The sequence below is a fragment of the Phenylobacterium sp. RIFCSPHIGHO2_01_FULL_69_31 genome (genome assembly GCF_001824475.1).
Classification (GTDB): domain Bacteria; phylum Pseudomonadota; class Alphaproteobacteria; order Caulobacterales; family Caulobacteraceae; genus Phenylobacterium.
In genome coordinates, this window is record NZ_MHXN01000042.1 from 1 (window position 1) to 57,671 (window position 57,671).

Genomic DNA, 57,671 nt, shown 5'->3' on the forward strand with positions numbered 1-57,671 from the left:
GCTCTTTGCGCAACACGACCACCGGGGCGTCAGCGGCCGCGGCCACGTCCGAAGCCCATTGCTCACTCTCGCTGTCCGGTCCGATCACCAGCGCATTTGGGACTTCGGAACCGATCCAGGCGCCGAGCAGATCCGCGGCATGGAGGGTCACACAGGGGATGGTGTAGAGGTCGCTGAGGGTCTTGAAGCGATGTAGATGAGGATCGACGGTGATCAGCCGGTCGAACGCGCCCGAGAGCAGGCGCGCGAACGCGCGTGACGTCACCGCCTCCCCCGCCTTGAACGCCTTGTCCTGGCGCATATAGCCGAGGTACGGCGCGACCAGCGTCACCCGTTTGGCGCCCTGCTCACGCGCGGCTGCAGCGACGAACAGGAGCGTCAGGATGACGCTGTCGATGCGCACCAGGCTGCAGACGATGTCGACCTGGCGGCCGGCCGGGTCGTCCAAGATGCGAACGTAGTGCTCGCCATCGGGGAACTGGCGCGTCTCGAGCCGCCCGAGCTCGGCGCCGGCGGCCTCAGCGAGCTTGGCGGCGAAGGCTTCATGGCCCGGCAGAGCCAGCATGAGACGCATGTCAGGCCTCCAGTTGCACGATGTCGGGGTTCGCCGCGGCGAATTCGAGCGCGTAGGCCAATTCGCCTTCCGCTTCGGCGTGCACGGTCATGAGCGGTTGTCCCTGGGCGACGTCGTCGCCCAGTCGCGCGTGCAGCATGACCCCTGCCGACTTGGCGTCCGGGGCGCCCGCGAGCTTGGCCAGCCTGGCTAGGGTCCGGTTGTTGATGCTTGTCAGCCGCCCTGCGCGGGATGCCAAAACCGGGTGCGTCAGGGCGGCCTTCGGCGGCTGCCGCAGCCCGCCTTGAGCCTCGCAAATGGCCTGAAACTTCGCCCACGCCCGTCCGTCCGCGAGCGTGGTCTCGGCAAGCGCAAAGCCTGTCCCGGCGGCGGTTCGGCCGGCCAGTTCGAGCGCGGCGCCGGCCAGCATGCAGGCGCGCCGCCGCAGGTCCTGCGGAGCCTGCGCGTCGTTCTTCAGCACGGCCAGAACGTCGTGCGCTTCCAGCGCGGGACCGATCCCGCGCCCGACCGGCTGCACGCCGTCGGTCATGACACACCGCAGTTCCACGCCGAAGACGCGCCCGACCTCGGTCAGCTCCGCGGCAAGCTCAGCGGCCGCCTCGTCGGTCCTGACCTTGGCCGTCGCCCCGACCGGTATATCGATCACGATGTGGGTCGACCCGGCGGCGATCTTCTTCGACAGCACCGAGGCGATCAGTTGGCCTCGCGTGTCGATGTCCAGCACCCGCTCCACCCGGATGAGGATGTCGTCGGCGGGGCTGAGGCGGACCGAGCCGCCCCATACCAGGCAGGCGCCCTCCCGCTCCACCACGCGCCGCATGGCGGCGACGTCCAGGTCGACGGGGGCGAGCGTCTCCATGGTGTCAGCCGTTCCGGCGGGACTGGTGATCGCGCGCGACGATGTCTTCGGCATCAGCAGACCGTGCGACGCGACGATGGCCACGACGATCGGGGTGGTGCGATTGCCGGGAAGCCCGCCGACCGAGTGCTTGTCGATGACAATCGGCGATGGCCAGGTCAGCCGCTCGCCGACCTCGATCATCGCGCGCGTGAGGCCGACCGTCTCCTCGAGGTCCAGAGGGAGCGCCGAGCAGGCGGTGAGGAAAGCGGAAAGGTGAACGTCCGTGTAGCGTGCGGCGGCGACATCCCTGACGATCGACTGGAGCGCCGCCAGATCGAGCCGCTGCCCGTAGATCCGACGCCGGACCGCCGAGAGGGAGCCAAGAGGCGGCGGATGGCGGACGGTGAGCTCCGCCCCCTCGGCAATGCCCAGCCGCGCCCAGGCGGCTTCCGACAGGCCCGCTTCCCCATGGCCAAGAAGGCCGTCGGACACCTGGTACAGAAGCGCGAGCACCTCGCGCCCATTCGCCACTAGCAACACCTGCGAGCGCGGGCCGAGACCCTCGGAGCGGCAGACGTGGCAGTCCGAACGCATGAGAACGACGGCGTCGTCCTGGCTGAACAGTCCCAGCCGCCGAGCCTTCAGGGTCGGTGTGGGAGAACGGGGTTGCGCCTCCACAGTCACGACAGGCCGTAGGCTTCGTCCTGAGCGGAGATCGTGCAATCCCACCCCAGGTCCGCCTCGATGCGCGCCTTCAGTCCGACTGGGCCGTCATCCTCCCCGTGGACGATGAACGTCCGGGCCGGCGGGCGCTCGAAGCCGGCCAGCCACCGCATGATCTCGTCCACGTCCGCGTGGGCCGAGAGCATCGGGAGGTTCGCCACCTCGGCTCGAATGGGGATCCACTGCCCGTGGATCTTCACTTCACGGGCGCCCCCGAGCAGGGCCTGTCCGCGGGTTCCGGCCGCTTGATAGCCTGAGAAGAGCACGGTGTTGCGGGCGTCGGGGCCGTACGCCTTCAGATGGTGCAGCACGCGCCCGCCGGTCGCCATTCCGCTGGCCGATATGATCACCTTGGGCATGCTGTTGTGGCTTAGAGCCTTCGACTCGTCGACGTCGCGCGTATAGGTCGCGACCTCGCAAGATGCCCGGCAGACATCCTCGGCCAGCTTGTGATCGGCCCCATGGCGACACAGAAGGTCGGTCGCATCAGTCGCCATGGGACTGTCGAGATAGATGGGCGTCAAAGGCAGCGCCCCATCCTGCTTGAGTTTCGACAGCAGGTAGAGCAGCTCCTGGGCGCGCCCGACGGCGAACGCCGGAATCACGACAGTGCCGCCCCGCGCGGTCGTGCGCTCGATCACCTGCAGCAGCGCTTGCGCTGGCGCCACCGGATCGTGGCGACGGTCTCCATAGGTGGACTCCACGATCAGGTAGTCGGCGTGCGGCACGGGCTCGGGATCGGGCGTGATCGGATCGTCGTAGCGGCCGAGGTCCCCCGAGAAGACGACAGTCTTCCCGCCCCACCGAATCTCGACGGTTGCGGCGCCCAGGATGTGGCCCGCGTAGCGGAACGTGGCCGTGGCGCCATGTCCAAGGTCCACCGCTTTGCCGAAGGCGACGGGCCGGAGCTGGCCAATGGCGCGTTCGGCGTCATGCTTGCCGTACAGCGGGAGCGCGGGCTTGTGCTTGGAAAAGCCGTGCCGATTGGCGAACTCGGCGTCGCTTTCCTGGATCTTGGCGCTGTCCAGCAGCAGGAGTTCCGCCAGATCGGCCGTTGCCGCCGAGCAGTAGATTGGGCCTCGGAAGCCTTCTCGCACCAGCCGTGGCAGGTAGCCGGAGTGATCGAGGTGCGCATGGGTCAACACCACGGCGTCGATGGAGGCCGCCTCGCGGGACAGCGGCTCCCAGTTCTTGAGGCGCAGGGCCTTCAGACCCTGGAACAGCCCGCAGTCCACGAGCAGGCTTCGCCCCCCAAGCTCAAGCAGGTGCTTCGAGCCCGTCACCGTTCCTGCGCCGCCTAGCGACGTCAGCGTCAATTTGGCCATGCGCCCTCCGATCCCTGCCAAATACTACGCGCGCGGCCGGCCGCGCCCTTGCCGCAGATCAAAGCTGCGCCGCTTCCGCCCGTCACGTCACGAAGACGGGCGCAAAGCCGCCGCCCGGCGTGCGGAAGTTCGTTGTCTGACCCCGATAGACTCGCGCCGCCGCGAGGAGCGGCAAGCCGACGTAGGTGTAGAGACGTACGTCAAGCTTGAGCGCCAGGACCTCGCCGTCGATTCTAATGCGCCGCTCGGTCGGGACGGCCAGTTCCTGGGCGATATAGCCCCCGCGCTGCACCTCCTCCCAGACCCCGCGGGTCATCTTATCGCCGCGATAGACCGCCTTGCCGCCGTGGCCGCCCGCCGGCTTGAAGAAGTACCGTTTGCGCGCCGACCACAGGGCCTCCGCGGACTCCGGGGTCACCAGGATCGTTCGAGGCACCGCCGAGAGACTGCGCCGCTGGGCGGGCGACAGTCCCCAACCGGCCGGCGCGGCGGGGTCGGACAGCACCGTCAGGTTCCGCTTGTCCGCGAGGAGGGCGTGGTTGCGCGGATTAGGCGTGAGAACGACAGCGCCCGCCAGATAGGCGTCACGCAGCGCCCCGTGGCTCTCGCCATCCAGCGCGAAGTCGACCAGCCGGTTGTAAACCAGATCGATCACTTCCTCGCCGTGCCGAAGCTGGCCCTGGGCGAAAGACAACTCTGCAGGATCGACGATCCTGACCTTCAGGCCGCGCCGCTTGAACGCGCGCTGGGCGAGCAGGAACTCAGGGAAGAGGTACTGCTCGGTCGGGCGATCGTCGATGATGGCGAGGGTGCGCGGCTGACTGGCGCGACCCTGAGACCGCCACTCTTGCTCGAACATCCGCCACACGGCCGCTTCGAAATTCGCGGCCGGCGTCGCTTCGATCGCGTCTCGCGCCTCGCGGCAGCACGCACCCTGGGCGCGGGCGAGGAAGGCGTTCAGAAAGGCGCCGCCGGCGTTGGTGTTGACTTCGATCAGCTTCGGCCCGCTCGCGCCGAGATGGAAGTCGTACCCCGTGAAGACGCCGCGGGGCCCGAAGTCATGCCGCGCGATTTCGGGCGCCCAGGCCATCACCGCCGTCTGATAAGTGGGGTCGCTGGCCGCCGCCTCGATCGCATCGACGACCGCAAGCATGGCGTCCAGATCCGCGCGCGCGAGGAACACCGGCATTTCGGCGAAAAGGTGCGGCCGGCCGTCCAGCAGAGCCGCTGCGAGGTCGGCGTCCAGCGCTTCGGCCTGGATCGCCGCAACGAGGCTGGCACGATCCAGCGTGATGCAGAAGCACTCACGGTTGAGCACGGCGTCGCGGTTTTCAACACCTCGAGCGTCGTGGGTCATGCCCTTCTCCTCTAAGCCAGTCGACATCAGCCTGACGAGAACCGGCATCTTCGCTACCCGCTCGGCGGGCGCGTGGCCCGCATTGATCGCGATCTTGATTGCGGCGATGGAATGGCCGGCGACCCAGGCGGGCTCGACAAGTCCCTCGGGCGGAGGCGCAGAGATGGCTGCGGTTCATGAGCAGCGCCGGGAATCTAGGGCGGTCGCAACGTCGTGATACGTCCGGGTCAATGTACCTTTACCATGCCAACGCCCTTGATGTTGTTGAACGAGTCGGTCTGGTGACAGAGGTAACACTGTTCGACCCGAGCCCCCTTCTGGCCTGAGATGGGACGGTCCATCATTTCGAAGTGCATCATGTAGTGGCTGGGCGGCGCCTTGTGGCACTGCGCGCAGTCAGTGGACTTGGGACTCGGATGGAGGAAGGTCTTGATCTCCCAGCTCTCGGTCTGGTGACAGCTGGCGCACTGCTTGCCGAAGAAGCCGCCGTGAGGATCTTGAACCGCATGGCAGGTGGCGCACTGCAGGCTCCCCGAGCCGCCATCGCGCCGCTGTGCGACCGCCTCGAGCACAGCGTGATCCATTTTGGTGGGCCGGACGGCGCGACCCTGGTGCTCGACGTGACAGCCTTTGCAGTCCCCGATGTTCTGGTGAAACGCGGTCGCGGGTTTCATCAGCAACTCCTGCGCCGGCGCATGGCAGGTGACGCACTTCTCCGCCGTCACACCCGCGACCGGCGCATGGCAGCTTTCACACTTGTCACCCAGAAAGGCGTGGGCCTCGGAAAGGGCCCCCGGCCGCACCGCGCCCGTCCATCCAGGCAAGGCGTGGCTGCCACCTTGCCAAAGCGTCCACACGACCCCAACGACGAAGACCACGCCGAATACGCTCAGCGCCGCGTAGATCTGGCCCGGCAGCTTCATGGGAGCCACCTCAGTCCATAGTAGACGCCGGACCAGATGTGCAGCGCGAGCAGCGTGTACATGACGATGGCGGCGAGGATGTGGGTGACCACCCACCGGTTCAGCGCGCGCTTCAAAGTCTCGCGGGCGCCGATGGCGAACTCCAGGTCGGAAATGGCGCCTAGCAGGTGATTGACCTTGAGGCCGGAGGGATCGACCACAACCTCATCCTTCAGGCCGACGGCGGACAGCGCGAGGCTGTCATAGCGATCCCTCAGCACGGAGAGCTGGCGTTGTTGATCCCGCAAATCCTGGCCAAGCTCGACGAGGAAGTAGCGTCCGACAAAGCCGGTGGCGACGACCAGAAGCATTGAGACCATGAGCCCCACCCCCAGGGGACTCTCTAGCTTATGGCCTGAGTGCAGGACGCCCAGCACCGCGCCGATCGCCCCGGCATAGACGTGGAAAGTCAGAATCGCGCCAAGGGAGACCTGCCGCGCGCTGAGCAGCGCCTTCACCCGCCCCTGCCGCTTCACGAGGGCGTACGCCAGTAGGGCGACAAAGAGCACAGCTGCGGCTATGCCCAGGGCCCCGCCGGCCAAGCTCCCGGGAAACCGGGGCGCTGAATGCAACAGGAAGGCGGGCGCGGTGAGCGCAAGTGCGCTCAGCAGGCCTTCCACAATGACCTTCTCACTTCGCGTCATGTCACGCGTCCACGACGAGGTCGCCGACGGACTTCGCCTGGCAGGCGAGAATGACCCCGTCGCGCTTTTCCCCCTCCGTCAGAGAATCCTGGACCTCCATGCTCACAGATCCCTGCCGCAGTGGCACCTTGCAGCGGCCGCAGATCCCGACCCGGCACTCGTAGTCGATGGCGACGCCGATGGCCTCGGCGGCCTCCAGCACCGATTGGTCCGGCGCTAAGCGCCCGGACTTGTTGGACTTGGAAAAGGTCACCGTCGCCTGCGCCGACGGCGGGGCCGAGGGAGAGGCGACTGCGACATCGACGACGGCCGTGACCGCGGCTGCGGGGGGCTGGGTTTCCAGGACTGGACCACCCTTCGGGGGCGCGAAGTTCTCCGTCTTCACCTGATCGTCCGGCACGCCCATTCCGCGAAGGACGCCCTTGACCGCTTCCATCATCGCGGGCGGGCCACAGAGATGGACCCGGCGGCGGACGATCTCCGGAACGGCCGCGGTGATAAACTCGGGCGTCATAAACCCCACGGAACCAGCCCATTCGGTCCCTTCGGGCTGAGAGACGACAGTCGTGACGTGGACGTTCGGGTGCCGGCGCGCGAGATGCGCCAGTTCCTCGCGGAAGATGATGTCGGCGGGCGTGCGCACCCCGTAGAGAAGGTAGATGTCGTGGGGATAGGCGCGGTCCGTGAGATAGCGCAGCACGCTCATCATAGGCGTAATGCCAACCCCGCCAGCGATCAGAACGATGCCTTCCGCCTCCTGACCGGTGAAGAAGAAGCTCCCGGCGGGGGCGGCCACCTCGATGAGATCGCCGGCGTCGACGCGGTCGTGGAGGTGGCGAGACTCCAAGCCGTATTGCTCACGTTTCACGGTCAGCTCGATGTAGTCCCGTTGCGTGGGCGAAGAGGAGATGGTGTAGGATCGGCGGACCTTCTTGCCATCGATCTCGGAGGTGACCGTCGCGTACTGTCCCGGAAGGAAAGTGAACGGGAACAGGCCGAGGTTTGGCTCCATCAGCCGGAACGTCTTCACGCCGGGCGTTTCGTCGAAAATCGCCTTGATCCGCAGGACGCCGATCCAGGGACGCCGCGCGGGCGCTCCGGCTTCTGCCGCCTTGGACATGACAGCAGGGGCTGAACCCGGCAAAGCTGCGGGTTCAGCGGTCGATGGCTCAGCTGGAGCGCCGGGTGTCAGCCGCTCGGCCAGCGCCCCCACACGGCGCGCGCGGATCCATTGCAGCCAGAGCGCCCCCGTAAGAGCGGCGCCCAGAAGGATCATGAGCAGAACGTGCAGCCAGGAGAGACCGCGAAAGCCGCCAGCCATCTCTGAGCGGTCCGCCGGGGGCAGCGTCATCTCGTGTCGGAACCAGGCCAGAGCGGTCTGTTCAGGCGACTGGCCCGCCTCGAGCGCCCGAAGCGCGCCGGCCCCGCTTTGCGCCAACGAAAGACCGTCTCTGACGTCGCGCAGCGCGGTGAGCGCGGCAGCGGCGTCATTGGCGGCCTGGGCGCGATGCAGGGCCGCCTGCCCATCCGTGACCGCCTGCGAACCTGATCCCAGTCGCGTCAGCGCCTCAGGCCGGATCCGCGCGCGGGCTTCGTCGGTGAGCTTCGGAAAGTCCATCATAGACGCGTAGAACGGCTTGGGCCCCATGGGGCCGCAGCAACCCGCTGCGCCTTCGCCTGCGCCCCCGCCCATGCCAGAGGGCGCCATCATATCTCCCATCATGCCGCCCATACCGCTGGCCGCCGCAGGCGCCGCTGGGGGACCGGCGCCCATTGTGGGGTTGGGGGCCTTCATTCCGCTCATCCCTGAGGCCGCATCGGGGTTCGCGCCAGCTGGCGGCGGATGATGAGCGGCGTGGTCCTCGGCGGGGGCCTGCGCCCAGGCGAAGGTGGATGGTGTTGCGGCGGTTAGAGCCACAGCCGCGACGGTGGCGGCTCTTAGGGCTGTGACGAGAGGCGCCGACTGGGTGCCGTGCATATGCAGGTCAGATCCCTTATCCATAGCAACGCTTCTAGCCGAAAGGCTCGGCCGCTTTGAAGGCAAGACGTAAGAGACGCTGCGATGGAGCGTCCCTTACAGCGCCACAGCAACAGAAGGCTCCGCCATAGCGCCCATCAGGCGCTGCTGGGGGACCAGCGAAAGAGGAGGTGCCAGATGGCAGGGGAGATTCGCGTCGGCGTCAACGGCTACGGGGTGATCGGCAAACGTGTTGCCGATGCTGTGCGTGCTCAGGCTGATATGCGCCTGGTGGGCGTCTCCGACGTCGCAGCAGACTGGCGGACGCGGGCCCTGCACCGCAGGGATATCCCACTGTTCGCCGCCACGTCCGAAGCACATGAGCACCTCGCGGCAAATCGGATTCCCGTGGAAGGGCGTCTGCAGGATCTGCTTGGAACCGTGGATGTCGTCGTAGACTGCACGCCCAAGCGGGTCGCTGCGGAGAATGTGCCGGTCTATCGCCAACTCGGCCGGAAGTTCATCGTGCAGGGCGGCGAAAAGCACGGCGTCACCGGTCACTCCTTCGTCGCGGAGTCCAACTATCAAAGCGCAGTCGGCCTCGACGCGACCCGCGTCGTCTCCTGCAATACGACGGCGACGGTGCGGACCTTGACCGCCCTGAAGCGGGCTGGGTTGCTCCGGCGCGCTCGCGGCACGCTCATGCGGCGCGCCACCGACCCGTGGGAGAGTCACCTTGGCGGTATCATCAACACCCTCGTCCCGGAACCGGAGATCCCGAGCCACCAAGGTCCTGATGCTCAGACGGTCGACCCGGACCTCGATGTGCTGACCATGGCCGTCAAGGTCCCCGAGACGATCGCCCACCTCCACTACTGGTCGGTTCAGCTTTCCCGAAGCGCCCCGAAGGAGGAGGTGCTGGACGCCTTCCGCGCGTCACCCCGCATTTTCCTCATGCCCGACAGCTATGGCCTAGCCGCGATCAATGCGGTCAAGGAGCTGATGGCGGACCTCGGCCGCTCCCGGGGCGATCTCTACGAGGTTGCGCTTTGGTCCGACATGCTGCGCGTGGAGGGCGATGAGGTGTTCTATACCTACATGGTCGACAACCAGGCTATTGTTGTGCCTGAGACGATCGACGCCATCCGGGCGCTCGCCGGCCGCGAGCCCTCTGGGGCCGCATCGATACGCGCGACCGACGAGGCCTTGCAGATCTGGCGCGATCCCTTCAGCCCTGCTCCGGGCTAGCGTTCGCATCACTAGCGGCGGCGGCGCCGCCGCTCACAATTAGATCAGCCATGGCGCGCGAAGACCCGCGTCTTGCCTCCCGGCATGAGCAGCAGCGTCTGGTAGGCCTCGACCTCACCCCTTTGGGACTCCATGCCGGGAGACCCGAAAGGCATGCCCGGAACGGCGATGCCTAGGGCTTTCGGCCTCTCGCGCAGCAAGCGTGCGATGTCGGCCGGCGGTATGTGGCCGACCACGACATAGCCACCGACCGTCGCGAGATGGCATGACGACAGCTCGAATGGCACGCCATGCTTGCGTCCGATCGGACTGACGTCCTCCACGACCACTTCCTTCATAAGGTAGCCCGACCGGCGCATGTGGGTGATCCAGCCCTTGCAACAGCCGCAGCTGGCGGTCTTGTAGACCGTCACAGGCGGCGGGCTCGCCGCGAGGGCGGGTGCTCCGGACACAAGCGCCGCGCTGGCGGCCAGCAGGTATCGACGAGTCAGCATCTCTGTCATTTCCTTGAGACTTAGCGGCGCGGGCCGCAGCAGCAGGAGCCGCTGCTTGTCGGGGCCGCCGCGTCCTGTGGGTACAAGGCCGGTGTATAGCCGGCCTTGCTGATCGCCCCCGCCACCGCAGACGGCTCGCGGTCAGACCGCACATCGACCCGCTTGCTCGGCAGGTCAATGGCGACCTCTGCGGCTGGATCCAGCGCGTTGATGGCGGCGGTTACAGCTTGGACACAGTGTCCGCAGCTAAGGTCGTTGACGTGATAGCGAAGCACTGAAATCTCCTAGTTTGCCGGCCTCGCCTGACCAGATGGGGCTTCCCACGATGGCAAGGTCAAGGCCGCGCATCGCTGGTGCAGGCGCCGCCGATCGTCGGCGTTCCGAAGATGAGCGCCGCCGTCGGCACAGCCGGGCCTCGCTCATTGCGGCATCTCCACGTGCCCGCCGAACCCGAAGCGCATCGCTGACAAGACCTGATCGGCGAATGTGTGCTCCACGCGGCTGCGATAGCGCGCGAACAACGCCGCGGAGAGGACGTTGACCGGAACCGCCTCCTCCATCGCCGCGTCGATCGTCCACCGCCCTTCGCCTGAGTCGGAGACCCGGCCTGAGAACTGACTCAGCATCTGGTCCTTGGCCAAGGCCGCAGCGGTGAGGTCGAGCAGCCAGGAGGAGATGACGCTGCCGCGCCGCCAGACTTCGGCGATATCGGTCAGATTCAGATCGAACCGTTCCTCGGCCGGCAGCTTGGCCGAGTTCCTGCCCTTGAGGATGTCAAATCCTTCAGCGTAGGCCTGCATCAACCCGTATTCGATCCCGTTGTGGACCATCTTGACGAAGTGGCCGGCGCCGGCGGGACCGGCGTGAATGTAGCCCTGCTCGGCGCGCGGATCCTCACCCTCCTGCTCCATGCGGTCCGGCGTGCGCGGAATGGCGCCGAGCCCTGGCGCCAAGGCTGAGAAGATCGGGTCGAGCAGAGCGACGGTCGCCTTGTCGCCGCCAATCATCATGCAGTAGCCGCGCTCCAGACCCCAGACTCCGCCGGAGGTGCCGACGTCCACATAGCAAAGGTTCTTCTCACCCAGCGCGCGCGCGCGTCGAATGTCGTCCTTGTAGAAGCTGTTGCCGCCGTCGATGATGATGTCGCCCGGCTCGGCCAGTTCGGTGAGTGCTTGGATGGTGTCCTCAGTGGGCAGGCCCGCGGGCAGCATCACCCAGAAAATGCGCGGGGACACCAGCTTGGCGGCGACGTCCTTCAGCGACGACGCCGCGATCGCGCCCTCTGCGGCGATCGCCTCGATGAGCGGTGGGTTGCGATCGAAGCCGACGACGCTGTGTCCCCCGCGCATCAGCCGGCGCGCGATATTGGCGCCCATCCGCCCCAGACCGATGACCGCTAGACGCATGGCGCTGTTTTCCTCATTGGGTAGGTGTGGCAGGGGCCGTCTGCGGGCTGTTCGCTGGGGGCGCGTCCGTCGCCCTCTGGCGATCGCCGAGAAGCGTCGCGCGCTTGGCGTCGACTGCGCCGAGCAGGGCATCCGTGGCCTCCGCGAACAGCGTTATGCCCTCTTCAACGAGGCCACGGGTGACGGCGTCCAGGTCGAGGCCTAGGCGGGCCGCCTCCGAGAGCACGCGTCGCGCGCCCTCGATGTCCTCGGTGAGCGTGGGGCCGACCGCGCCGTGATCGCGGAACGCATCCAGGGTCTTGGGCGGCAGGGTGGTCACAGTGTTCGGCCCGACGAGAGCGTCAACATAGAGGGTGTCCGGATAGGCCGGGTCCCTGACGCCCGTGGACGCCCACAGCAGCCGCTGGGGCCTCGCGCCCTTCGCGGCCAGCGCCTGCCAGCGCTCGCTTGCGAGCAACGTCCGGAACCAGGCATAGGCGAGCTTGGCGTTGGCGATGGCCACCTTGCCGCGGATCGCCGCGAGGTCGGCGCTCTGCGGATCGTTTGCCGCAAGCCGTGCATCGATGGCCTGGTCGATCTGCGCGTCGATCCGGCTGACGAAGAAGCTGGCCACGCTGGCGATCCGGTCGATCGGCTCGCCCCGCGCCGCGCGCGCCTCGAGCCCGGCCATGTAGGTGTCCGCGACCGCCTGGTAGGCGCCGAGCGAAAACAGCAAGGTGATGTTGACGTTGACCCCTGCCTCGACCAGCACCCGCAGGGCGGTTACGCCGGCCTTTGTCCCCGGGACCTTGACCATCAGGTTGGGCTCGTCGACGGCCGCCCACAGCCGCCGCGCCTCCTCGACGGTCGCCGCGGCGTCGTTGGCGAGGCGCGGCGAAACCTCAAGGCTGACATAGCCGTCCTTGCCGCAGAGCCTGTCGTAGACACGCCGCAGGTCCGCTGCCGCGGCCTTGACGTCGCCGATGGCCTGGCTCTCGTAGAGGTCCTGCGCGCTCGCGTCGGCCCTGCCGGCGGCCGCCTGGAAGCCCGCATCATAGGCATCGCCGTGACCCATCGCCTTCTCGAAGATGGAAGGATTGGAGGTGACGCCGGTGAGGCCGTCTTCCTCGACCAGCTTGCGCAGGCCGCCGTCGGACAGGAACCGGCGATCGATGAAGTCGAGCCAGACCGCTTGTCCGGCCTCGCCAAGTGTCTTCAGACGACTGGTCATGAGTGCTTCCCGATGATGCCACGCGCGACGGCGCAGACATTTTCGATGGTGAAGCCGTAATGCTCCTGAAGCATGGCCAACGGGGCCGAGGCTCCGAATGTCTTCATCGTGATCGTGCAGCCGTCGCTTCCGACATAGCGATCCCAGCCGATCGAGCCAGCCTGCTCAACGGCAAGCCGTGCGCGTACCTCGTTGGGAAAAACGTGCTTGCGATAGGCATCGTCCTGCAGCTCGAACAGATACCAACTTGGCAGGGATACCACGCGCGACCGCACGCCTTCTGCGCTTAGCTTCTCGTGGGCCGCCACGACCAGCGGCAGTTCGCTACCAGTGCCTATCAGGATGACCTCGGGATCGCCGCCCTCGCAATCTGCAAGGATGTAACCGCCCCGCTGCAATCCGTCGGCCGACGCATACCTGGCACGGTCCAGCGTGGGGATCGCTTGGCGGGACAATACCAGCGCAGTCGGCACGTTGCTCTGCTCCAGCGCGACGTTCCAGGCGACCGCCACCTCGTTGGCGTCGCCGGGGCGGATCGTGTTCAGCCCCGGAATGGCGCGCAGTGTTGCGAGATGTTCAACCGGTTGGTGGGTTGGACCGTCTTCGCCGACACCGATGCTGTCGTGTGTGAACACGAAGGTGACCGGCAATTCCATGATCGCCGCCAGCCGGATCGGTGCGCGCATATAGTCGGCGAAAACCAAGAAGGTGGAGCAGCAAGGGCGCAGATAGGACAGCGCCATGCCGTTGGCGATCGAGCCCATCGCATGCTCACGCACGCCGAAATGCAGGTTGCGGCCCGTAGGATCACCGCGCTCGAACGAGCCCGCCCCCTCGAAGGTCATTTTTGTCTTCGTCGAGGGCGATAGGTCCGCAGAACCGCCCATGAGCAGCGGGACGTGGGGCGCGATGGCGTTAAGCACCTTGCCGCCACTGTCGCGCGAGGCAAGGCCTATGGCGTCTGTCGGAAAGCTCGGAAGTGCGGCCTGCCAGCCACCGGGCAGCTTGCCTTCACGGAGCAGGTCGATCTGTGCGGCTTCCCTCGGAAAGGTATTGCGGTACCGGACGAGGGTCGCCTCCCAGGCCTCCCGCGCCGGCCTGCCGCGGACCGCAATGGCCGCCTGGAACGCCTCCGCCACGCCCTCCGGCACGAGGAACTCGCTGTCCGCAGGCCATCCATAGACCGTCTTGGTCGCGCGGACGTTGTCCTCGCCAAGCGGCTCGCCGTGCGCTTTCTCGCTGCCGGCCTTTGGGCTCCCCCATCCAATCACGGACTGCACCACGATCAGTGTGGGCCTATCGTCGGTCGCCCTGAAGGCGTCAAACGCGCTTGCGAGTGCGGCGGTGTCGTTGGCGTCCCCCACATGGACGACGTTCCAGCCATAGCCCTCGAAGCGTTTGCCGACATCCTCGGTGAAGGCGAGGTCGGTCGATCCTTCGATCGAGATACGATTGCTGTCGTAGATCCAGCACAGGTTCGAGAGCGCCAGGTGTCCGGCGAGCGACGCCGCCTCGCTAGAGACGCCCTCCATCATGTCGCCGTCGCCACACAGCACATAGACGTCGTGGTCGAACAGGACGAAGCCGTCGCGGTTGAAACGCGAGGCCAGCGCACGCTCCGCAATCGCCATGCCGACGGAGTTTCCGCAGCCTTGGCCCAGGGGACCAGTGGTCGTCTCGACGCCCGTGGTGATCCGGTACTCGGGATGGCCGGGCGTCTTCGAGCCGAACTGCCGGAACTGCTTGATATCCTCCAAGCTGACGGCGGGCTTTCCAGTTCGCTTCCCGTCGGCGTTGACCTCCTTGACCCCGGCCAGGTGCAAGACCGCATAGAGGAGCATCGAGGCATGACCGACCGACAGAACGAAGCGATCGCGGTTCGGCCAATCGGGCGTGTCCGGATCGTAGCGCAGGAAGTCTCGCCACAGGGTGTAGGCCACCGGGGCCAGCGCCATCGGCGTGCCCGGATGGCCCGAATTCGCCTTCTGCACAGCATCCATCGCCAGCGTGCGGATCGTGTCGATCGCGAGCCTCTCGGGCGTTCCCGCCCTTGGCGAAGCGGCGGACCCAGGCGCCTGGTCGATCATCGGCCACCTTCTCCAGCCCTGCCCGACTGCGCGCCAGACGCGAGGAACCGGCCAGCCTTTCTGAGCATGACCGGTGAGGGGGCCGGGTGAGGCATGTTTCGACAGCTTGGCGCCGCAATGTGGGCTACCGAAGGTCGGCACAGACAATGGTGGTCGGGGTCAGCCGCAGCCACGCGCACCTCCTGCCTTCTGTCGTAGAGGGCGGTCACAGGGAACAGCCAAGGCCGAGCCCGCGACAAGCGTTGGAGCCGCGTGCTCATGACGCTAATCATCGCTTAGTCGCCAATGCCTCGGCTGGCCGGCGCCAGCGGACCCTACGCCGCCTGAGGGAACTAGTGTTCGTGAGCTTTCGGTGCGTCGCTCTTCGGCGCCGGCGGATGGGATCCGGACTTCGGCTGGGCCATTCCGCCGTGGCCCATCATCTCGCCGCACATCTTGTGCATCTTGTCCATGTCCGCCTTGGCCATAGGCTTGCCGTCCGCCCCCTTCATGGCGCCCATCTGACCTTTGCCGGCAGGCATCTGGCCGCCCTTCATCCTGCCGCACATTTCATGCTGCGCCGCTGTGGCGGTGGGAGGCGGGGTCTTCGCGGGCGGCCCGTCCGCCAGGGCGTAGCTGGCTGCGAACAGGGCCGAAGCGGCGGTGATCGTAATGATGAGAGACTTCATGGTTTGGCTCCAGATCAGGCTTGCTGGTAAGGACGCTCGCGACGCCCTATCATTACGCGCACCGGCGGCGGGAGGCGCTCTTGCAGTGTTTTCTGCTCCCTAGAACAGCCCGCGGGGTTGATCGTCGTAGCTGACGAGCAGGTTCTTGGTCTGCTGGTAGTGGGCCAGCATCATCTTGTGGTTCTCCCGCCCGAAGCCTGAGGCCTTGTAACCGCCAAAGGCGGCATGCGCCGGGTAGACATGGTAGCAGTTTGTCCACACCCGACCGGCTTCGATCGCCCGTCCCATCCGGTATGCGGTCCCGCCGTCGCGGGACCAGACGCCGGCGCCCAGGCCGTAAGGGGTGTCGTTGGCGAGCCGCACCGCCTCTTCCGGCGAGCTGAAGCGGGCCACCGCCAGAACCGGGCCGAAGATTTCCTCCTGGAAGATCCGCATGTGGTTCTCGCCCACGAACACGGTCGGCTGCACAAAGTAACCCGCGTCGAGCTCGCCGCCCGGCAGCGCACGCTCACCTCCGGTGAGGCACTGCGCGCCCTCCTGCTTGCCGATCTCGATGTAGTCCAGAATCTTGGTGAGCTGAGCTTCCGAGGCCTGGGCGCCCATCTGGGTGGTCGGCACCAGGGGGTCGCCGACCTTGATGCTGGCGACGCGGCTGATCGCGCGTTCCATGAAGGCGTCGAAGATAGATTCGTGCACCAGGGCGCGCGACGGGCAGGTGCAGACCTCACCCTTGTTGAAGGCGAAGAGGGCTAGGCCCTCCACGGCCTTGTCGAGGAAGCTGTCGTCGGCGGCCATGACGTCGGGCATGAAGATGTTCGGAGACTTGCCGCCAAGCTCCAGGGTTTGCGGGATCAGGTGTTCGGCAGCCGCCTGCATGATCTGCCGTCCCGTCGTGGTCTCGCCGGTGAAGGCGACCTTGGCGATCCGCGGGTTGGCGGCGATCGCCCGGCCGACGGTGCCGCCCGGCCCGGTCACCACATTCAGCACGCCGGGCGGCAGGATGTCGGCGGTCAGCTCGGCGAACAGCATCAGCGTGAGCGGCGTCTGGGAAGCGGGCTTGATCACAGTGCAGTTGCCCGCTGCCAGCGCCGGGGCGAGCTTCCAGGCGGCCATGAGTAGCGGGAAGTTCCAGGGGATGATCTGGCCGACCACGCCAAGGGGTTCCTTGAAGTGGTAGGCGATCGTTTGTTCGTCGATTGTCGAGATCGAGCCTTCTTCGCTGCGGATACAGCCTGCGAAGTAGCGGAAGTGATCGACCGCAAGGGGCACGTCGGCGCCGCGCGTCTCGCGGATCGGCTTGCCGTTATCGATCGTCTCGGCGAGCGCGAAGAGTTCGAGGTTCTCCTCCAGCCGGTCAGCGATCTTGTTGAGCATCCGCGACCGCTCGCTGGGCGACAGCCGCGCCCAGCCCGCCTTGGCCGCGTGCGCCGCGTCCAGCGCCGCCTCAACGTCCTCAACCGTCGACTGCGCGAACTCCGCGATCCGCGCGCCGTTGATCGGGCTGTGGTCGGCGAAATACTGCCCCCTCAGAGGCGGCGACCAGTGCCCCCCGATGAAGTTGCCGTAGCGGCCGGGGACCTTGCCCAGGGTCCGCACGGACTGAATGGCGCTCTGGAACAAGGGGCTCTCCATGTATTCGCACGCGAGCTGACGTGCTCGCAACCGCCCTGCCCTGGCGGAATGTCGCCAGTTCAGAGATGAGCCCGTAGCGGACCCACTGGATACTCTTTCTGCACGGGAGGCGCGTCGCCTTGACAGGGATCAAAGGCAACTTTCGGCCAGATCACTACGAGGGATGCACGGCCAGGAGAGGAAAGCAGACCCATGGCGACGATGATGAAAGCCGCAGTCGTGCGGGAGTTCGGCAGGCCTCTAGCGATCGAGGAGGTCCCCATTCCGACGCCGGGACCCGATCAGGTTCTCGTGCGCCTGGCTGCCACCGGCGTCTGTCACACCGACCTGCACGCCGCCAAGGGCGACTGGCCGGTGAAGCCGAACCCACCGTTCATCCCCGGCCACGAGGGCGTGGGTGTGGTGGTCGGGGTCGGCGCGAACGTGCAGAGGGTGCGGGAGGGCGACCGCGTCGGCGTGCCCTGGCTGCATACCGCGTGCGGCTACTGCCCCCACTGCCGCACCGGCTGGGAGACCCTCTGCGGCTCTCAGAAGAACACCGGCTATTCCGTGAACGGCAGCTTCGCCGAATACGCGGTGGCGGATCCCAATTATGTGGGCCGCTTGCCCGATGGCCTGGATTGGGGCGCCGCAGCGCCGCTGCTTTGCGCCGGCGTGACCGTTTACAAGGGCCTGAAGGAAACCGAGGTGAGGCCCGGGCAGTGGGTCGCGATCTCGGGGATCGGCGGGCTGGGACACTTGGCGGTTCAGTACGCGAAGGCCATGGGCATGCACGTCGCGGCGATCGACATCCATCCCGAAAAGCTGGCGTTGGCCAAGCAGCTGGGCGCAGACCTCACGCTGCACGGCCGGGACACCGACCCCGTGGCCGAGATCCAGAAGCAGATCGGCGGGGTTCACGGGGTGCTTGTCACGGCCGTTTCGCCGGCGGCCTTCGAGCAGGCCTTCGGGGCGCTGCGGCCGCATGGGACCATGGCCATGATCGGCCTGCCGCCCGGCAAGTTCGCCATGCCGATCTTCGACACGGTGCTCAAGCGGATCACCGTCCGGGGCTCGATTGTCGGAACGCGGCAGGATCTGGAAGAGGCGCTCGAGTTCGGGGGCGAAGGCAAGGTCGCCGCGCACTTCTCCTGGGACCGGCTCGAGAACATCAACGAAGTCTTCGAACGCATGGAACGCGGTGCGATCGATGGGCGCGTAGTCTTGAGCCTGGAGTAGCCGCTAGACTCATCTAAAGCGCGGCGGGGCGGGTGAGGCGTCCGGGCCGGCTCCGCCGTTGCGGCACGACCAGAAGGGCCGATTCGCCCCTCCAGTCGCGACAATGTAATCCTGACGCGACGAGTTGCGTCAAAAAGGACATCAACCGCGTGCGTCGTGCGGACCGAGTGCGGTCGCGCCGGGTTTAGGGAGCCCTCCAGGCCTCGGCCGGCTGCAGGTCTGGGCTCGTGGAGAGGACAAGGAGATTCGATGTGAACAGGACAATCGGACGGGCCCTCGGCCTTTCGGCCCTTCTTGCGCTCCTGCCTGTGCTGGGCTCTTCCGCCACAGCAGAGGTCTGGCACCGGTACATAATGCGCGGTCAGGTCGTGGAGATGAAGGGTCAGGCGGTGATCCTTTGCGTCGGGCGCGCCGAAGGGGCCAAACCGGGACAGGTCCTTACGGTCGTCCGATTCATCGGAACGCCGGGGGTGTCGAAAGGTGCTCCGCCTGTCCCGCGCCGCGATGATGTCGGTGCGGTCCGCATCGACCGAGTTATAGACGAGCACTTTGCCGAGGCGACCGTAGTCAACGGCCAAGCCAGGAAGTTCGATCTGGTCGAACTGAAAGCTCCCTAGCGAACGCTACGCGGGACGGCGGAACTCGCTCTCCGGTCGCACGGGCCACCGCGGTGCCCAACGGCAAAGTGGCTCCCGGCGCGACTGTTGCGATCGGGGGCGTGGACGTCTCCGACACCTACCGCCGAGCGGTCGAAACCCCGCCCCTCAAGGTTATCATCGACACCAGAGAGACCCGTCCGACGGACAGCCCGGCATCAAGCCCTCAAACATAGCAGAACGGAGATGCAATTGCGCGACCGCAGAGAACTCTTGGCCGGCCTTACCCTCGCCGGGGCCGCAGCCGCCATGCCCGCCGCCGCGCAAGCCCCTCCTCCCAATCGTGATGGGATGTCGATGGATGATTGTGTCGCGCTCTGCATCGCCTCGCATCGGAGCTGTCTGACGAGCGCTCGCCATGTGATGGGACAGCCGCAACTGCGCGCGCCGGCGCAGCTCGTGGCGCTGCTGCAGGACTGCGCGGAGCTCTGCCAGACCACGGCCAATTCGATGCTCCGGGGTGCGCCGACGCACACCCTTCTCTGTCGCGCCTGCGCCGACCTCTGTGAAGCGTGCGCTCAGGCTTGCGACGCCTTCAAGAACGACGCGGTGCTCACCCGATGCGCGGCGACGTGCCGGGAGTGCGGCGCGGCATGCCGGCACATGGCCATGGAGATGTAGGTGGGCGCTGCCTCCGTCGGCGGGTTCCTGTTGCGCTGATAGCGGTTGCGCAGCCGCAGAGCGGCGCTTCGTTGAAAGCCACACCGGACCGGAACGGTAACCCCCGCAACTGGGGCGGTTGCCCGTTGTTTCCGAGCCGCCACACGGACCTACCTATCCCAGTCGGCCGGCACACTCCGCCATTCACGGCTGTGGCTTCAGCTCCAGCATGCCCTCTCACTCCGGGCTCGGGCGCATGGAGCCGGCGCGGCGTCTAATAATTGCTGAGGATGCCGAGTTGACGTGGATCACTACCCGAGCGTGCTCATGCTCATTCGCCACCCGGCTACATCGCCTTCAAGTCGGTGCTTCAGGCGCGCCAGGTCGGCGCATCTGAACGCCCGCACTGGACCCCGAGGAATGCGTCGGACGGTGAACGGGTCGCGCCGCCTTGGGTCGGCGCGACCCGTTATCCTCTGCGAACCGCAGCGCTTACATATGATCTTTCATCGGCGGGTCGGCCTTGGCCGGGGGCATCGGCATGCTGTCATCCTTCATCGGCGGCGAGCTGGCGCCAGACGACATGCCTGAGCCCTGGGCGTCTTTCTGCATACCCATGCCTTGGGCGTGCGCGTCTCGCTCCATTTGCATGCCTTCCTTGTGGCCCTGGGCGCGCGTTTCAGCCTCGGTCTCGCCATGCGCCGCCGCCGTAGCGGGCGTTGTGGTGTCGGTGGCCACAGCTGCCGCGTCCACAGCGGCTGCGGGGGCCTCGTCCGTCTTCTGGTTGCAGCCGGTGATCGCGAGAGCGGCGACCGACGCGGTCAAAAGAGCAGCGGAGCGGCAAAGTTTAGATATAGTAGTCATTTGTTTCTCCTTCGGGGTTTGAACAGTGGGGGACGAGCTGATGAGCATGGCGTTTGTCGAGCCATTGGCTGGCTGGCTGCAGCACGCTACGGTGACGATGGCGCTGTTCACGGATGCTATTGCCGTAGCTGTCATCGCCGTAGCGGTTCTCGGTGCGCTTTGGCGAACCTTGGAACGCACTTGGAAGCGGAACGCGGAGGCAGATTGCCCTGGCGAGGGGCCCCGTCTCCGGCTCGCCCGCTCTTTGGCCTTGGGCCTTGAGTTCCTGTTGGCGGCGGATGTGATGCGAACCGCGGTCGCGCCGACATGGACCGAGATCGGCCAACTCGCGGCAGTCGCAACGTTGCGAACGGCGTTGAACTTTTTCATCCAGCGCGAAATCGACGCCGCTGAACGCAGGAAGGGCTAAGACCCGCTTCCTGGCGCCCGACGAACGGCCGCGAGGGGACCGGGCGGCTGAGTGGCTCAAAACCACGCCCGGACCCCCACGACGACGGACAGGTTGCTCGCGGGCTCGCCCTCGGCGCGCGCCATTCTCTTTGTGCGGCCGTAGGTCTGTCGCCAGGAGACGCCGGCATACGGAGCCAGCTCACGGCGCAGCTCGTAGCGAAGGCGGGCGCCGATCTCTGTGTCGTTGAGGCCCTCGCCGACGCCGAAGCTCCGATCTGCCTGGAGCGCGGCGTTTGCCTCAATGCGGGGCTGAAGGATCAGGCGCTGGCTCAGCAATACGTCATAGGAGGCGGTCACTCGGGCCGAGACCTTGCCATCCTGGCTGACGAACAACGCCGGCTCCAGTTCGTAACGGTAGGGCGCCAATCCTTGCACGCCGATGACGCCGTAGACGCGGGACCGGTCTGGACCTGGCCCCGAGCGTCGCGCGTATCGCACGCCGGCTTGGAAATCGAAGAACGGGGCGATGAGCTGACCGTAGAGCAACTGGGCCTCTTGCTCGCTGTCAGCCCGTTTGGACGTGCTCTGCGCGCCCTCGCTCTTGACCCACAGGCGCTTCACGTCGCCTCCATACCAGCCGAAGACGTCCCAGCGGATAACGCCCGGGTCGTCGCTCTCTCGGTACTCTACGAGGTCGGCGAGGAAGTATCCGTAGTTGGCGCTGTCGGCCGTGGGCTGTGGCCATCCTTCGCGCTCAGCGAGATTGGGCAGCGTCTCGGGACCTCGATCCGAAGCGGCGGGCGCCGCACGATTGGCGGCAGGCGACATAGCCATTCCGGAGGGCATGCCGGCGCCGGGCAAAGAGGGCGCCTCCTGCGCGTGAACAACGGCAGGGGCTGCCAGGAAGGCGATGGCAAGAGCGGCCGAGCGCATCGGGATCTCCTACTGAGGGGGCGAAGAGACTTCGATGACGCGGAACATCCCCATCTCCATATGCAGCAGGAGGTGGCAATGCATGGCCCATTGGCCGGGCGCGTCGGCGGTGATGGCGACGGTTAGCCGCTCGGCTGGCTTGACGCTGACGGTGTGCTTGCGAGGTTGATGGGCGCCCGCACCGTTCTCGAGCTCCATCCACATGCCGTGCAGGTGGATGGGGTGCTCCATCATGGTGTCGTTGACCAGCACCAGGCGCAGGCGCTCGCCGTAGGCAAAGGGGATGGGCGCGCGGGCCTCCGAGTACTTCTTTCCATCAAAGGACCACATGTAGCGTTCCATGTTGCCTGTGATGTGCAGCTCGATCTCGCGTGTGGGCGTGCGCTGGTCCTCCTGCGGCGTCACGCTTCGCAGGTCGGCGTAGACCAGCACCCGCGCCGCGGGATCGTCGAAGCCGGAGCCCGGTTCGTGGAGGCGGCTGCGCGCCACCATCGCTACGGATGAGTTCCCGACGCCATGCGTGTCGGGCCCATGGATGAACGTGGGCGCCACGCCTGGCTTGGCGGCGAGCGGCGTTCCCATGTGCGCCATGGCGCTGGAGGCCCCGTTCGCCGCCACCGCGCCATGGGCGTGGGCGCTCGTGACCTGAGACTCGACCGCCGCACGATTACGTTCCACGGCGGCTATGTCGCCCGCCGCGTGCCCAGCTATGCCCATGACGGGAGCCTTGGGGGACGCCGTCGCATTGGACATGCCGGGCATGCCCGCCATGTCGCCGGACATCTCCATTCCCGACATGTCCATGCCCATGTCGGCCATGGTGCGCAGCGGCCTCTTGCGACGGGGTGGGATGGGCGCTGTCATTCCGGCGCGCGGCGCGAGCGTGCCGCGCGCAAAGCCACTGCGGTCCATCGCCTCTGCGAACAGGGTGTAGGCCTGGTCATCAGGCGTGACGATGACATCGAAAGTCTCGCCCGGCCCTATCCGGAACTCGTCCACGTCGACGGGCTGGACATTCTGCCCGTCCGCCTGGACCACAGTCATCTTCAGGCCCGGGATGCGGATGTCGAAATAAGTCATGGCGCCGGCAGCGATGAACCGAAGCCGCACGCGCTCGCCGCGGGTGAATAGGCCAGTCCAGTTCGCGTTCGCTGTCAGGCCATTGACGAGATAGGTGTAGGTGTAGCCGGTGACATCGGCGAAGTCTGTCGGGTCCATGCGCATCTTGGTCCAACTCAATCTCTCCCTAAGGGTCGCTGGCCAACCATCGCGCGCGGCATCCCGAAACAGGTCCGCGACCGTCCGCTTTTGGTAGTTGTAGTACCCCGCCTGCTTCTTGAGGTTCTTGATGATTTGCTCCGGCGGCTCGAAGCTCCAGTCCGACAGCATCACGACATAGTCGCGCTCGTAGGCGAACGGCTCAGGGGCGGCAGGGTCGATGATGAACGGGGCGTAGACGCCCAGCAATTCCTGTCCCCCGGAATGGCTGTGGCACCAGTACGTGCCGCTTTGCAGCAGCGGGAAGCGATAGGTGAAGGTTTCGCCCGGCGCGATGCCACCGAAACTCACACCGGGGACGCCATCCATCGCGGGCGGCAGGATGATCCCATGCCAATGGATGGACGCAATTTCCTCGAGTCGGTTTGTGACCCGCAGGACGGCTTCCTCACCCTCCCGAAAACGCAGCAGCGGGCCTGGGATCGTCTGGTTGATGGCCATGGCGCGGCCGGGGCGATCTCCGACCATCAGCTGGAAGTGACCGATCTCAAGGTCTAGAGCGCGCTGGCCCCTCGTTCCCGCGACAGGAGCGAGCGCCGCCTGGACGACGCTGGTCCGAGCGTAGGCCGGCGCCGCACGTGCAAGTGCGGCGGAGAGCCCCAGACCCCCGCCGGCCGCCAGCACAGCGCGGCGACTGATGAGTTCACGCGAACCGAACATAGCCCCTCCTCGCCGCTCCCGGCGCTGATCAGACGCGGCGGCGCGCGTTACATTACAAGCCTACGGGCTATCGGCGTCGCCGCTCCTCGAGGGCGCGACCGCGCGATCAGAACGACGGACAACGGACTGTTCGCCAACCTGTCCGCTACAACGGCCCGATGGAGATCGAGACGGCCACTGCCGTCACAGGGCCACCGCGCCGTCTACGGACTCAAATTGTGACCGGTGAAAGCCCTCTCTTACTTGAGTTCCAGCATCTATTCCTCGGTATCGCTCACGCGCATCTCCGCGCGCTCGCCATGCTGGCGGAGCACATCGACCATCCTTTGGGCCTGATCGACAGCGACCGCCTTGCACCAGCATGGCGTCATCATCTGGTGATCGCGCCGAACCGCCCAGCCGTAGGCTTCCTTGACCACTTCAAAGGTAATCGGTCCGCGATCCCGGCCGCTCGTCGTGTCAGGTTCCGCCATGGCTGGCCTCCCTCAATGGCTGCGTTCGCGACCAGTGATGACGCGGACGCATTCTTATGACGCGAGAGCCTGGCGCGCCTTACAGCGCGCGGCACGATTGCCCGTTATCTCGGCTCTGGCGGGATGTAACAATGAGGGCGATCAAGCGTCTTCGAGAGCGCGTCCTGGCTGCAGGAGTCGCTCACTGTCCGGAGCGTTAGCGTCCTTCAGCTAGTCGCTATTCGCGTCGCCAGGCCTGAGCCATGTCAAGGCGAGGCAAAACAGGAGCAATCAGGAACCTGCCATGAGCTCCCGTCCCGATCATTCTCCCGCCGCCGAATCCGACCCCGATGAGAACCTGTCAGCGGTGACGGCTGCTGACGCGGCCGTCCGGCGCGAGCTCGTCGAGTGTCATCGCGATTTTCTGACCTTCCTGCGTCGCCGGCTGGGGAACCCACATGACGCGGAGGACGTGCTGCAGGAGTTCATCGCCCGCGCGTTGGATCGCTCCAAGCACCTCCGGGACGTGCAGTCCGTTCGTGGCTGGCTCAGCCGGGTTCTGGCGACGACGCTGGTCGATCACTACCGGCGCGCGGCCCGTCGAAAAGACTCTCCGCGCGACCCGGCTGACCTTGAGGCGCTCGCCGTCGCGCCGGACCCTGAAATCGAAGCGGCCGTCTGCTTCTGTCTCTATCGTCTGCTCCCGACCCTAAAGCCCGAATACAGCGAACTGATCTGGCGGGTCGATCTACTCGACGAGCCCCGCGACCGGGTCGCCGCGTCGCTTGGGCTGACGCTCAACAACGTCAACGTGCGTCTCCACCGCGGGCGTAGGGCGCTGCGGGCGAGGCTCGAGGAGATCTGCCTGACCTGTCCACAACACGGATTCCTCGATTGCCGGTGCGATGAGGGTGAGCGGATCCGTCTGATCCGCGCGCGGCAGGCGGCCGCGGGCTAAGCCGCAGGCACGGGCCACGACATAAGGGACGATGTTCTGTCAATGCGGCGCGCTCACCAAGCAGATGGCTTCCTAGCGGCTACGATCTTCTCCGCTCCAGTAGGAATCTAAGGGGGTCGTTTCTTGGATTCAGCGCCCACCGCTCGAGCTAGCCAGGGCCTGCTGGGCGTCGCCCTGGATAACCGCTAGGTGATGCGGATCGACGAAACTCTCCGCATAAATCTTGTTGAGGGGCTCGGTCCCTGACGGGCGGGCGGCGAACCACCCGCTCTTGGCCTTAACCTTCACGCCGCCGAACGGCTCGCCGCGGGGGCTGGCGATCTCTACCGACAACACGGGCTCGCCGCCGAGCTCAGCAAGTTGCAGATCCTGCGGTCTGAGGCCCCGCAGCCAGGCTTTTTGCTGCGGTGTGGCTGGGGCATCTAGACGTTCATAGTAGGAGGGCCCGATTGCGTCGGCCACCGACGTGTAGACCATGCTGGGGTCCTGGCCGGTTCGCGCAAGGATTTCAGCGGCCAGAAGCCCGAGGCTGAAACCGTCCTTCTCCGTGGTCCAAAGCGACCCGTCGAGCCTTCGGAACACCGCGCCCGCACTCTCCTCGCCCGCGAAGCCCAGGGCGCCGTCGGAAAGTCCATCGACGAACCAGCGAAATCCCACCGGCGTCTCAACCAGCGGCCGCCGGAGTCTGGCGGCAAGCCTGTCGATGAGGGCGCTTGTGACCATGGTCTTGCCGATCGCTAGCCCCCCAGGCCAAGTGGGACGGTGTTCAAACAGGTAGGCGACCGCTGCGGCCAAGTAACGGTTCGGCTCCATCAGACCACCCGAAGGCGTCACCACACCGTGCCGGTCGGCGTCCGGGTCGTTGCCGAACGCAATGTCGAAGCGCGCCCGCAGGTCGACCAGCCGGGCCATCGCATAGGGCGAGGAGCAATCCATACGAGTCTCGCCGTCATGGTCAGCGGTCATGAAGGCGAACCGCGGATCCACGACTTCGCTGACGACGGAGCCCTGCAGCCCGTAAGTCTCCAGGACCAGAGGCCAGTACTCGGCGCTGGCCCCGCCCAAGGGATCGATCCCAATACGCACCCCAGCGGCGCGGATCGCTCCAAGGTCCACCACCTGAGGCAACTCGGCGATGAAGGCAGTCCGATAGTCGTAACGCGCCGCACGCGAAGACCGAGCCGCGCGGGCATAAGGAACGCGCGGAACGTCCCGCAACGCCGTAGGAAGGGCAGCGTTGGCGAGCCGCTCGATCGCCTCGGTGATCCGGGGTTCGGCTGGCCCGCCGTGCGGCGGATTGTACTTCAAGCCGCCATCCTGGGGCGGATTGTGAGACGGCGTGAGAATGATCCCGTCCGCCAGCCCTGAGGTGCGCCCCCTATTGTAGTGCAGGATGGCGTGCGACACCGCAGGCGTCGGCGTGTAGCCGTCCCGGGTGTCGAGCATCACCGTAACGCCGGCGGCGACGAAGACCTCAACGGCCGTCCTGAGCGCGGGCTTCGAGAGCGCGTGGGTGTCGCCGGCCAGGAACAGCGGTCCACGGACGCTCGCGGCTTTGCGGTGACGACAGACGGCGGCGCAGATCGCCACGACATGCGCCTCATTGAAGGTCCCAGCGAGCGCCGAGCCGCGATGGCCGGAGGTCCCGAAGGCGACGCCTTGGGACGGATCTGTCGGGTCGGGGCGGACCGCCGTGTAGGCGTCGATGAGCTTGGAGACATCGATCAGATCCGCCTTCGCGACGGGGCGTCCTGCCCGGGAATCCACGCTACGGGTCAAGCCGCACCAGCCTTCGGGTCAACGGCGCCCAGCCGGACGCGCAGACGCCGGACGCCGTCCGCTGAGCTGAGGGGTATGCGCAACGGTCGCTCGCGCAGCCGAACGCCGTCCAGCACGGCTTCGGCGACGCCCCGGCAGACGCCGTCGGGGTTCTCCACCTCTATCTCGTAACGGGCGGCGCCAAACCGGTAGACGAGCTTGAAGCCTGGCCAGTGTCGCGGGATGCACGGATCGAGCAGCAGGGCGTCGCCATGGCGCCGCAGGCCGAGAAGCGACTCTAGTCCCGCGCGGTACATCCAGCCGGCGGCGCCTGTGTACCAGGTCCAACCGCCCCGCCCGAGGTGTGCCGGGTGCGAATAGATGTCGGCAGCGACCACGTAGGGCTCAACCTTGTACCGCTGGGCCTCAGATGGCGTGCGGCTATGATTGATCGGGTTGAGCATGGCGAGCAGGCTTGCGGTCCTGTCACCGTCCCCCACCGCTGCGAAGGCCGTCGCCGTCCAGACCGCGGCGTGAGTGTATTGGCCGCCGTTCTCTCGCACGCCGACCGGGTAGCCCTTGATATAACCGGGGTCCTTCGGACCCTTGTCGAAGGGCGGCGTGAACAACAGAGCTAGGCCGGCGTCGGCGTCGATCAACTCACGTTCAACCGCGGCCAACGCCTGCCGCGCGCGCTTCGGCTCCGCCGCCCCGGAGAGCACGGCCCACGATTGCGCAATGGCGTCGATGCGGCACTCGTCGCTGTTGGGAGAGCCCAGCGGCGAGCCGTCATCGTACCAGCCGCGAAGGTACCAGTCGCCGCCCCACGCGCTCCGCTCGAGCGCAGCCTTTATGCCCTCGGCGTGGGCAGCCCAGCGCTCTTCGTGCACCGCCTGCCCGCGAGCCGCCGCGAGCGGCGCGAAATCCGTCAAGGTGCGATGGAGAAACCAGCCCAACCACACGCTCTCGCCTCGGCCGTGCTGGCCGACGCGGTTCATGCCGTCGTTCCAGTCGCCGCCGCCGATCAACGGCGCGCCATGGCCCCCCACCTGCAGGCTGGCGTCTAACGCCCGCGCGCAGTGTTCGAAGAGGCTGACGCTCTCGCCGGTTCCGGGATGGAAGAACGCCTCGGCCGCCGTCGGCTCAAGGGCGTGGCCTTCCAGGAACGGGATCGGCTCGTCGAGCACCGTGCGGTCGCCGGTCGCGACGACATAATGCGCGACCGCGTAGGCGAGCCACACCCGGTCGTCGGAAAAGCGGGTGCGGACCCCCTGGCCAGAGTGGGGCAGCCACCAATGCTGCACGTCGCCTTCGGGGAACTGGCGCGCCGCCGCCCTGAGCAAGTGCTCGCGGGCGGTTTCGGGTGACGCATGCACCAGCGCCATCACGTCCTGCAGCTGATCGCGGAAGCCATAGGCGCCGCTCGCCTGATAGAACCCGGCCCTCGCCCATAAGCGGGACGCGACGGTCTGGTAGAGCAGCCAGCCATTGAGCATCAGGTCCAGGGCGGGGTCGGGGGTTTGCACCTGTACGGCCCCTAGGAGACGCTCCCAATAGGCGTCTACTTCCGCCAGAACTTCATCCAAATCAGCCTGACGGTAACGCGCGATCAGCTCGCGGGCGGAGCCGGCGTCATCGCCCTCCCCGATGAAGAAGACCAGCTCGCCCGTCTCCCCGGGCGCGAGCGCCAGGGGCGCATCCATGGCCCCACAGGGGTCGAGCGCGGCCCCTGTTCGGCCGGAGAGCGCCTCGCCCGCCAGACCCGCTGGCCGACGCAGGCTGCCGTTGCGGCCGATGAATTCCCGGCGATCGCCCGTCCAGCTCGTCTGGCGGCCACAGGCGTCCAGAAACGCCACCCGCTCCCCAAAGCTGGGATTCCAACGGTTCTGGGCCATCAGGCCCCCGCTCGCTTCATCGACGTGCGTGACCGTGAAGGGCGCTATCGCGCCCCGGCTTTTGCCGAGGACCCACTCCACATAGGCGCAGGCCGACAGCCGGCGCGGCCGGCTGGACAGATTGCGGACTTTCAGCCGCAGGATTTTCACCGGGTCTAGCAGCGGCGTATAGGCGAGGAGCTCCGTCTCGAAGTCGCCGACCGTGGCTTCAAACCGGCTGTAGCCGCGGCCGTGGCGGCAGACATAGGTCGCCTCTGGATCCCGCACCGGGTACGCGGTCGGGCTCCAGAGCTCGCCGGTTTCCATGTCGCGCAGGTACAACGCCTCGCCACCGCGATCGGCGACCGGGTCGTTCGACCACGGGGTGAGCTGGTGCTCGCGGCTATTGAGGGCCCAGGTGTATCCCGAACCTTCCGCGGAGATCTGGAACCCGAAGCTCGGGTTGGCGACGACGTTGATCCAGGGCGCTGGCGTGGTCTGGCCAGGGCTGAGGACAACGACATACTCCCGGCCCTCGCGCGCGAAGCCGCCGATCCCGTTGTAGGCCTCCAGGTCTGGGACAGGCGATGACCGCAATGGCGTAGCGGAAACCTGCGGCGCCGCCAACGGCGGCCGCGGCCATTCCTGCCGGTCCCGGAGCCGGTCAAGCTGGTCTTCCAGCCGCCCGTGCTGCGCTGACAACACAACCCGCGAGACCGACAACAGGCGGGCCTGGAGCGCTGGCGAAACGAGGTCTCCGCGCAGCACGTACACAGCGCCCGGTACAGGGTCCTCGTCTGGCGCGCGGCGGGATTGCGTCACGCGCACCAAGGCCTCTAACGCGCCTTGCAGGTCTTGAATGTAGGAGGCCGCGTGGTCATTCAGGATCACGACATCCACCGGGAGCCGCTGCAGCTTCCAGTATTCCGCAGCGTGGAGCAGGTCGCGGGCGGTGGCGAGATGTTCGAGGTCGTCTATCCGCAATAGGATTAGGGGCAGGTCGCCTGATATGCCCAGGGCCCAGAGGTCCGGCTGCCCCCCCGCGCCTGCCGCTACCACCTCCGACGAGGGTCTGAGCGCAGGCGCCGCGTAGATCAGGTGGCCGGCCAGGCGCTGGAAGTTGTCGGCGTCCCGGTGGGTGACGCCGAGATGGCGCAGCTGCACCTGCGCCCGGGTCCACGCCAAGGCTGCGGCCCGTTCGCAGGCTGCGGTGTGAAGATGCTGATCCAACACCTCCAAGATGGCTTCGCGCGAGCCCGCGGCGAAGGTCCAGAAGGAGACCTGGGCTGTAGAGCCGGGGGCGATCCGCACGCGTCGCCGAAGCGCGAAGATCGGATCGAGCACCGCGCCAGCCTGGCCGCTCAGCGGGCGGCCTTCGAAGACGGCGATCGGTGCGCGGACATCGCGGTTCCGGCCCAGGAAGCGCGCGCGATCGGTCTCGAATTCCGGTTTGCCGAGGGCCTCGCCTTCGACGATCGCCAGATGGGCGGCCCAGAGCTCAGGCTCCTCCGGCGCCCGGCGTCGACGGGTCGCAAGCAAAGCGCCCCCAAGCGCCGGATGGTGTTCCGTCTCCACGAACAGCTTGGAGAACGCCGGGTGGGCGGCGTCGGCGGCGTCGGGCGCAAGGACCAGCTCACCATATGAGGTGATTTCGACTTCGCGCTCGATGGCGCCTGCATTGGTCAAGGTCACGCGTCGGAGCTCCCCGTCATCCTCCGCGGAAACCAGCACCACGAGTTCAGTCACCAGGTCGCCATCGCGGCGCGAGTACTCCGCGCGGTCGGCGAAGAAGGTCACGCCATACTCCGACGGCTCGGCGGCGGTAGGCTGATAGCCAGTGGACCAAACGCGCCCGCTAGCCACATCGCGCAGATAGATGAAAGCGCCCCAGTCGTCGCGCACGCTGTCTTCGCGCCAGCGCGTTAGCGACTGGCTTCGCCAGCGGCTGTAACCGCCTCCCGCAGCGGTAAGCAGCACGCTGTAGCGACCGTTCGACAAAATGTGGGTGGCGGGCCTCGCGCCGTGCGGTGTGGAGTAGTGGCGCCCGCGCGCCAGTTCCGGCGCCTGGGTCAAGTGCGGGACCGCGCGCTCGGCGGCGGCCGTCGCCGGCCGGACGTCGCGCGGCATGCGCTCGTGCAGGAGGAGCTCGGCGGCCTGAACCAGCGGATCGGCGTGGAAGCGCTCGCGTAACAGTCCGCCCAGCAACGTATTCGCCAAGGCGGTGACCGTCATCCCCTGGTGATGGGCCATGAACGATCGCACGATAGCGACACGGGCGCCTTCCGGCACCCGCGCGGGCGTGTAGTCCAAAGCCTCATAGAAGCCGTGGCGTCCCTTTGCGCCCGCCGCGGTCAAGACGCCGAAGTTGGCGACGGCTTCGCGCGGATCGATCATCGCGGCGAGCGCTGTCGCATAGGGTGCGACGACGGCCTCCTCGTCGAGGCCTCGCTTGAGACCGAGACCCGGAATCCCGAAGTTGGAGTATTGGTAGGTGAACTCGAGATCCCGCGCATTGAACCCAGATTCCGAGACGCCCCAGGGCCGGCCATGGCTCCGCCCGTAAGCAATTTGGCGGCGGACGACCGCCCGCAGCGACCGCTCCAGCAGACTGCCGGCCGGCGAGCGCATCACCAACGACGGCATCAGGTACTCGAACATGGACCCCGACCAGGAAATCAGGGCCGCGCCTTCAGGCGTGGGGGTCACAGCGTGACCGAGTCTAAACCAGTGACGCGCCGGCACGTCGCCCTTAGCGATGGCGAGGAAGCTCGCCAGCCGGGCCTCAGAGGCCAACAAATCGTAGCAGTTGGCGTCCAGCGCCCCATCGGCGACGCGGTAGCCGATCGACAGGAGCTTGCGGTCTTGATCGAGCAGGAAGCCGTACTCCATCTCCAGCGCCAGCTGGCGCGCGGCGGCTTCCGCCGCTGCGAGACGGCGGTCCAGCTCAGAGAATTCCAAGTCGCGGAGATGGCTGCGGAGCCCCGCCTCCACCGCGGATAGCCAATGGGCCAGCTCCGCAGCGTCCTCGCGTTCCGCCAGCAGACCCCTCAGCGGTTCGGCGAGTCCCGCCCATTCGCGCAGGACATCGTCCAAAGTTCGGGCGTCCTTTCCCTCCTCGCTTCGGCGCAAGGTCCCCGAGAGGTCCCGTAGCGCACCCTCCAGGCGCTCCCAGGTCTGATGTGCGGACACCGCAGGCGCGCAGAGCGGCGCCAATTCCTCCCTGGCGAGGTCGATGGCGTCGGACACGCCGGCCCATCGCGCCTGCGGCGGGAGCGGCTGGGCCCGCCACGCGCGGCAGCTCGCCGCGAGCGTCAGCAGGCATCCAGCCAAGTTGCCGCTGTCCACGGTGGACACATAAAGCGGCTCCAGCGCGCGGAGATCGCGCGTGTCATACCAGTTGAGCAAGTGGCCGCGGCGGCGGTCCATGCGCTGCAAGGTGGCCAGCGTGGCCTCTATACGCTCGAGGGCGTCGCCGACGCCGATCCAACCGAGATCACGCGCGCAGACGGTCGAGAGCAGGTAGAGACCAATGTTGGTGGGAGATGTGCGGTGGGCGACGGCCGGGGGATCTTCCTGGACGTTGTCCGGCGGCAGGTGGTTGTCGGCGGCGGTGACGTAGGTTTCGAAGTAGCGCCAGGTCCGGCGCGCCGTCAGACGCAGCGCGGCCGTGTCGGCCGCGGTCAGCTCGCCCGCTTCCGGCAGGGGTTGAATTCGGCTGATCCGCTGAGCGACCAACGGCGCGAACAGCCAGGCGAAAGAGATGCTCACCCCGAGCGGCCAAGCCTCGCCGGACCCGATCGCACTGATCGCAAGGCCTGCGCAGGCCAGGGGCAATACGCCCCACATCCGTCGATAGAAGTCTGAGACGCCCAACGGCAGGCCTGCCGCGAGCTGGGCTGCGGGCACCCATTCCAGCAGTCGACGGCGGGTGACAAACAGGCGCCATAGCGTCCGAACGATGGCGTCGGACATGAGCCAGGCCTGGTGGGGCAGAAGCGTGACCAGCAGCAGGGCGCGGGCGGTCGCGACGCGGAGGTCCGCGCCCATGCCTCTCAGTCGGTCTCGCGTGCGTATCCCTGCAGTGCGCGGCGCAAGGTCATCGATCAGCGGCATGAGCGCCGGCGCGACGACGGAGCCCAGCACGAACAGCGTCCAGACGATGGCATGGTTGCCGAGGGCGGCCCACCCCGCGAACAGCGCCGCTACGGCCGCTGGCGCGGTCAGGGTCCGTCGCAGGTTGTCGAGCATCTTCAGCCGCCCGATGACCGGGAGCGGCCCCGGCGCGAGGCATCTGCCGGCGGGTATGCGAAGAATCCAAGGCAACAACTGCCAGTCGCCGCGAGCCCAGCGATGGTGCCGAAGGCCCGCAACGTCGTAACGGGTGGGGGCGTCGTCCACCACCTCGACATCGGACACCAGACCGGTACGCGCATAGACCCCCTCGAACAGGTCATGGCTCAACATCGTTGATTCCGGTACGCGCCCGCAAAGCGCCGCCTCGAAGGCGTCTACGTCGTAGATCCCCTTGCCCCCGTAGGAGCCTTCGCCGAACAGGTCCTGATAGACGTCGCTTACCGCGGCGGCATAGGGGTCGATCCCGCTCGCTCCCGAAAACAGCCGGTGGAACAGCGAGCCGCTATGCCCCACCGGCAGCGCCGGCGAAACCCGCGGCTGCAGGATTCCGTAGCCTTCCACCACCCGCTGCTGTCCCGCATCGAGGCGTGGGCGGTTGAGAGGATGGGCCATCTTGCCGATCAGGCGGCGCACCGTGTCATGGGGCAGGCGCGTGTCGGCATCCAGTGTAATGACGTACCGCACACCCTCCGGGACGGTGATTGGCGCCTCGGGCGCGGTGACGAACGTCGTGTCCTGCGCCCCGCGCAGCAGGCGGTTCAACTCGTGGAGCTTGCCGCGTTTGCGCTCCCATCCGATCCAGCGGCCTTCACTGTCGTTCCATACCCGCCGGCGGTGCAGCAGCAGGAAACGGTCTCCCCCAGGCGCTGGGCCATACTTCTGGTTCAGGCTCGCGATCCCATCGGCCGCCAGGGCAAGGAGTTCGGCATCGACCGACTGGCTCTCGCGTTCCGCGTCTACCCAGTCCGACAGGAGTGCGTAGTGGACGTCGCCTTCGACACTGGCGAGATAGTGGATCTCCAAGCCCTCGACCTGCGCCCGGATCGCCTCCGGGCTGGTGAGCATCATCGGCACCGCCACGAGAGTGCGATGCTCGGCGGGGACTCCGCCCGCGAGCTCGAGCGCTGGGAGAGCGTCTGCTCGAACGCTATGGGTAACGACCGCGTTGACGAGGGCGACGGCGAGCTCCAAGGCCGGCACCGCTCCGAGCACCGCCAAAGCGCCCAGCCAGATGCCGCCCAGGCCCAGGTCTCGCACATGCAGGAGCGGCAATAGGAGGGCAAACGTCGCCACGAAGATGATCGCTGCGGCATAGCCGCCGGTTCCGAGGCGCTGGAAAGCCCGGGTCAGGAACTCGCGCGGCCGCGGTCTAAATCCCAGCGCCACTTCGAAGCGGGGTCGTTCCGACCCGATCAGGTGACAGCCGACGTGGCAGCTCGCCACCTCGCCAGCACAGGCCTCAGCGCGTGCGATAGCGGCCCAAGTGACCTCCATCTCGCTCTTACCGCTGCCTCGCGAAAGGGCCTCGATTGCGGTGCGGTAAAGATTGCGCGTCGCGAAATCCATCTCCCCGAAATCGCCTGCCCCTGTAAGCGCCGCATCGATGAGGCTCATCCGTTCGACCAGGTCCAGCCAGTCCACTTCCGAGATGCGCCGCAGGCTCGTGACGATGTTGCGGACGGTGCCGGCGGCGGCGACCTGCCGATCGTGCTCCCCACGAACGACGGCGTCAGCTGTAACGCCGTGCTCTGCGAGCTGCTCGTCCAGCCAGCCCAACACGGGTGCGATCCTCGCGTCCTGATCGCGCAGCCGATGCACCAGCTGCATCGTGAAGGCGTCCGGGCGCTGCCGACCTTCCCAGCCCTGCAGTATGGCGGCAGCGGGTTCGGGGTCGCGTCCGTAGGCGCCGAGCAGGCGGTCCGCCAGGTGGTCGGCGGTGATGCGGGCCTCGCGACTGTCCAAGATTTGGTCGGCGAGGCGCCGTAGATTCTCCACCAGAATGAGGCGCAGGGTGATGGCCACCGCCCAAAGCTCGCCGATGGTGAGCGGGTGGACGCTCTGGTACGCATGAACGTAGCGCTGCAGCATCTCCACGTCGAAGCGGCTGTCGGTGTGGGCGACGAACGCCCAGACAAGCCCAAACACCCGCGGGTAGCCCGCGAAGGGCCCAGAGATCAGCTTCGGAAGCTGCCGGTAGTAGCCGGGCGGCAAGTCCCGACGGATTTCGCGGATCTGCTCCTCGACCACATGGAAGTTATCGAGTAGCCATTGCGCCGCGGGCGTTGCGCCGTCGTCGCCCCCACCCGAACGTTGCAGCACCTTGAAGGCTTCGATGAGCCGGCGCTGGTTGGCCAGCAACCGGCCAGTGAGACTGCGACCAGCCTTGGGGCAGCGTTCGACGGGCTGAGCCAGGGCGAGGCTCTTGGCGTGCGCCTCAAGCCGCTCGATGCTGAACAGTTCGGCGCGGATCGGCGTCTGGTCCGACCACAGGCCGCCAGCCGGGAACAGGCCTAGCGACATGGCGGATGCGCCTCGGCTCGCAAGGCCAGAGAGGAATCCACCAGATCGACGCGGGTCGTCGCCGACACCTGTGTGTTGTCCGGAGCCGCTGTTCATCCGCCACCAGACGCATTCGCACCGCCGCCATTACAGCGACGCTGCCGTTGGAGCGGGTGATTACGCTGGGTGCTGAAGAGAAGATTGAGCGCGGGGTCAAATCCTTGCTGTAGCGCTGCAACCCTTTCACGCACCCTGCAGTGAACTCGGCGCCGGACTAGCGCTACAGGGGGGGCTCCAAACTTCGCAGAACCCCCTTGTCTGTAAGCTTCAGCCGACCCTGGCGTCTTGTTTCAAGGACGGCCCGAGCGGGCCATTGGAGGAGACGCGATGAGCCGCAGGGAAGTGATGAATCAGCAGAGCATCAGGTCCGGCGTGCAGTTGATGGCCCTAGGTTGGAGCCTCTCGATCTTCTTTCTGCTGACGTTCGTGTTGTGCGCCGCGCTGGTCTATCTGCTGCCCGCGGATACCGAGCATCTGCTCGCCCGCGTCATGCCCTCGCTTGACTGGCGCGACCCGTCGAACACCGCGTTCGGGGCCGTCGCGGCTTTCGCCTCGGGCTGGTACGCGGCCTTTTTCGGCGGCGGTCTCTACAACTACTTTCGCGGCCGGCGCTGAGCCGCGGAAAGGGCGAGCGCCCCCCTCGCTCGCCCCTGGCCTGATCGTCCCCGGTCAGGTGATGCGCCGGGAGCGGGCCTAAGGGTCCGCTCCCAAGCGCGCTGGAACGGCAACTCGCTCAGAGTGCCTCGCCACTAAAGTCGCGGGCCCTCAGGGTCACGCCAAAAGCCACCGGGTTCACGGCCAGGAACAAAGCCAGCAGCGTCAGGCCCGAATGCGCCGGCTCCCAACGCCGCAGGTAAAGTCGATCATCATGGCCGGAAGTGGGCTGTGCAAGACGTTCCCCGGAGCGTGATCGCCCTGCCAGCACACGCGACGCCCAAGATAAGCGGCAATACGCACGAGGTGACAAAACCCCTCAAATAAATTTTTGCTTTGCCACTTAAATGTTGAACTTGATCGCAATCAAAGAAGGCGGTTTCATTCCCGCTGAAGCTCCACGCGAACAGATCGGGGGACATTCGAATGCTGCACGCGACAGCCGCAATATTTGAGAGTGCTGACAGTGGAGCGACATTCCATCCGTTGGAATCTTCGCGGGGCCTTGCTGATCCTCAAGGCAGCAGGGACGATCTGGCCTTGCAGCTGGCCGCCGAACGGCCCCGCCAGATACGCTTCCTGCGCAGCCGTCTGCCGTCGCAGCAAGACGCCGAGGACGCTTGGCAGGACGCCGCTATCAAGTTCCTGCAGCACGCTGAATCACTGGGCGCCGCCGAGCGCCCTCAGGCCTGGATGGGCGTCACCCTGCGCCGGCTGGTGGTCGACCGCTACCGCAGGGCCGCCGTCCGGCGCCGCACACTCGATGCTCTGGCCGTCCAGCCTGCGCCGGACGCGGCCGACACGGACGAGGACCTCGTCGCTCCGAGCGATTGCCTGAAGGCCGCCCTTCGCGAGCTCAAGTCGGAGTACCGCCAGATCCTCACCGAGACCTATCTCGATGAGCGCCCCCTGAAGGCTGTCGCCCACCATCTGGAGCTCACCGCCAACAACGCCGCCGTGCGCCTCCACCGCGCCCGCAACGCCCTGCGTCAGGTCATGGCCGAGAAGTGCCAGAGCTGCGCTCTTGCCGATTGCTGGGCCAGGACGAGGGCCGAAAAGCTGCTCAAGGCCTAGTGGCGGCCCCAGCGATGTTACGCGGGCCGTGTAATCTAGGAGAGTCCGATGACCAGCTACCCTCCAAGCGGTTGCGGCGGAGAGTCCTTCTCGTCGCGCTGTAATGACGTGTCCCGATCTGCGTCGTCCTACGCGTCGGTTGTGCGAGGGCGCGGTCGAGCGCCTGGGTGAGGAGCTTTTCAGATGGAACATCGACAATCACCGCCAAGTCGCCCTGCATCGCTCTCAGGGGGCCCTTTTGGGCCTGGGACCCCCGATAGGCGCGCGCGCCCCACCCAGGGGCTGCGAATGCTCCTCACAGGGCTGGTCATCGCCGTCTTCGGCGCTGGCCTGATCTTCCTCTTGGTAGGCGAGCACCGTCTGCACGTGCTGGGTTGGCTGCCTTTCCTGCTGCTGCTCCTTTGCCCGCTTCTTCATCTGGGCATGCATGGGGGACATGGCGGTCACGACGGCAGTCGCGACGGTGAAGATCAGGCGCCGAAAACCGGGGTCCAGACCCACCAGCACAGGTTATAGAAGAGGCCGCAATGTCCGATACGCCCGCATACGGCCTCTGGTCCTTGGTGATCCTGAATTCAGCGCTATTCATCTTCTTCGCATTGACCTTCTTTAAACCGCGGACGGCGCGCGATTGGCGCTCGTTTGGCGCGTTCAGCGCTTTCCTCGTGGCCTTGTTCACTGAGATGTACGGCTTTCCGCTGACCATCTACTTCCTGTCAGGTTGGCTGCAGAGCCGTTTCCCGAACGTCGACTGGTGGTCGCACGACGCCGGTCACCTCCTCGAGATGATGTTCGGCTGGAAGGCTAACCCCCATTTTGGTCCGTTCCACTTGCTGAGCTTCGCCTTTATTGGCGGGGGTTTCTGGGCGATTTCGGCGGCTTGGCCGGTGCTGTATCGCGCCCAGCGTGAAGGCAAGCTGGCGACGACCGGCTCGTACAGCCGGGTCCGACATCCGCAATACGTCGGCTTCGTCCTGGTGATGTTCGGCTTCCTGCTGCAATGGCCGACACTGCTCACGCTCGCGATGTTCCCGGTCCTGGTGGTGATGTACTGGCGCTTGGCCGTCAGCGAAGAGCGCGAGACCGCGGCCCGCTTCGGCGAAGTCTATGCCGCGTACAAGCGCGCCACGCCCGCTTTCATCCCGCGCCTGCGCCGGTCAGGCGACGCCCAGCGTTCTCCAGTTTGATCCGCACGTCCAGCGCCGCCACCGCAGGGGTATGCCATGCGCACAACGACCGTCGACGTATCTGGCTTCCGGACGCCTTTGGATCCGCTGGTGGTCGAGAAGCAGCTCGCGGGTCTGAAGGGCGTCAGACAGGTCACGGCCAACTTCGCCTCAGCCAGCGCCACCGTGACCTACGACGAGGCGCAGGTCAGCCCCGCCGAGCTTGAACAGGCGGTGCGGGACTGCGGTTTTCATTGCGCCGGGCAAGTCGTGCCGCGCCACGTCTGCGCCCCTGGACAAGACGCGTTAAGAGCCGAGGCGATCGACGAGCATGGCCCCCCGCCGCCGGCCGCGGGCAGGGCCGCACCAAAGGCGGGACACGGCGAGCACGACGCTATGGCGGGCATGGGCCACGGGCCGAGCATGGATATGAAGTCCATGGCTCGCGATATGCGCAACCGCTTCGTGGTGGCGCTCGCCTTCACCATTCCCATCTTCTTTCTCGCCCCGATGGGCATGGACTTCCTGCGGGTAGAGCCGCCGTTTGGCTGGGATCTAGAACTGGTTCTGTTTGTACTCGCGAGCGGCGCAATTCTGTGGCCCGGTTGGCCCTTCTTCATCGCTGCGGCGCGAGCTCTGCGGCGCGGCGTGTTCAACATGGCCGTGCTCGTGCTGCTCAGCGTTGGGACGGGCTACCTCTTCAGCGTTGGCACGACCTTCTTCTTCGAGGCCGCGAACTTCTACGAGGCCTCGGCCCTGCTGCTCGTATTCATCCTGCTCGGACACTGGTTGGAGATGCGCGCGAGGGCTGGTGCGTCCGAGGCGATCCGGCGGCTGATGGATCTCGCCCCGCCGACCGCAAAGGTCATCCGCGACGGGGTCGAAGTAGAAATCTCAACCTCCGAGGTGGAGGTCGGCGACCTCGTGGCGGTCAGGCCCGGCGGCAAGATTCCGGTCGACGGCGTCATCGAAGAGGGCGCGTCGGAGATCGATGAGTCGATGCTCACCGGGGAATCTTTGCCGGTTTCCAAGAAGGTCCGCGATGCTGTCGTGGGCGGATCGATCAACAAGACCGGCGCCTTCCGCTACCGCGCCACCAAGGTGGGTTCCGACACCGCGCTCGCCCAGATCGTCAAGCTTGTCCAGGAGGCGCAAAATTCCAAGGCTCCAGCCCAGCTCTTGGCGGACAGGGCCTCGCAGTGGCTGGTGCTGGCGGCGATCGTCATTGGCCTGTTGACCTTCGCAATCTGGTTCTGGGTGATCGGCCAGACGCTGCTGTTCGCGCTGACGCTCACCATCACTGTCTTTGTCATCGCCTGCCCCGACGCGCTCGGCCTCGCCACCCCTATGGCCATCATGGTCGGCACCGGATTGGGCGCGGCCCATGGCATCCTGATCAAGGATGCCGCGGCGCTGGAGGACGCCGTGAAGCTCGATGTCATCATCTTCGACAAGACCGGCACGCTCACCATGGGCCAACCGAAGGTGGAGCAAGTGGTCCCTGGGCCAGGGTTCGACGAGGCGACGATCATCGCGATCGCCGCGGCCATCGAACAGGGTTCGGAGCACCACATCGCCGTCGCGGTGCTTGAAAGAGCGCAGGGCCTCACATTGTCCCCGCTGACGGAGTTCGCTTCGTTCGAAGGCAAGGGTGTTCGCGCCCTCGTGGACGGACGGACTGTCTACTCGGGCAACCGCATGTTGATGGAGGAAAACAGTATCGATCTGGGTCCGCTCGCCGCGAAGTCCGCCGAATTGCAAGGCGCCGGCCGCACCGTGGCCCATATCGCCCGCGACGGTCGTGTGATCGGCCTCATCGCCATCGCCGATGCCCCGCGACCGACTGCACGCGAGACCATCGAGCGATTGCAGGCCCTGGGCGTCAAGGTGGCGATGATCACCGGCGACAACCTGGGTACGGCGCAGAGAATTGGTCGCGAGCTCGGGATCGATATCGTCCTGGCCGAAGTGCTGCCCGGCGACAAGGCCGCCAAAGTCAAAGAGCTGCAGGCGCAGGGCAACAAGGTCGGCATGGTGGGGGACGGGGTCAACGACGCCCCCGCCCTTACCCAGTCTGACGTCGGCTTCGCCATCGGCGCGGGCACGGACGTGGCGATCGAAAGCGCCAAGGTCGTCCTGATGCGCAGCGACACCCTCGATGTCGTCAAGGCTGTCGAGCTCTCCCGCGCGACCTTGCGCAAGATGCACCAGAACCTCTGGTGGGCCGTGGGCTACAATATTGTCGCCTTCCCCGCGGCCGCGGGCGTCTTCTACCCCATCACGCTCAGCCCCGAAGTCGCGGCCATCGCCATGTCTGGCAGCTCTGTGCTGGTCGCGGTCAACGCACTGCTGCTGAAGCGTCTACGCCTCGGCGAAGACGGGCCTCGGCATCAGCAAACACCCGCGGTCAACGTCACACAAAGGGCCGCTTAAAGTTGCGCTTGGCTGCGCCTCTCAGCTCGTCGCTTCCAGCCCTCCTGAAACGTCTGGCGTTGAATCGTAGCCTCTCGCCCCCAGGGGCACGATGCGACGGGCGCTTCTGCCTGCCCAAGATTGTTAGCGACAAAGGCGCCGAGCGACCTTCATGCCCTATCCGCTCGGCTACTGGTCTACCTCGCCTCGAGCTTCCCCGTCACCGCAGCGGCGTTCGGCGCTCCTAAGCTTTGTTTGGTGACTTCACCGAAACGGACCTCACCAGACAGCCTTGCGGACACGGCCATCAGCAACAAACGCTGACTTGACCCCTCCGTCCAGGCGTCCCTGCCTGGCGACGAACGCAGGGCAACTACGTCTCCGCTCATCTATATTCGTTCTGCGCAATCCTGAGGCATGCTTGAGCACTGTCTGCCCACTTCCTCATCACGCCAGCTCTCTAAACGTGTCAGAAACCACCATCACTATCATCTCAACCCGCACCGATGTTATCGGTGCAAGCGCCTAGTAGGAGAGACGGAAGAATGATGAAAAGGGTGTATATCTGGGGCTTGATCGCCGCAGCGGGTGCGCTTTCCGCGTGCGCGACAACGAATGAGCCATCGACCCCTGAGCAGCGAGCGGCTTGTGAAAAGATGCTAGAAATGGGCGAAGGGGCCACGCACAGCCATTCGTCGGATAAGACTGGGGCGGTGAACACCATGGGCATGAGCCATGCGCAGTGCCGCCAGCTGCTAGGCAAATAGTCTCTTGGCAACGGTCCACTGACCCTCGCTAGGGAGAGCGGCGCCGTCTCAATCCCTGGGCGGCGCCGCCGAGGGCGATAAACCTTTCGACGACCACCCGCGTATACGCGATAGCAGCGATGTCGCACGCCGGGGTCAGCGCCACGGTCTCGCCAGGGCGAGCTGTAGCGCTCACGCTGGCGGTTAGGACGCGGCCAGGTAGATGCCGCTGAGCGGCCTAAGGCCACGTTCGCGACGATGTCGGTGAGCGCTGGCGGATCCAGATGCTGTCTTTGGACCAAGCGGTGAACACGCAACAAGGACGCTCAGATCGGCCCGTGACGCTCGCTGTCGACCACGCACTCCACGCAAGCCGCGCTGCCACGCCGCTTCGAAGAGCCCTGCCCCGTTCTGCGCCAGGAGATCGCCGCTCGTAAAGGGTGGCCAGAACTGTAAGCCGAGCGTCCTGCGGGTGTTTGTGGCTGGTCAACCGAGCATCTCGGTGATCCGCAACTGTAACGCCGCCGACGCCTCGGTATGTCGTGAGCGTGAGGATCTGCTCGCGCCCCCTTTACCATTTGCCGTTCGCCGAGGGGCAGGCCCCTCTTGGCGCGTATCAGAAACAAGTTCCGACGGCGCGCGGTCGCAGCCGACGGCCTGAATTCTCGCGCTTGACCTTCCTATCATGGGAAGGTCCATCTGCGTTGGGCATCGTCCTTGAGGAGCTGCCAATGCCCGCACAAATCCTTCAGCCGCTGGAGATTCCCGTCCTGGGGATGACCTGTGCGAGCTGCGTCGGCCGCGTGGAGAAGGCGATCTCAGCCGTCCCTGGCGTCGTTCGCGCCTCGGTCAACCTCGCCGCCGAGCGCGCCCACGTGGAACTCACGCCCGACGGTCAAACCGAGGCCGTCGTCGAAGCGATCCGCAAGGCCGGCTACGAGCCGCTTGAACGAACCCTCGAGCTGAAGATCGAGGGCATGACCTGCGCTAGCTGCGTCGGGCGGGTGGAGCGGGCGCTTCGCGCCGCGCCGGGCGTGCTGCGAGCGCAGGTCAACCTGGCTACGGAGCGCGCCACAGTTGCCGTGCTCGAGGGCGCTGATATCGCCGCCCTCGTTTCCGCCGTCGAGAAGGCCGGCTACCACGCCGCCCCGATCGTCGAAGCCGGCCCGGACCTCTCCGATCGCGAACGCGAGACGCGCGCGGCGGAGATCCGGGGCTTGAAGCGCGCGGTGGGCCTCGCCGCCCTGGCGACGATCCCGCTGTTTCTGGTCGAGATGGGCCGCCACTTCGTGCCCGGCGCCCACCATCTTCTGGCGAGCACGATCGGCGAGCAGCCCTGGCGCTTGATCAGCTTCGCATTGGCCGCCTTCGTGCTGTTCGGTCCGGGCTTGCGCTTCTATCGCAAGGGCGTGCCGAACCTCGTTCGGCGCACGCCGGACATGAATTCCCTGGTGGTGCTCGGCGCGACGGCCGCGTTCGCTTATTCGACCGTCGCCACCTTCATGCCCGGGCTGCTGCCGGCCGGAGCCAACCACATCTATTTCGAAGCCGCCGCCGTGATCGTCACCCTGATCCTGGTCGGACGCCTGTTCGAGGCCCAGGCGAGGGGCCGCACGAGCGAGGCGATCAAGCGTCTGATGACGCTGCAGGCGAAGACCGCGCGCGTGGAGCGGGCGGGCGTCGTCCTCGAGGTTCCCGTCTCCGAGGTCCTGGTCGGCGACATCGTCGTGGTCCGGCCGGGCGAACGGGTGTCGGTGGACGGCGAGGTCCTGGACGGGGCCTCTTACGTCGATGAATCCATGATCACGGGCGAGCCGATCCCGGTCGAGAAAGGTCCGGGCGCCGCTGTGGTTGGCGGCACGGTCAACAAGACCGGGACTTTCCGCTTCCGCGCCACCAAGGTGGGCGCAGCCACCCTGCTCGCCCAGATCGTGCGGATGGTGGAGGCCGCCCAGGGCGCCAAGCTGCCGATCCAGGCTCTCGTCGACAAGGTCACCAGCTGGTTCGTGCCGGCTGTCATCGTCGGCGCTGTCCTGACCTTTGCCGCCTGGCTGGTCTTTGGCCCCAGCCCGGCGCTGAGCTTCGCGCTGGTCAACGCCGTGGCGGTGCTGATCATCGCCTGCCCGTGCGCCATGGGCCTGGCGACCCCCACTTCGATCATGGTCGGCACCGGCCGCGCCGCGGAGCTGGGCGTCCTTTTCCGCCGTGGCGAGGCCCTGCAGAGCCTGCGCGACGTCCAGGCGGTCGCCTTCGACAAGACAGGGACACTGACGCTCGGTCGGCCGGTCCTGACGGATGTCCGCGTCACGGATGGATTCGCGGAGTCCGATCTCCTGCGCCTGGTGGCGGCGGTCGAAAGCCGCTCGGAACATCCGATCGCCCAGGCGATCGTCGAGGCGGCCCAAGCCCGCGGCCTGCAGCTGCCCGAGACGTCCAGCTTCGAGGCCCTTCCCGGCTTCGGCGCTGAAGCGCTCGTCGATGGCCGGCGGATCCAGGTCGGCGCGGACCGCTTCATGGCGAAACTCGGCGTCTCGGTCGCCGCTTTCGCCGCCGACGCGGATCGCCTCTCGGGTGAGGCTAAGACGCCGATCTACGCGGCGGTCGACGGCGAGCTCGCCGCCATCCTCGCCGTGGCCGATCCGATCAAGGACACCACGGCCGAGGCCCTGGCGATGCTGCACGCAGCGGGTCTGAAGGTGGTGATGATCACCGGAGACAATCGGCGCACCGCGCAGGCAGTCGGCGCGGCGCTCGGCTTGGACGAGGTGGTTGCCGAGGTGCTGCCCGATGGCAAGGTCGCCGCCGTGAAGAACCTTCAGCAGCGCTATGGTCGCGTGGCCTTCGTCGGCGACGGGGTGAACGATGCCCCGGCCCTGGCGAGCGCCGACGTCGGGATCGCCATGGGGGCCGGAACAGACATCGCCATCGAGAGCGCCGACGTGGTGCTGATGCGCAGCGACCTGCGCGGCGTGACCACGGCGATCGCGCTCAGCCGTGCGGTGCTGCGGAACATCCGCCAGAACCTCGCCTGGGCGTTCGGGTACAACGTGGTGCTGATCCCCGTCGCCGCCGGCGCCCTTTACCCCGCCTTCGGCCTGCTGCTGTCCCCGATGGTGGCCGCTGGCGCCATGGCGCTGTCCAGCGTCAGCGTCCTGACGAACGCGCTTCGCCTGCGAGGCTTCCGCGACGCCGCCTTGCAAGGAGCACGGCCATGAACATCGGTCAGGCCTCGAAGGCCTCGGGCGTCACCACCAAGATGATCCGCTACTACGACGAGATCGGCCTGGTGCGCCCCGCGAGCCGGACCGACTCCAACTATCGCGAGTACGACGCCCGCCAGATCAACGAGCTTCGCTTCATCAAGCGCGCGCGTAGTCTCGGCTTCTCGATGGACGAGATCACGCAACTGCTGTCGCTGTGGCGGGATCGCGAGCGGCCGAGCCGCGAGGTCAAGGCGATCGCCGACCGGCACGTCGCCGATCTCGACGCCCGGATCGCCGAAATGCAGGCCATGGCCGACACCCTGCGGCACCTGTCGCACTGCTGCGCCGGCGACGATCGTCCGGACTGCCCCATCCTTGCCGACCTGACGGCCGGGGCCGAGCCGACCACGCCGCTCGAGCGAGTGAAGGCAAGAGCGCGATAAGCTTAGCTGCGGCAGAGACAGGCGAACTGACAAAACTCGGAACTGCGAGCTTCAATACAGAGTTGACGGATCGCTCACCCGTTGTTGCGGGGAGAAACATTCCCATCGCTGTAATCTTGCGCAGGAACGGCCAATGTCACACAAACTATCCCATGGCTGGAGGGATGTTCCCATCCAGGAGCTGGCCAGTCAGTATCTCGCCCAAGACGGTCTAACATTCGATTTCGATGCCGGTCGCGAGCGCTACGACTATCAGGTCTCGATCGGGGATGAGGGGAACGACGCCCTCGTCGGACGCGGCGACCGCGATCACTTCTGGGGACTTGGCGGCAACGACCTGCTGAACGGGGACCGCGAAAACGACGTGCTCTATGGCGACTCCGGCGCCGACACCCTCAGCGGGGGCGACGGCGCTGACCGGCTCACGGGCGGCATGGACGGAGACCGGCTCTTTGGCGGCAGGGACGCTGACGCCCTGATGGGCGGCATGGGCAACGACTACCTGGACGAGGGCGCCGGCCACGGCGATCTCGAGGGCGGGATGGGCGACGACACGCTGGTCGGCGGGCTCGGACCCGACGCCTTCGCGGTCGACCCCACCAGCGGCAACGATGTGATCCGCGACTTCACCGCGGGTCCCGGCATGTTCGACCACCTCGCGCTGCGAGACCTTCGGTGGGAAGACCTGAGTTTCGAAGACACCCCTGCGGGTGTGCGGGTCAGCTGGCAGGGCGGCTCCGTGCTGCTGGAGGGCGTGCGTCAGGCGGATCTCGCGCAGGACGACTTCATGTTCGCGGAGGAGCCGGACCTTCCGCCCGCCTCGCGGCCGGCGACGGCGCCCACTCCCGAGCGGCCCACACCCAGCGTTGAAGGCCCGGACCCCAGGCACGGCGACCTGCCAGGCGAGCGTTTCGACCAAGCCGCCGACGCCGCGATGCGGGATGGTGATGTCGCGCTCACCTTTACGGGCGACGAAACCTACCAGGTGCTCGTCGGCGAGCGGGAAGCCGATCAGCTGACCGGCGGGGAAAGCGTCGACAACATCTTCGGTCGGGACGGCGCCGACACTCTGCTGGGCGCTGGCGGTGACGATGTACTGCAAGGTGATGCGGGCGACGACCAACTGGAAGGCGGCGACGGCATGGATCGCCTCGATGGCGGCATGGGCGCCGACACCCTGACCGGCGGCGCCATGGTCGACGACATCATGGGCATGGAGGGCGCGGACTCGACCGACGCTGGCGCCGGCCACGACATGATCGAAGGCGGCATGGGCAACGACACCATCACCGGCGGCACGGGGGCCGACGCCTTCATCGTCGATCCGCACAGCGGCTTCGACGTGATCACCGATATGGAAGTCCGCGGTGAGGCGCAGGGCGCGTTCGACCACCTCGCGCTGCGCGATATCCGGCCGGATCAGGTGTCCGTCGTGGATCGCGCGGAAGGGGCGTTCGTGTCCTGGAACACAGACCGCGACGCCGATCCGGAAGGCGGCGTCCTGCTGCTGGGCGTGTTCAGGGCCGATCTCCGGCAGAGCGACTTCATGTTCATCGACGAGCCCGGCTTCGTACCGGGGATCAGCACCGCCGGCTCGGATTGGATCTTCCCGGCGTAAGCTGCCAGGGTTTGCCTCTCAGATCGTCGCCTCGTCGTCCCAAGGGCGGCGAGGCGATGCATGGCGACGCGCGAACGCATTCTCAAGGCTCAAGATCCAGTGGCCGCGCGTCCTGGCCGCGCCCCCCCATCTCGATCTCGGCGGCCGTAGCTGAGGTCCGGCAGCCCGCTGTCGCCAGTCATTCCGCCGTGCTCACCAGGCGCTTACCGCACCTGCTCGTGGGTGAGGCTGCCCTCCGGCAACGGGCGAAGAATCTCCGCTTCCGGCTTCCTGAGGTCGAGCCACTCGAGACCTTCAGCTCGCGGCAGGACCACGATCTGCCGGTCGTGGTACGGCGCAATGTCGGGCCCCGGCGAAGTGGTCAGCATGGCGAAGGCGCCCTCCTTCACCAGCCCCGCGATCCAGAACCAGGGCTCTCCGGCCAGGGTGAACAGGTGCTTGTCCTTCAGCCGCTGCTTGGGGTCGTCCGGCTTGGTGAACTCGTAGAAGCCGTCCGATGGAATCAAGCAGCGGTCGCTCTTGGCGAAGCTGCGGCCCTCGGAGCGGAAGTTGAACACCGGCTTGCCGCTGGACGACTTCCAAGCCCACGGCGTGACGGAGAGCTCTACCTCCTCCGGGCCGCCGCGGATGATCGGCGCGGTCTGGTTGGGCCGGATGTCGTCGTAAGGCGGGTAGTTCGGGGTCGCGTCGCCCGCGAAGCGTAGCGGGATCTTCAGTTGGCTGAACTCTTCACGAAGGGTGTCAGGCGGCTGGGTGTAGCGATAGTCGTTGCACATCTATGCCTAACGCGGGCCGCGCGACAGAGGTCGCACGGCCCCGTCTGGAGGCTCAGTGCTGGTGCTGCGGGGCCGGCGCCGGCGCGGTCGGCGCGGCCTCCCCCTTCTTTTCGCAGCAGGTCATCTTGCCCTGCTTGTCCTTGCAGCAGCAGTCCTCAGCGGCGAGGGCCGCACCCGCGGAGACCGCGCTGAGCAGGACAGCAGCGAGCGCGGATTTCAGCAGCGTGTTCATGGTGGCTCCTTCGGGCACGAGCGAGATGGCGAACGTGGGCCATTCGCGTTCGCCGCAATCTAGATCGTCTGCCGTCGGCGATCCATTCAAGACACGTCGGGCGAGCGCCGGATGATCGGCGGATGACAGAGCCCCGCGAGTTCACCCCGGCGCTCGGCCGGCCCGAGCTGACATCCCAATACGATCAGGTGATCGCCATCATGACGCGCGAGCGTCGCTGGCGCGCCCGGCTCCTGGCGGCATTGGCGCCGGCCGCGGGCGAGACGATCGTCGATCTTGGCGCGGGCACCGGCTCGATGGCCCTGCTCATCAAGCAAGCCGCCCCGGCCTGCCGCGTCATCGGGGTCGATCCAGACCCCGAGGTGCTCGCCATCGCGCGGGCGAAGATCGCGGCGGCGGGACAGGAGGTGGAACTTTTGCAGGGGGCCGGCGAGACCCCGGTCCTGGGCGGTGGTGTCGCAGACAAGGTCATCTCCTCGCTCGTGCTGCACCAGTGCTCGCAGGCGGCCAAGGAGGGCCTGCTGGCCAACGCCTACCGGCTGCTCAAGCCGGGCGGGCGTCTGCTAATCGCCGACTATGGACTTCAGCGCACGCCGCTGATGAGCATGCTGTTCCGCCAGGTGCGGGCGCTGGACGGGTACGAGAACACGCGCGCGAACAAGGACGGGGAGATTCCGAAGCTAATGGCTGCGGCAGGGTTCCACGATGTGGCCGAGCTGAGCGTCACGCCGACGCCGACCGGCTCCATCTCCGTCTATGCGGGGGCGAAGGCCGGCGCATGAGCTGGGACGGCGGATTCGTGTTCGGTCCGGCATGGGCCGCCTACCGCGGACCCTCCGCCGACAACACGCTGCACGCCCACGCGGCTTTGCAACTGGCTTTCGGGCTCGACGCGTCGATCCGGCTCAGGCTGGAGGGGGACGAGGTCTGCGAGGGACCGGGGTTCCTGATCCGGCCCGGCGCCGCGCACGCCATCGCCAGCCATGCCCCCGTCGGGCTGATCTACCTTGAGCCCCAGGCGCCGCTGGCCTTCAGCCTTCTCGACCTCATGGGGCCCGAAGCCGTCGAACTGGCGCCGGCTGCGGTGCTCCAGCCCCTCGATGCCGCGGGGGCGCCCGAAGCCTGGCTGGAAGCGCTGGAGGCGACGTTCCCCGGTGCGGAGCGCACGCTCGATCCGCGCGTAGACGAGGTGCTGCACCGTCTCGCCCGTGATCCAGCCCTCTCCATCGCGGAGGCCACCCGTGGCTGCGGGGTCTCCGAGTCGCGGCTGCGCGAACTGGCGCGCGAGCAGCTGGGCTTGCCGCTTTCCACCTGGCTCGTCTGGCGGAAGCTGGAGCGGGCCGGGCGGGAGATCGCCGCCGGCGCCAGCCTGGCCGAAGCCGCCCTGGCGGGCGGCTTCGCCGACCAGGCGCATTGCGCGCGGACTATGCGCCGGATGTTCGGGGTCACGCCTGGGATGGCCCGCGCCGCCCTTGGCTGACCGTCGATCGCTTCAAGACCCGGGCATCCGCTCCAGGCCACCCTGGCGAGCCTGGAGGTGTCCCATGTCGCTCGCTCGCACGCTCGTCCGCTACGGCTTCGCGCCCGCCTTCTTCCTCGGCTTCATCGGCGCGGCTGTCCTGCTCGTCGCGCACGGTCAATCGAAGTGGCTGCTGCTTCCGCTGCTCCTAGGCGCCATTGCGACCGTCTTCCTGGCTGAACGCCTCGTACTTACGAGCCGATCTGGAACCGGGACCGAGGAGACTTTGGCCGGGATGGCCTGCATGCAGTCGTCAACGAAGGCAGCGCCGCCTTGTCGGTGGCCGCGGTTCCGCTGTTGGCGGGTCTCTCCCCCGGCGCCGGCATATGGCCCGAAGCCTGGCCTCTATGGGCGCAGCTCGCCATGGCGATCCTTGTCGCCGACGTGGGCATTACGCTGGCGCATTTCGCGAGCCACAAGGGGGCGCCGCTGTGGCGACTTCACGCCGTGCATCACAGCGTCACCCGCATGTACGGCTTCAATGGCCTCATGAAACACCCGCTTCATCAGGCCGTCGAGACAGTGGCCGGCACAGCTCCGCTGCTGCTGATCGGGCTGCAGATGGACGTAGCCGCCCTGCTCGGCTTTTCGGCGGCGATCCAGGTGATGCTCCAGCACGCGAACATCGACATGCGGATCGGGTCGCTCGTCCAGTTTTGGGCGGTCGCGCCGGGACATCGGCATCATCATCTGGCCTCGAAGTCGGACGGCGACGTCAACTTCGGGCTCTTCACGACCCTAACCGACCGCCTGCTCGGCACCTTTGTTACCGGCCGCCCAACGCCGCGCGACGGCGAGATCGGCGTCGCCGGCGCGCCGGACTATCCGCAGGCGTATCTGCGGCAGCTGACCGAGCCCTTCCGAAGCTAGCCGTCCGGCGCTGAGACTGCGTCAGATCCAGCGCCGAACACTCGAGCGATAGGCGCCGTACGCTTCCCCGAGCTCCCGCTCAAGGTGTTGCTCCTCCAAGCGCACCTGGACTTGCATCAGCACCTCCCCGAGCAGACAGGCTGACAGCGTCATCGCATTGGGAAAGGCTAGCAAGAGGCCCAGCAGATTGACCCGCATGCCCAGAAAGATGGGATTGCGCGAGATGGCGAAGACACCCGTCCTCACGAGCGGCGGCTGGCCCCGCGTGTCGATCCCGATGCGCCAGGAGCGGCCCATCTGCCGCTGCGCCAACACGATCCACGCGAGCGAGAGCAGCAGGATGGCCCAGCCAAGGCCTCGCACGGCGTCAGCCTGCAGCCATGCCAGGGGGCCCAGGACTTCGGCTGGGAGGCCGAGGGCGACCGCGGCCAAGCCGGCAAACAGCGCCAGGAGCACCACGCGGAACCAGTTTCCGACCAGGCCGTGCGGACTGTCGTCGCGCGGAAGGACGAGCGCGTTCACGCCGTCCCTGCGCCAGAGCCGCCAGGTGGGCCAGACGAACGCGGCGGCGAAGAACAGGACGTAGAACAGGAACAAGGCGATGTGCATGGCGAGATCTCCTCGCCTCACTGGCTAAGTCCTCCAGAGACTAGAGGATCAAGCGGTTAGCTTCACCTTAGCGCCTAGGTCTCGTCCGCTTTGGCGTCCTCGAGGATTTCCAGTCCGCCCTTCACCGCAATGATCGCCACGACCACGCCGACGACGAGGTCCGGCCAAGCCTGGTCCAGCCACATCACCAGCCCCCCGGCGACGAGAATGCCGCCGTTCGACGCGAAGTCGTTGAAGCTGAAGGTCTCGGCGGCGCGCATGTTCACGTCGTCGCTTTGCGCGCGGCGGATCAGCACCAGACAGAGGAGGTTGATCGCCGCGGCGACCAGCGCCATCGCCATCATCGTCACGCCGAAGGGCTCGGCCCCGAACAGCCAGCGTCGCCCGACGTCGAGGATCACGGCCCCGGCGAACACCAGCAGCAGAATGCCGGAGAGCCGCGCGGCCCGCTGCTTCCAGAGGAAACCCCGGCCGACAGCCAGGAAACTCAGCAGGTAGACGACCGAGTCCGAGGCGTTGTCCGCGGCGTTGGCGAGAAGCGCACTGGAGTCGGCGAGGAGACCGCCGACGCCCAGGCCCACGAACAGGAGCGCGTTGAGGATGAGCACCACCAGCAGCGTGCGTCGCTGCGCGTGGTCCTGAGCGGAGAACTCGGTCATGCGGGCGCCTCCACGAGTTTACGGCGACGCGCCAGCGCCCGCCCGGCGAAGGCCGGCAGAACCACGAGCGTCAGGAGGGTCGCCGTCAGCAACCCGCCGATCACCACAGTCGCCAGCGGCTTCTGCACCTCGGCGCCGGCGCCGTGGGCGATGGCCATGGGCATGAAGCCGAGGATCGCAACGAGCGCCGTGGTGAGCACCGCCCGCAGCCGCTGCATCGCGCCTTCCACGGCCGCCTCGTCTGGCGACAGTCCAGCGCCGAGCCGCTCTCGAATGGCCTGCATGAGCACAAGGCCGTTCAGCGTGGCCACGCCGGAAACGGCGATGAAGCCCACCGCGGCCGAGACGGAGAAGGGCATGCCGCGCAACAGGAGCGCCAGGGCGCCGCCGACCAGCGCCAAGGGCACGCAGGCGAACACCAGGGCGGCCTGGGCGGCCGATCCGAGGGCGAAGTACAGCAGCACCGCGATCAGGACGAAGACCACAGGGACGAGCAGGCCCAGCCGAGCCTCGGCCCGCTGCAGGTTCTCGAACTGACCGCCCCAATCCAGCCAGACTCCGGCCGGCAGCTGGACACCGGCGACGGCGGTCTGGGCGTCACCCACGAAGCCGCCGAGGTCACGGCCGCGCACGTTCGCCTGCACGACAATGCGCCGCTTGCCGTTCTCCCGGCTGATCTGGTTGGGCCCCTCGCCTTCCCGGAACCGCACGACGGAGCCGAGCGGCACGAAGCTCGCGCCTTCGTTCACGGCGAGCGGGGTCTGGGCGACAGCCGCAAGATCGTTGCGGGCGCTGTCAGGCAGGCGCACGACCACGTCGAACCGCCGGTCGCCTTCGAAGACGCGGCCTGCCTCGCGGCCGGCGAGCGCGATCTGCACGGCGTCCGCCGCGTCCGCCGCGTGCAGCCCGTAGAGGGCGGCGGCGGCCCGGTCGACCTCGGCGGTGATCATTGGCAGGCCGGAGACCTGCTCCACCCGAACGTCGGCCGCGCCGCGGGTCTTGCGCAGCGCGTCGGCGATCTGGTTGGCGGTGCGCTCCATCTCGGCGAAATCGTCGCCGTAAACCTTCACCGCGACGTCGGACCGGACACCTGAGACGAGTTCGTTGAACCGCATCTGGATCGGCTGGGTGATCTCGTAGGCGTTGCCGATCTGAGTGGCGGCCGCCTTCTCGATTTTCTCCACGACCTCGGCCTTGGAGAGGCTGCGGTCAGGCCAGTCCTTCTCGTCCTTCAGAACCACGAAGGTGTCGCTGATGCTGGGCGGCATCGGGTCGGTAGAGACCTCCGCCGTGCCGGTCTTGGAGAAGACCAGCGCGACCTCAGGGACGCGCATGAGCGTCTTTTCGAGCCGGGCCTGCATTTCGATGGATTGCTCCAGCGAGGCGCTAGGCACGCGCAACGCCTGCACCAACACGTCCTTCTCATCGAGCGTGGGGATGAACTCCCGCCCGAGGGCGAAGAAGGTCAGGAGGCCGATGACCACGGCGACGCCAGCCCCGGCGGCCACCGACATCGGCCGGGCCACGGCCCAGCGCGTCGCCGGCTCGAACCAGCGGCGGGCGTGCTTCTCAACCTTGGTTTCGTGGGCCGTGGCCGGCGCCTTCACCAGCAAGGCCGTCATCGCCGGCACGAAGGTGAAGGTCAGCACGAAGGCGCCGGCGAGCGCCAGCATGACTGTCGCGGCCATCGGCTGGAACATCTTGCCCTCGACCCCCTCCAGGGCCAGCAGCGGGGCGAACACCAGCAGGATGATCGCCTGGCCAAAGGCCGCGGGTCTGACCATCTGCTTGGCCGCAGCCGCCGCTTCCTCCAGCCTTTCGGGCAAGGTGAGGTCGCGGCCTTCGGTCTCGCGCCGCAGACCCATGCGGGTGAGCGTGTTCTCGACCACCACCACAGCGCCGTCGACCAGCAGGCCGAAGTCCAGGGCGCCGAGGCTCATCAGGTTTCCGCTTACGCCGAAGCGGTTCATCCCGATCACGCCGAACAGGAAGGCCAACGGGATCACTAGGGCGGTGATGATGGCGGCCCGCACATTCCCGAGCAGGAAGAAGAGCACAGCCACAACCAGAAGCGCGCCCTCGGCCAAGTTCGTCTGGACGGTGCGGATGGTGCGGTCCACGAGGTCGGTGCGGTTCAGCACCTCCTTGACCGCCACGCCCGGCGGCAGCGAGGGCGCGATCGCCTCGAGACGCTCGCTGACCGCCTGGGCCACCGTTCGACTGTTCTCGCCGGCGAGCATGAGGGCGGTGCCGATAACGACCTCGGCGCCATTCTCCTGCGCCGCGCCCAGCCGTACGGCTTGCCCAAGCTCGACCTGCGCCACGTCGGACACCCGCACGACCAGGCCGTTGCGGTTTGTCACCGGCGCTGAGGCGAGGTCCGCAAGGGAGGTGACGCGCGCGTCGGCGCGCACCACAAAGGCTTCGCCGCCGCGGGAGACATAGCCCGCGCCCGCCACGGTGTTGGCGTGTTCCACCGCCTCCACCAGCTCATTGAGGCCGACGCCGTAGGCCGACAGGCGTGCGGGGTCGGGACGGACGGCGTATTCCTTCACATAGCCGCCGATGGTGTCGATGCCGGCGACACCCGGCGTGGTGCGCAGCTGGGGCGTAACGATCCAGTCCTGCACAGTCCGCAGGTACGTCGCCTTCTGCCGCTCCGTGACCAGCCGCTCGCCCTCGGGCGTGAGGTACGACCCGTCTGGCTGCGGACCCGGGACACCGGCGCGGGCGCCCTTCGTCGGCCGAAACTCGACCGTCCACATGAGGACCTCGCCCAGCCCGGTGGTGATCGGCGCCATCTCCGGCCGGGCGTCGGACGGGAGATCCTCGCGCACGGCCTCGATGCGTTCGTTCACCTGCTGCCGGGCGAAGTAGATGTCGGTGCTGTCCTGGAAGACGGCGGTGATCTGGCTGAAGCCGTTCCGCGAGATGGACCGCGTCTCCAGCAGACCGGGGATGCCGCCGAGTGCGGTCTCCACTGGGAAGGTGACGCGCTGTTCGATTTCCTCCGGCGACAGCGCGGGCGCGATGGTGGTGACCTGCACCTGCTTGTTGGTGATGTCCGGCACCGCGTCGATCGGCAGCCGGAAGAGTTCGGAGACGCCGAAAGCGGCCACCAGCACGGTGACGAGCACGACGAGGATGCGATGGCGCACGGAGAGCGCCACGAGTTTGCTCAGCATGGCGATCAGTCCTCGTGCTCGGCTTCGCCCTTGGAGAGCTCGGCCTTGAGGACGAAGGCGCCGCGGCCGGCGATGCGTTCGCCGCCCTTCAGCCCTTGCACGATCTGGGTGAAGCCGGCTCCAGAGCGACCGGGCGTTACGGACTGGGCCCGGAACCCGCCGTCCTCAGCCACGAACACGACGGAGCGGCCCTGCACGGTCTGCACGGCTTCCGACGGCACCGTCGGATAGCCGCCGGTCTCCGTCGAGATGGCGGCGCTCACGGCCGCGCCGGGCGTCAGGCGCCCGCCGCTCGGGCGCGCGCGGACCACGGCGGCTCCGGTGGCGCCCTGCGCCAGCGGGGCGACACCGACAATGACCGCGTCGGCTTCCGCCCCGTCGGAGCCGATGACCTTGAGCGGCGCGCCCACGCGCAGCTTGGCGGCGGCTTCCGCCGGGGCGTTGAATACCACTTCAACCTGGGCGGGGTTGGCCACCTCGGCGACCGCCCCACCCTGGCTGACGAAGCCGCCGGGCGCGACCTGCAGACCCGTCACGATCCCCGCAATGGGGCTGCGGACGAAGGTCTCGCCCGAGACGCCGGGTCCTCCAGCCGCAGCCACCTTGGCTCTGGCGGAGACCGCCTCGGCGCTGGCCCGGGCCGACGCGGCTCGCGCCGCATCGAAGTCCTGTCGAGCGGTGACGCCCGCCTTGAACAGACGCTCTTCCCGCGCGAGCGCCGCCCGAGCGGCTTCGGCCTCTGCGCCGGCTGCCACGGACTCGGCCCGGACCGCGGCGCCTTCGGCGCTCCGGATCACGGCGAGACCGGCGCCGGCGCCAACGTTGGAGCCGGGCGCGACCAGCACGCGGAGCACAGCTCCAGACACAGGAGCGGCAACGGCTGCGCGGGCGCTGGGGGAAGCTTCCACGCGCCCGGTGAGGCGCAGGTCGCCGGCTCCGCCGCGCGAGACGGTGACCACCGCGATGCCAGCGGCGCTCGCCTGTTGCGGGGTGAGCTTGACCTCGGAGCCGCCACCTTCGGCGTGCTCCCCCTCCTCCGCGTGCTCTTCTTCGACGGGAGCTTCAGGACGGTTGATCACGGTGGACAGCGCGAAGCCGCCGACACCGGCCAGCACGACGGCCGCCGCGACGGCGCCGTAGAGACGCTTATCGTCGGTCTTCATCATTGTTCTCCAGGGGTAGCGACGCCGCTCAGCCGCGCGACGGCGGCTTGGGCGCTGATCCGCTCGACGGCGGCTGCGATGGTCTGTTCGCGCGCTTCGGCGAGCGCGCGGCGTGCGGCGACAAGTTCGGTCAGTGGCAGGCGACCGGCTTCGTATCCGATGCGGGCGAGACGGTAGGCTTCCAGTGCGGTGCTCTCGCCCTGGCGCGCGGCGCTGAGACGGCTCTCCGCCGCCGCGGTGCGCGCCGCGCTCGTGCGCACCGCCGACTCGGCTTCCAGGCGAGCCGCGTCGAGCCGCGCCTCGGCGGCGGCGGCCTCGGCGCGCGCTGCGGCGATATTGCCGCGGTTCTGATCGAACAACGGCAGGGGGACGGACACGCCTGCGACCAGCGCCGAGGCGTCGTCCTCCTCGAAGCGGCGAACCCCGATCGAGACGGTCACATCCGGCACGGCCCGCCGACGCTCGACGCGCAGGCGGCGGGCGGCCGCCTCACGCTCCGCCTGGGCCGCCAAGTAGGAGGTGGTCGCCGCGGCCGCTGGGGTCGCGCCGGGGTAGATGGGGGCGCTGGACTCCAGCAGGCTCGCTGGAATGGAGGTGATGGGAGCCGGCGCGCCGGCCAGGGCCGTAAGCGCGCCCAAGGCTGTCTCGCGCGTCGCCTGGGCTGCCTGAACAGCCGCCTGGGCCGATTGGACGGCCGCCTGCGCCTGGAGACGGCGAAGCTCGGCCTCGCGACCCGCGTCGACAAGCGCCGAAGCGATGCGGGCGTCCTCCTCCGCGAGCGTCAGGCTCTCGCGAGCCAGCTGAAGGCGTCGTTCCGAGGCCTCGGCTTCCGCATAGGCCGTAGCGAGGTCGAACGCGTACTCCGCTGCCGCACGCCGGGCCTGGGCCCGCGCGGCCTCGACCTCGGCGCGACCGGCCGCGACCCGAGCGGAGCGCTTGCCGCCGAGCTCCAGGGTCTGGCCGACCCGCGCCGTCGTTTCCGACAGGCTGGTTCCGCGGAAGGGTCCCGAGCCGGAGAAGTTCTCGACCTCGAGTTCGAGAGTGGGGTTGGGCAGGACGCCCGCCTGACGGGCGAGCCCTTCGGCGCGGGCGATGTTGGCGCGCGCTTCGGCGAGCCTGGGGGCGGATGCCTGCGCCTGCGCCAGCAGTGCGGCGAACGGCGGTGCAGGCTCGGCCATGGCGGCGCCGGCTGCGCCGAGGCTGGCCAGCAAGAGCAGTCCCGCCAAAGGCGAGCTGCGGAAGTCGAGTTTCATGGTGTCCCTCTTGAACGTGACGGATGGGGCGCGCGAACGCGCGAACCGTCAGGCTCTGGGAGGTCGGATCAGCCCGAACTTGGGATCGGAGGTCGGCACCCGGTCACGCACGAACGGGTGGGCGACCGCCAGCAGCGGCGCCGAAAGCTCGCTCGCGGGCGGGGTCGCCGGCACATAGGGCGCGCTGTGATGGCAGTGTCCGTGGACGCAGATGCCCGGGCGCTCGTCGAGGGGCCGCGGATCAAGGTGGTCGGCGGCGGCATCGGCGATGGGCATCTCAGCCGCCACGGCGCTGAGGCTGCCCTCATCGCGACAGAGAAGGCCGTCGAGCCCTGGCCCGAGCGTGAGCACGGTCAGCACCAGCGCGGCGAGCGCCATGCCGACCTTGCGCCACCAGGGTGAGGTTCGTGCCATCGCGCCGGACCTATACCGAGGCCGATGACGGACGGGAATGCGTTATAAGATCCGCCTTGCCGGCCACCTTCAGTTCCTGGCGCGCCTGCACCGTGATCTGCCAGGCCGAGCGCAGGAAGACCGCGGCCAGCAGCACGCCGACGATCAGGTCCGGCCATCGGGAGCCTGTAATCATGACCGCGACGCCGGTTGCCGCGACGGCGAGGCACTGGA

The 57,671-nt window shown here is 67.3% G+C and carries 46 protein-coding genes (1 of these 46 running past the window's edge); 17 read left to right on the forward strand and 29 right to left on the reverse strand.

Translation table 11 applies throughout. From position 1 onward, the window contains the following. The 7 genes from prs to A2790_RS21485 form a co-directional block, all read right to left on the reverse strand. Nucleotides 1–565 (reverse strand): ribose-phosphate diphosphokinase (gene prs, locus A2790_RS21455; RefSeq protein WP_293396219.1); only part of this gene is annotated, 565 nt, incomplete at its 3' end. A 10-nt stretch (nucleotides 566–575) separates the two neighbouring features. Then, nucleotides 576–2,144 (reverse strand): thymidine phosphorylase family protein, encoded by a 1,569-nt coding sequence (locus tag A2790_RS21460; protein ID WP_363081445.1) that lies wholly within the window; start codon nucleotides 2,142–2,144, stop codon nucleotides 576–578. Further along, nucleotides 2,096–3,463 (reverse strand): MBL fold metallo-hydrolase, encoded by a 1,368-nt coding sequence (locus tag A2790_RS21465; protein ID WP_066680664.1) that lies wholly within the window; start codon nucleotides 3,461–3,463, stop codon nucleotides 2,096–2,098. The genes A2790_RS21460 and A2790_RS21465 overlap by 49 nt, the downstream gene beginning before the upstream one ends. Before the next feature lie 82 nt (nucleotides 3,464–3,545). Beyond that, nucleotides 3,546–4,868: a hypothetical protein gene (locus A2790_RS21470; RefSeq protein ID WP_293396223.1), complete on the reverse strand. Its 1,323-nt coding sequence runs from the start codon at nucleotides 4,866–4,868 to the stop codon at nucleotides 3,546–3,548. Nucleotides 4,869–5,047: 179 nt separating this feature from the next. Beyond that, entirely contained in the window at nucleotides 5,048–5,743 is a 696-nt protein-coding gene (locus tag A2790_RS21475) for a cytochrome C (RefSeq protein ID WP_293396226.1), read from the reverse strand. Beyond that, the gene (locus A2790_RS21480) at nucleotides 5,740–6,402 is read right to left on the reverse strand and encodes a hypothetical protein (protein ID WP_293396229.1); all 663 of its coding nucleotides are present in this window, start codon (nucleotides 6,400–6,402) and stop codon (nucleotides 5,740–5,742) included. Before A2790_RS21480 ends, A2790_RS21475 begins: the two co-directional genes overlap by 4 nt. Nucleotides 6,403–6,427: 25 nt before the next feature. Beyond that, nucleotides 6,428–8,044 (reverse strand): FAD-binding oxidoreductase, encoded by a 1,617-nt coding sequence (locus A2790_RS21485; protein WP_293396232.1) that lies wholly within the window; start codon nucleotides 8,042–8,044, stop codon nucleotides 6,428–6,430. A 537-nt stretch (nucleotides 8,045–8,581) separates the two neighbouring features. On the opposite strand from A2790_RS21485, the gene A2790_RS21490 reads away from it, so the two are divergent. Continuing rightward, entirely contained in the window at nucleotides 8,582–9,631 is a 1,050-nt protein-coding gene (locus A2790_RS21490) for a type II glyceraldehyde-3-phosphate dehydrogenase (RefSeq protein ID WP_293396235.1), read from the forward strand. Between the two features lie 44 nt (nucleotides 9,632–9,675). Here the strand turns inward: A2790_RS21490 and A2790_RS21495 are convergent, their stop codons facing one another. The 7 genes from A2790_RS21495 to A2790_RS21520 form a co-directional block, all read right to left on the reverse strand. Beyond that, a complete protein-coding gene (locus A2790_RS21495; RefSeq protein ID WP_257835861.1) occupies nucleotides 9,676–10,125 on the reverse strand; it encodes a DUF411 domain-containing protein in 450 nt (149 codons plus the stop codon). A gap of 20 nt (nucleotides 10,126–10,145) precedes the next feature. Continuing rightward, nucleotides 10,146–10,400, reverse strand: a complete 255-nt coding sequence (locus tag A2790_RS24460; protein WP_363081450.1) for a heavy-metal-associated domain-containing protein — start codon at nucleotides 10,398–10,400, stop codon at nucleotides 10,146–10,148. Between the two features lie 144 nt (nucleotides 10,401–10,544). Then, on the reverse strand, nucleotides 10,545–11,531 hold the full coding sequence (gnd, locus tag A2790_RS21500; protein WP_293396240.1) for a phosphogluconate dehydrogenase (NAD(+)-dependent, decarboxylating): 987 nt from the start codon (nucleotides 11,529–11,531) through the stop codon (nucleotides 10,545–10,547). 13 nt (nucleotides 11,532–11,544) lie between these two features. Continuing rightward, complete coding sequence (gene tal / locus A2790_RS21505) at nucleotides 11,545–12,741, reverse strand: transaldolase (protein WP_293396243.1); 1,197 nt, start codon at nucleotides 12,739–12,741, stop codon at nucleotides 11,545–11,547. Next, nucleotides 12,738–14,828 (reverse strand): transketolase, encoded by a 2,091-nt coding sequence (gene tkt / locus A2790_RS21510; protein ID WP_293396246.1) that lies wholly within the window; start codon nucleotides 14,826–14,828, stop codon nucleotides 12,738–12,740. The genes tal and tkt overlap by 4 nt, the downstream gene beginning before the upstream one ends. A 332-nt stretch (nucleotides 14,829–15,160) precedes the next feature. Further along, nucleotides 15,161–15,496, reverse strand: coding sequence for a hypothetical protein (locus tag A2790_RS21515; protein WP_257835865.1), 336 nt, complete (start codon nucleotides 15,494–15,496; stop codon nucleotides 15,161–15,163). Between the two features lie 99 nt (nucleotides 15,497–15,595). Beyond that, nucleotides 15,596–17,116 (reverse strand): aldehyde dehydrogenase family protein, encoded by a 1,521-nt coding sequence (locus tag A2790_RS21520; RefSeq protein WP_293396251.1) that lies wholly within the window; start codon nucleotides 17,114–17,116, stop codon nucleotides 15,596–15,598. Nucleotides 17,117–17,320: 204 nt separating this feature from the next. Here A2790_RS21520 and adhP point away from each other — a divergent pair, with 204 nt between their 5' ends. The 3 genes from adhP (at nucleotide 17,321) to A2790_RS21535 (ending at nucleotide 19,623) form a co-directional block, all read left to right on the forward strand. Further along, the gene (gene adhP, locus A2790_RS21525; protein ID WP_257835867.1) at nucleotides 17,321–18,346 is read left to right on the forward strand and encodes an alcohol dehydrogenase AdhP; all 1,026 of its coding nucleotides are present in this window, start codon (nucleotides 17,321–17,323) and stop codon (nucleotides 18,344–18,346) included. Between the two features lie 251 nt (nucleotides 18,347–18,597). Next, nucleotides 18,598–18,963, forward strand: a complete 366-nt coding sequence (locus tag A2790_RS21530; protein WP_293396257.1) for a hypothetical protein — start codon at nucleotides 18,598–18,600, stop codon at nucleotides 18,961–18,963. A 225-nt stretch (nucleotides 18,964–19,188) separates the two neighbouring features. Next, nucleotides 19,189–19,623, forward strand: coding sequence for a four-helix bundle copper-binding protein (locus A2790_RS21535; protein WP_293396260.1), 435 nt, complete (start codon nucleotides 19,189–19,191; stop codon nucleotides 19,621–19,623). Nucleotides 19,624–20,094: 471 nt separating this feature from the next. Here the strand turns inward: A2790_RS21535 and A2790_RS21540 are convergent, their stop codons facing one another. Next, entirely contained in the window at nucleotides 20,095–20,466 is a 372-nt protein-coding gene (locus A2790_RS21540; RefSeq protein WP_293396263.1) for a hypothetical protein, read from the reverse strand. Between the two features lie 40 nt (nucleotides 20,467–20,506). On the opposite strand from A2790_RS21540, the gene A2790_RS21545 reads away from it, so the two are divergent. Further along, nucleotides 20,507–20,875, forward strand: a complete 369-nt coding sequence (locus A2790_RS21545) for a DUF1622 domain-containing protein (RefSeq protein ID WP_257817691.1) — start codon at nucleotides 20,507–20,509, stop codon at nucleotides 20,873–20,875. Between the two features lie 56 nt (nucleotides 20,876–20,931). Here the strand turns inward: A2790_RS21545 and A2790_RS21550 are convergent, their stop codons facing one another. The 3 genes from A2790_RS21550 to A2790_RS21560 form a co-directional block, all read right to left on the reverse strand. After that, nucleotides 20,932–21,789, reverse strand: a complete 858-nt coding sequence (locus A2790_RS21550; protein ID WP_293396268.1) for a copper resistance protein B — start codon at nucleotides 21,787–21,789, stop codon at nucleotides 20,932–20,934. Nucleotides 21,790–21,798: 9 nt separating this feature from the next. Beyond that, entirely contained in the window at nucleotides 21,799–23,727 is a 1,929-nt protein-coding gene (locus tag A2790_RS21555; RefSeq protein WP_257817689.1) for a copper resistance system multicopper oxidase, read from the reverse strand. 257 nt (nucleotides 23,728–23,984) lie between these two features. Continuing rightward, on the reverse strand, nucleotides 23,985–24,200 hold the full coding sequence (locus A2790_RS21560; protein ID WP_257817688.1) for a hypothetical protein: 216 nt from the start codon (nucleotides 24,198–24,200) through the stop codon (nucleotides 23,985–23,987). A 283-nt stretch (nucleotides 24,201–24,483) separates the two neighbouring features. Between A2790_RS21560 and A2790_RS21565 the strand changes: the two genes are divergently transcribed. After that, nucleotides 24,484–25,137, forward strand: a complete 654-nt coding sequence (locus A2790_RS21565; RefSeq protein ID WP_257835873.1) for a sigma-70 family RNA polymerase sigma factor — start codon at nucleotides 24,484–24,486, stop codon at nucleotides 25,135–25,137. A gap of 129 nt (nucleotides 25,138–25,266) precedes the next feature. Here the strand turns inward: A2790_RS21565 and A2790_RS21570 are convergent, their stop codons facing one another. After that, nucleotides 25,267–26,916, reverse strand: a complete 1,650-nt coding sequence (locus A2790_RS21570; RefSeq protein WP_257817686.1) for a phosphoglucomutase — start codon at nucleotides 26,914–26,916, stop codon at nucleotides 25,267–25,269. Continuing rightward, a complete protein-coding gene (locus A2790_RS21575) occupies nucleotides 26,913–35,423 on the reverse strand; it encodes a glucoamylase family protein (RefSeq protein WP_293396274.1) in 8,511 nt (2,836 codons plus the stop codon). Before A2790_RS21575 ends, A2790_RS21570 begins: the two co-directional genes overlap by 4 nt. A 366-nt stretch (nucleotides 35,424–35,789) precedes the next feature. Between A2790_RS21575 and A2790_RS21580 the strand changes: the two genes are divergently transcribed. From A2790_RS21580 to A2790_RS21615, 8 genes are all read left to right on the forward strand, one after another. After that, nucleotides 35,790–36,077: a hypothetical protein gene (locus A2790_RS21580; RefSeq protein ID WP_257817685.1), complete on the forward strand. Its 288-nt coding sequence runs from the start codon at nucleotides 35,790–35,792 to the stop codon at nucleotides 36,075–36,077. Nucleotides 36,078–36,656: 579 nt separating this feature from the next. Further along, nucleotides 36,657–37,190 (forward strand): sigma-70 family RNA polymerase sigma factor, encoded by a 534-nt coding sequence (locus tag A2790_RS21585; protein WP_293396277.1) that lies wholly within the window; start codon nucleotides 36,657–36,659, stop codon nucleotides 37,188–37,190. A gap of 288 nt (nucleotides 37,191–37,478) precedes the next feature. Further along, nucleotides 37,479–37,706: a DUF2933 domain-containing protein gene (locus A2790_RS21590; protein ID WP_293396280.1), complete on the forward strand. Its 228-nt coding sequence runs from the start codon at nucleotides 37,479–37,481 to the stop codon at nucleotides 37,704–37,706. A gap of 11 nt (nucleotides 37,707–37,717) precedes the next feature. Continuing rightward, nucleotides 37,718–38,377 carry an isoprenylcysteine carboxylmethyltransferase family protein gene (locus tag A2790_RS21595; protein ID WP_293396283.1) on the forward strand — a complete coding sequence of 220 codons (660 nt, stop codon included), beginning with the start codon at nucleotides 37,718–37,720 and terminating at the stop codon, nucleotides 38,375–38,377. A gap of 36 nt (nucleotides 38,378–38,413) precedes the next feature. Beyond that, entirely contained in the window at nucleotides 38,414–40,789 is a 2,376-nt protein-coding gene (locus tag A2790_RS21600) for a heavy metal translocating P-type ATPase (RefSeq protein ID WP_293396286.1), read from the forward strand. 1,456 nt (nucleotides 40,790–42,245) lie between these two features. Next, nucleotides 42,246–44,729, forward strand: a complete 2,484-nt coding sequence (locus A2790_RS21605; protein ID WP_293396288.1) for a heavy metal translocating P-type ATPase — start codon at nucleotides 42,246–42,248, stop codon at nucleotides 44,727–44,729. Then, nucleotides 44,726–45,160 (forward strand): Cu(I)-responsive transcriptional regulator, encoded by a 435-nt coding sequence (cueR, locus tag A2790_RS21610; protein WP_257817678.1) that lies wholly within the window; start codon nucleotides 44,726–44,728, stop codon nucleotides 45,158–45,160. Before A2790_RS21605 ends, cueR begins: the two co-directional genes overlap by 4 nt. Nucleotides 45,161–45,293: 133 nt before the next feature. Further along, nucleotides 45,294–46,778, forward strand: coding sequence for a calcium-binding protein (locus tag A2790_RS21615; RefSeq protein ID WP_293396291.1), 1,485 nt, complete (start codon nucleotides 45,294–45,296; stop codon nucleotides 46,776–46,778). A 203-nt stretch (nucleotides 46,779–46,981) separates the two neighbouring features. On the opposite strand, the gene A2790_RS21620 is transcribed toward A2790_RS21615, so the two are convergent. Next, complete coding sequence (locus tag A2790_RS21620) at nucleotides 46,982–47,554, reverse strand: SOS response-associated peptidase (RefSeq protein WP_293396294.1); 573 nt, start codon at nucleotides 47,552–47,554, stop codon at nucleotides 46,982–46,984. Nucleotides 47,555–47,606: 52 nt separating this feature from the next. After that, nucleotides 47,607–47,786: a hypothetical protein gene (locus A2790_RS21625; protein WP_293396298.1), complete on the reverse strand. Its 180-nt coding sequence runs from the start codon at nucleotides 47,784–47,786 to the stop codon at nucleotides 47,607–47,609. Between the two features lie 122 nt (nucleotides 47,787–47,908). On the opposite strand from A2790_RS21625, the gene A2790_RS21630 reads away from it, so the two are divergent. The 3 genes from A2790_RS21630 to A2790_RS21640 all read left to right on the forward strand — a co-directional run bounded on the left by A2790_RS21630 (nucleotide 47,909) and on the right by A2790_RS21640 (nucleotide 50,175). Continuing rightward, on the forward strand, nucleotides 47,909–48,568 hold the full coding sequence (locus A2790_RS21630; protein WP_293396301.1) for a class I SAM-dependent methyltransferase: 660 nt from the start codon (nucleotides 47,909–47,911) through the stop codon (nucleotides 48,566–48,568). Further along, nucleotides 48,565–49,266: an AraC family transcriptional regulator gene (locus A2790_RS21635; protein WP_293396304.1), complete on the forward strand. Its 702-nt coding sequence runs from the start codon at nucleotides 48,565–48,567 to the stop codon at nucleotides 49,264–49,266. Before A2790_RS21630 ends, A2790_RS21635 begins: the two co-directional genes overlap by 4 nt. 402 nt (nucleotides 49,267–49,668) lie before the next feature. Continuing rightward, complete coding sequence (locus A2790_RS21640; protein ID WP_293396307.1) at nucleotides 49,669–50,175, forward strand: sterol desaturase family protein; 507 nt, start codon at nucleotides 49,669–49,671, stop codon at nucleotides 50,173–50,175. Nucleotides 50,176–50,196: 21 nt separating this feature from the next. Here the strand turns inward: A2790_RS21640 and A2790_RS21645 are convergent, their stop codons facing one another. From A2790_RS21645 to A2790_RS21675, 7 genes are all read right to left on the reverse strand, one after another. Further along, nucleotides 50,197–50,784 carry an isoprenylcysteine carboxylmethyltransferase family protein gene (locus tag A2790_RS21645; RefSeq protein ID WP_257817651.1) on the reverse strand — a complete coding sequence of 196 codons (588 nt, stop codon included), beginning with the start codon at nucleotides 50,782–50,784 and terminating at the stop codon, nucleotides 50,197–50,199. Nucleotides 50,785–50,858: 74 nt separating this feature from the next. Further along, nucleotides 50,859–51,443 (reverse strand): cation transporter, encoded by a 585-nt coding sequence (locus A2790_RS21650; protein WP_257817650.1) that lies wholly within the window; start codon nucleotides 51,441–51,443, stop codon nucleotides 50,859–50,861. Beyond that, nucleotides 51,440–54,628 (reverse strand): CusA/CzcA family heavy metal efflux RND transporter, encoded by a 3,189-nt coding sequence (locus A2790_RS21655; protein ID WP_293396313.1) that lies wholly within the window; start codon nucleotides 54,626–54,628, stop codon nucleotides 51,440–51,442. The genes A2790_RS21650 and A2790_RS21655 overlap by 4 nt, the downstream gene beginning before the upstream one ends. 5 nt (nucleotides 54,629–54,633) lie before the next feature. Then, nucleotides 54,634–55,791 (reverse strand): efflux RND transporter periplasmic adaptor subunit, encoded by a 1,158-nt coding sequence (locus A2790_RS21660; protein ID WP_363081463.1) that lies wholly within the window; start codon nucleotides 55,789–55,791, stop codon nucleotides 54,634–54,636. After that, nucleotides 55,791–57,044, reverse strand: coding sequence for a TolC family protein (locus tag A2790_RS21665; RefSeq protein ID WP_293396319.1), 1,254 nt, complete (start codon nucleotides 57,042–57,044; stop codon nucleotides 55,791–55,793). Before A2790_RS21665 ends, A2790_RS21660 begins: the two co-directional genes overlap by 1 nt. A gap of 48 nt (nucleotides 57,045–57,092) precedes the next feature. Then, nucleotides 57,093–57,458, reverse strand: coding sequence for a hypothetical protein (locus A2790_RS21670; RefSeq protein ID WP_293396322.1), 366 nt, complete (start codon nucleotides 57,456–57,458; stop codon nucleotides 57,093–57,095). 10 nt (nucleotides 57,459–57,468) lie between these two features. Continuing rightward, nucleotides 57,469–57,671, reverse strand: the end of a protein-coding gene (locus A2790_RS21675; RefSeq protein ID WP_293396325.1) for a cation transporter. It continues 493 nt past the right edge of the window; the window shows 203 of its 696 coding nt (coding positions 494–696); its start codon lies beyond the right edge, outside the window; it ends in the stop codon at nucleotides 57,469–57,471.

Bases quoted from the DNA above. Each gene is read 5' to 3' on its own strand.
- A2790_RS21645 (WP_257817651.1), bottom strand. From the start codon at position 50,784: ATGCACATCGCCTTGTTCCTGTTCTACGTCCTGTTCTTCGCCGCCGCG.
- A2790_RS21670 (WP_293396322.1), bottom strand. From the start codon at position 57,458: ATGGCACGAACCTCACCCTGGTGGCGCAAGGTCGGCATGGCGCTCGCC.
- A2790_RS21580 (WP_257817685.1), top strand. From the start codon at position 35,790: ATGAGCCGCAGGGAAGTGATGAATCAGCAGAGCATCAGGTCCGGCGTG.
- cueR (WP_257817678.1), top strand. From the start codon at position 44,726: ATGAACATCGGTCAGGCCTCGAAGGCCTCGGGCGTCACCACCAAGATG.
- A2790_RS21545 (WP_257817691.1), top strand. From the start codon at position 20,507: ATGAGCATGGCGTTTGTCGAGCCATTGGCTGGCTGGCTGCAGCACGCT.
- A2790_RS21540 (WP_293396263.1), bottom strand. From the start codon at position 20,466: ATGACTACTATATCTAAACTTTGCCGCTCCGCTGCTCTTTTGACCGCG.
- A2790_RS21555 (WP_257817689.1), bottom strand. From the start codon at position 23,727: ATGTTCGGTTCGCGTGAACTCATCAGTCGCCGCGCTGTGCTGGCGGCC.
- A2790_RS21615 (WP_293396291.1), top strand. From the start codon at position 45,294: ATGTCACACAAACTATCCCATGGCTGGAGGGATGTTCCCATCCAGGAG.
- A2790_RS21665 (WP_293396319.1), bottom strand. From the start codon at position 57,044: ATGAAACTCGACTTCCGCAGCTCGCCTTTGGCGGGACTGCTCTTGCTG.
- gnd (WP_293396240.1), bottom strand. From the start codon at position 11,531: ATGCGTCTAGCGGTCATCGGTCTGGGGCGGATGGGCGCCAATATCGCG.
- A2790_RS21550 (WP_293396268.1), bottom strand. From the start codon at position 21,789: ATGCGCTCGGCCGCTCTTGCCATCGCCTTCCTGGCAGCCCCTGCCGTT.
- A2790_RS21490 (WP_293396235.1), top strand. From the start codon at position 8,582: ATGGCAGGGGAGATTCGCGTCGGCGTCAACGGCTACGGGGTGATCGGC.
- A2790_RS21625 (WP_293396298.1), bottom strand. From the start codon at position 47,786: ATGAACACGCTGCTGAAATCCGCGCTCGCTGCTGTCCTGCTCAGCGCG.
- A2790_RS21560 (WP_257817688.1), bottom strand. From the start codon at position 24,200: ATGGCGGAACCTGACACGACGAGCGGCCGGGATCGCGGACCGATTACC.
- A2790_RS21575 (WP_293396274.1), bottom strand. From the start codon at position 35,423: ATGTCGCTAGGCCTGTTCCCGGCTGGCGGCCTGTGGTCGGACCAGACG.
- A2790_RS21605 (WP_293396288.1), top strand. From the start codon at position 42,246: ATGCCCGCACAAATCCTTCAGCCGCTGGAGATTCCCGTCCTGGGGATG.
- A2790_RS21655 (WP_293396313.1), bottom strand. From the start codon at position 54,628: ATGCTGAGCAAACTCGTGGCGCTCTCCGTGCGCCATCGCATCCTCGTC.
- tal (WP_293396243.1), bottom strand. From the start codon at position 12,741: ATGACCAGTCGTCTGAAGACACTTGGCGAGGCCGGACAAGCGGTCTGG.
- A2790_RS21630 (WP_293396301.1), top strand. From the start codon at position 47,909: ATGACAGAGCCCCGCGAGTTCACCCCGGCGCTCGGCCGGCCCGAGCTG.
- A2790_RS21600 (WP_293396286.1), top strand. From the start codon at position 38,414: ATGCGCACAACGACCGTCGACGTATCTGGCTTCCGGACGCCTTTGGAT.
- A2790_RS21470 (WP_293396223.1), bottom strand. From the start codon at position 4,868: ATGCCGGTTCTCGTCAGGCTGATGTCGACTGGCTTAGAGGAGAAGGGC.
- A2790_RS21535 (WP_293396260.1), top strand. From the start codon at position 19,189: ATGCAATTGCGCGACCGCAGAGAACTCTTGGCCGGCCTTACCCTCGCC.
- A2790_RS21495 (WP_257835861.1), bottom strand. From the start codon at position 10,125: ATGCTGACTCGTCGATACCTGCTGGCCGCCAGCGCGGCGCTTGTGTCC.
- A2790_RS21620 (WP_293396294.1), bottom strand. From the start codon at position 47,554: ATGTGCAACGACTATCGCTACACCCAGCCGCCTGACACCCTTCGTGAA.
- A2790_RS21515 (WP_257835865.1), bottom strand. From the start codon at position 15,496: ATGAAGTCTCTCATCATTACGATCACCGCCGCTTCGGCCCTGTTCGCA.
- A2790_RS21475 (WP_293396226.1), bottom strand. From the start codon at position 5,743: ATGAAGCTGCCGGGCCAGATCTACGCGGCGCTGAGCGTATTCGGCGTG.
- A2790_RS21465 (WP_066680664.1), bottom strand. From the start codon at position 3,463: ATGGCCAAATTGACGCTGACGTCGCTAGGCGGCGCAGGAACGGTGACG.
- A2790_RS21565 (WP_257835873.1), top strand. From the start codon at position 24,484: ATGAGCTCCCGTCCCGATCATTCTCCCGCCGCCGAATCCGACCCCGAT.
- A2790_RS21650 (WP_257817650.1), bottom strand. From the start codon at position 51,443: ATGACCGAGTTCTCCGCTCAGGACCACGCGCAGCGACGCACGCTGCTG.
- A2790_RS21660 (WP_363081463.1), bottom strand. From the start codon at position 55,791: ATGAAGACCGACGATAAGCGTCTCTACGGCGCCGTCGCGGCGGCCGTC.
- A2790_RS21590 (WP_293396280.1), top strand. From the start codon at position 37,479: ATGCTCCTCACAGGGCTGGTCATCGCCGTCTTCGGCGCTGGCCTGATC.
- A2790_RS21635 (WP_293396304.1), top strand. From the start codon at position 48,565: ATGAGCTGGGACGGCGGATTCGTGTTCGGTCCGGCATGGGCCGCCTAC.
- tkt (WP_293396246.1), bottom strand. From the start codon at position 14,828: ATGATCGACCAGGCGCCTGGGTCCGCCGCTTCGCCAAGGGCGGGAACG.
- A2790_RS21485 (WP_293396232.1), bottom strand. From the start codon at position 8,044: ATGGACTTTCCGAAGCTCACCGACGAAGCCCGCGCGCGGATCCGGCCT.
- A2790_RS21595 (WP_293396283.1), top strand. From the start codon at position 37,718: ATGTCCGATACGCCCGCATACGGCCTCTGGTCCTTGGTGATCCTGAAT.
- A2790_RS21640 (WP_293396307.1), top strand. From the start codon at position 49,669: ATGGCGATCCTTGTCGCCGACGTGGGCATTACGCTGGCGCATTTCGCG.
- adhP (WP_257835867.1), top strand. From the start codon at position 17,321: ATGGCGACGATGATGAAAGCCGCAGTCGTGCGGGAGTTCGGCAGGCCT.